This is a genomic window from Vibrio sp., from assembly GCF_047973365.1.
In the GTDB taxonomy this organism is placed as follows: Bacteria; Pseudomonadota; Gammaproteobacteria; order Enterobacterales; family Vibrionaceae; genus Vibrio.
The window spans coordinates 1-52,769 of the sequence record NZ_JBKEBW010000026.1 but is presented as its reverse complement, the minus strand read 5'-3'; the positions used below and the strand labels follow the sequence as shown (position 1 = coordinate 52,769).

Below are 52,769 nucleotides of genomic sequence, written 5' to 3'. Positions count from 1 at the left end.
TGCCACAATTCCTGCTCACGAGTAAGCTCTGGTTCTGGCTCAGTCAACTGAATACGATGTTTATTCAAATCAATTAGTTTGCAAATTGCTTGCATATCGCCCTGATTAGCCTTTTCTTTAAGCTTCTCGATGTACTCGCGTAGCTCTTTCACTGTTGGCTGAAGTTGCTTTCCTCGCATAACAAAACCCCTGTGTAAATAAACATGATTTATTGTATGTAAGCAGCAGATTTTGTCTAATTCAAGCTAATTCTTATTGATGAAATTCAATGAAATTAAATGAAACAACTATCATGTAAAATTAGTGATTTAAGTCAAATTCACGATAACAGTGGACTATCAATATATTTTTCAAAGAACCTCATCGTTCCTTGTGGATGCGCTTTAGCAGCCATTTGAAGCCTCATGATTGGATTAAACACTTTGTCTGGCTCACCAAGTTCCTGATGTACAAATTCGCATAGACTCAAACAGTCATCCTTCGAGTTTGTATCAATAGCGAACTCATCCATCCCCCATCGAATTGCATCACAATCAGCCTCGTTTGGTGTGGCACTCAACTTACGGTTGTATTTCCGCTTTACAAATCCCTTGATGTAAGTCCAGAAGTTGAGAACGTCCGTTTCTGAAATATCAAAAACAAAATTATTAGGCTGCTTGTCGATAAGCGTGTTTTCGCTTTCGACCCCCGTATTTATATTCTTATTTATATTTACTTTATATTTGTCGGTCACTGTGACCGCATCTCGTGGACTGTGTGACCGTATCTCAGGGGACTGTGTGACCGTATCTCCGATTTTTTTAGCTTCATTTTTTGAAAGTTGTCCACAGGCTTCGGTCATAGTGACCGCATCAAAACCGTTAGTTGTGGTCATAGTGACCGTATCTAACGACTGAGTATCGGTCACAGTGACCGCATGGAGTTGTTCATTTTCCATGTTTAGGACATAAACATTAGGGTGTGATCTTCCCTCTCGGGTTCGCTTTCGAATAACGACTATGAGGTCTAAATCTTCTAAATACTTAATAGCCCTCCGCACAGTTTTCTCACCTATTCCCATCTCATAGGAAAGTGTTTCTACTGTGCGCCAGCACGAATTTTCATTATTGGCATATCGAACCAACGTCTGAAGAAAGTAGCGGTTATTCCCACCATTGATCATAAGCTTAGCTTTATCAAAAAAGTCCCATTGAGCCGCCTTGAAACTATGTGTAGGTTCATTCATAGCCGTTCCTTAGCTTCAAACAATACAAAGCTATCGTCTTCCATCTTCACTACTGAATCATCGTCAAACCAAACCTCAATAGACTCACACTCTTGGCTCTTATTACCTGACCAGAATTGCAGATAGATATCAGGGCGTGACTCGTTCATTGCTTGGCAATAACTTTCCCTAAGAGATTTCCACTTATCGATGTTTTCAGCGGTATGGTGGCTAGTCGGCAACTGATCACAAACCAAATTAACAAAGCCGATGAATTGATTACCTTTACTTGGTTTCATGCTGTCACCCCCATAGAACGGCTAGGAGTACGGGAAACAAAGACCAAAGGCATGCCAGATAATTGCTTACGGGCTAGTGGCTCAGATTGAGCTACTAAAGATACGGTACGAATACGTTTGAAATCAGACAGCGCACGAACGCCACCAGCGATAATGAATGTGTAGATCATTGCTGTGGTTACAGCTTGGGTAGGGGTAGTAGTCATGATGACCGCCTCCTTATGATGATTTTTATAACCACCACCTAAGAGGCTAATCTTATTGGTGGTGGACTGATCAAGGTTAGCCTTACCGCTCATAAGGAAACGGCGCGCCGAAGCGCCCTCAACCAGCCCACCATAATTTTGATGTAACTCCCCCAAGGAATTACAAAAATGTGTGCAGATTGTACGCATAAAAAAACCAGCTACATCAAAGTGCTGGCGACTATGCGCCTTATGATAAAACAGGAGGCTAATCCCGGCTACGGATTTTGCCGCAGCAAGGAGAGAATAAACGTATTCAATAACTACTGTCAATCTGCTTAGGCTGAATTTGGGCAAGCCGAACCCCTGCGAATGAATCGCATATATTGTATTTGTCATCATATTTGGCCTGTTAAGTACCTCAAATTGAGGAACTATCTCATTGCGAGAGTTAACTAAAGGGGTCTCCTAAAATTTAGGCAGCCCATTGCTAGATATCCGGTTTAGGCTGGTGGGCTGTGATCTGCTCTTTAGTTAGCTGGCTGGTGGTGTAGCTCCCGTTCCAGTCCTTACGCATGGGTAACTTGCCGTTTCTGTACAGCTTGTACAGCAAAAAAGCGCCACTTGGTGTAACGAGTGATGTGTAATTTCTTTTGCCCGGTGCGTATTCGTATGAAGTACATTCAAAGGCTTTGTTTCGGTATGGCGCCGATGGACGAAACCCGTGTCTTTCACGGATAAGTATTCCCAAGCGAACTAAAGCACCTTGAACTTCCTGAGTGTTAACTCCGTTCAACTGCATACAAAACGCTGGTGGTGTGATACCTGAGGCTAATTGAGTAGAAAGGTCAGATAAAGCCGAATTTAAGCGCTTATTCTCAAGCTCTTGCTCTTGTATCCGACTTTCAGCCACCAGTACAGCTTTAGCCATGAGTTCTTCTGGGCTAAGTTCTTCCTGTCCTGCTGTATAACCACCATGTTTACGAATAGATGGTAGAACTTCACCAGTTACCCATTCCTGAAACTCTTCTGCCTTTGCCAGCTTAGAGCGCATGATCAACGAATACAGACCAGATTCATTGATGGTTGTCACTTCCTGTGTTCCACCAGGGGAGCGCCAATTCACCGCCCCCTTGTTTTTATCTTTAACTAACTTACGTATTGCGTCTCTTGGACGTTTATAACCAAGTGCCTGAGCAACTTCATTTGCAATGAACCATATCTGGCCATCTTCACCAGGTAAAACATTCAACTGACCAAATTCAGAGTTAGTAAAAGGGATATGCTCAATTTTGACCGCCCCACTACCGATACAATTAAGCGGTTGTATTTGAGCCGGTAACGATTCATTAGACATGTTTCCACTCTCCACGAATCCATAGATCAACATCGCTCTTTCTCCAACCAACAGCACGACCGTTAACTAACAAAGGGGATGGAAATATCTTATGTTTCTTCCACCAGCGCCAAATCGTTATACGGTTGCGATCAAGTAGTTGTTCAAGTTGGGGAACGGAATAGAGCTCTTCATGTTGGTTAGCTTCGCTCATGCACTAACCTCATCACGTTGAGCGATTTGATTTTCAACCCATTCCATAACCTCGGATTCAACCCAAGCCACAGAACGGCAACCAAGAGATACAGATTTAGGGAATAGACCGGCATTCATGCGGTCATAGATGGAGCTACGGGATAAGCCTGTCATGCGAATTACTTCAATCATGCGCATTAGGCGTCGTTTGGTGTTTGCTTGTTCTGTCATGTTGCCCTCGTCTATTTCGTTATATTCGACAAGGGCAAGGCTAACGGACTGTATATAAAAACAGTGGGTAATCCCCAATAAAATTTGGGTAATCCCCAAAAGTTATTGTTCTGTCTCTTTATAAACTTCTTTCATAAAATAATCGTAACCAGTTGATATATCTTTACGAATTTCAGAAGTAATGCTGTTATCAAAAGACTTCAATATCTCTTGAATTTTATTACCTATTGAACTGGCATTAGGCTTACCACCTTTCCTATAAGCCGCTTTTTCATCTGCAAGAATAAAGGCTAATGCTCCAATTGCTTTTAATTTTGCTTCATCTCCAGACTTAGACAACTTTGAGTCACTGGTTTTATTTTGGTTAGCTTGATGTCTCAACTTCTCATTGTTGTGAACATTCTGTAGTTCGCCACTATCACCATACAAAGATCCATATAACTTGCGTAAATCGGAGCCGATTATTCGAATACACGATTTATCTAGATTAGGTGCATTAAATCCATATACAAAAATAGTATCCTCTCCAATTTTAGAAATTGGTTGTTCGTAGATAAGTTCCCCATCTCGTGAAGCTGGTCGCAACCGTGAGTCTTTATCTTCATTTCCATGAATTAAATTTGCCGTCGTCGATAAATCTACAATGCGCCAAAGCCCCTCAAGATAAGCTGATACATGAGCAGTTGCACTAGAATGGGAATAATCTAAAGACTTTATATCGGCATATGACATTTCAGTGCTGATAGCTTCATCTAAATAGTTGCTAATATTCTCACTGTCCATGAACATGAACTTAGAGCCAAATATTAAATCTGAGTTGCTTTCCTGTCCCATCATGAAGACATAGGCACCAATAGCGCCAATAGTTAAGAAATGCTCTATATCTTCACTTTCGCATTCCAATAACTTAGCCGCACGATCTATGCTGCAGTACTCAATATTATTAATTAGCTTTTTATTCACGATGTCACATCCTCTTAAATTGAATGATTAAGCTATTCTCAAACCTCGAATACCAACCTTTAATGTTTCGCCTTTGCTGGCTTGTTCAATACGATCACTCCACCAGCACATAACCGGCTTTCTTCGTTCCAAATAGTCGGAATGGTTATACGCTCGCCTGATCTTGTTTGGTTCTTGGTGTGATAATGCGCTCTCGATAACATCACCATCAAAACCCTGAGCATTTAATGTCGTACTCGCAAGACCACGTAAACCATGAGCTGTAGTCCTGTCTTTAAAGCCCATACGCTTAAGAGCTGCGTTCGCAGTCTGGGTGTTGGCATGAGTCTTAGGGTTACGGTCTGCAGGGAAAATATATTCTCTATGGCCAGAAATTGGCTTCATGTTTTCAATAATGCTCAAAGCCTGAGGAGTAATAGGTACCGTGTGAGTAGTGTGCATCTTAGGTACCGGAACAACCCAAACCATTTCATCAAAATCAATCTGTGACCATTTAGCTGTTGCCGCTTCACTAGGTCTAACCATGGTATGAAGTTGCCACAAAATAAGGTTTCTGGTCGTAGTTGATAGGTTGGCATTATCGATGGAGGCAACGAGTTCGGGGAGTTCTTCGGGACTAAGGGCAGGATTATGTTTCACTTTCTGGGATGGATAGAGCTTAGTGAGTTCAACCAGGGGATTAAATTCAATGGCGCCATTAACCACAGCAATACGCATGATCTCATTTGCAATGATACAAATACGTTTGACCGTTTCTATCTTGCCTTGCTTAGCAATCGGGTCGAGAACACCTTTCATCAACATTGGCTTAATATCTATCACCGGCACATGGCCAACTGCAGGTCTTAAATATTTCTCCACCATTCGAGCACGTTTGTTATATGTCGTGATAACGGTAGTTTCTTTCTTGATAGCTAGGTATTCATCAGCGAACGCTGCAAAAGTGTTAGTGAGCTCATTAAGTTTAGATTGCTCTAATGCCAACTTGTGAGCTTTTGGGTCGATACCTTCGGCAAGTAACTTTCTAGCATCATCTCTCGATTTTCTCGCTTGGGATAAAGTCACCTCGGGATAAGATCCCAGTGAAATGTTGGTACGAGTCTTAGTTACAGGGACTTGGTATTTTAAAACCCATTTTTTCTTACCATTGGTAAAAACTCTCAGTTGCAAACCTTTTCCATCAGACAAGGAATAATCTTTCTCTTTAGACTTGGCTTGTTGTACTTGAGTATTAGTTAAAGGGGTTACGATTTTTGCCATCGATTCAAGTCCCATAGGAAACTGTGGTACATCCTATGGTACATAAATTACTGGCTGCAACAATACCTCTTCGACACTCTCGAAACTAAGGTATTGATTTTTCAAGGGGCTATAAAACGAAAAAAGACGTCTTAGGACGTCTTCATCTTAAATATGGTACCGGTAGGCGGACTTGAACCGCCACGCCCGAAGGCAACGGATTTTGAATCCGTCGTGTATACCAATTTCACCATACCGGCATCTAGGCTATTGCCTTTGATGTTTGGCATTATACGTAAGAAACTAACCGGCGCAATAGCAATATATTGAAAACAAAATCGTTTGCTGAATATTTAGCCATAAAAACCGAACCTGTGCACTTGCTCTCTTTTCAGCACTGATTGCAAGCTATATCCTTGCGGCCATCTAATTAGGAATACACGCTCGTTATGAATACAACTACTTTGCCAACCGCTGGCTTCTTTCGCCGTTTAGGTGCTTTAATTTATGATTCATTGATTGTTATGGCCATACTGATGATTGCAGGTGGTATTGTGGTAGCCATTATGGAAGCATTTGTGGCGGCGGGATTAATGAATTATGCACCCTATAAAGATGCTAGCGATTTATTAACCGGTCACCCAATTTGGAGCTCTGTTTATACTATTTATCTAGCATTCGCCTGGATTTATTTTTTCGTCTATTTCTGGACGCGAGCTGGACAAACTTTAGGGATGAGAGCGTGGAAGATTGTTGTCCGCAATACCGACGGGAACAGTATTACCATTACACAAGCACTGATTCGACTTGCAACTTCATGTTTTGGCTTAGGCAACCTAACGGTTTTGATTGATCCTCAAAAGCGCAGTTTCCAAGATATGTGGGCAAAGACAGAAGTTGTTGTATTACCGAAAGTCCGTTAACACTGCTTCTCAAGATTTAAACCGTAAAAAGAAGGCTAAGCCTTCTTTTTTATTTAGAGTTTTCGTCTTAACAGCAATAAGGCCACAGTTAAGAAAACTAAGCTTGGCGCAATGGCACCAAAAACGGGCGGAATGCGATAGACCAAACTGAGTGGACCAAAGAACTCACTAGAGATATAGAAAGTGAAACCGGCAATTACACCAGACAAAATTCTAGCCCCCATAGTGACACTTCGCAGCGGACCAAATATGAATGATAGAGCCATTAGCATCATTACTGCGATAGAGAATGGTTGAGAAATTTTGCGCCAAAAAGCTAATTCATAACGAGATGCGTCTTGTTCCGAAGCCTTTAGGTAGTGCACATAATCATAAAGACCACTTAACGCAAGCTCTTCCGGCTTCACCGTTACTACCGCTAATTTATCCGGAGCCAAAGCCGTTTGCCACCGATATTCAGGCAGAGACTGTTTTGAAATCACAATATCATCGTTCATATCGGTAACTTGAACATCTTTCATTACCCAATCATTTTCACCGATATAGTCAGCTTGCTTAGCAAAATACACCTGACGCAATTGCTTACTCTCATCAAAACGCCACATATTCATGCCGTATAAATGGTTGTCATCTATCTTAGCAATGAAAATAAAATCGTTCGCATCTCTAGCCCATACACCGGTGCGAACAGATAGAATTTTACCGCCGGAAGTCGCGAATGAACGCAGATCTCGCGCCATTTTCTGAGCCTGTGGAGCACCCCATTCCCCTAAAAGAGTAACGATAATCATGAGAGGAACAGCCGTTTTTAAAACCGATAATCCAATGTCTAGTTTGGAAAACCCTGCGGCTTGCATAACAACCAGCTCAGAGCTAGCAGCTAATGCGCCTAAACCGATAAGTGCACCTAATAAAGCCGCCATTGGGAAAAACATTTCAATATCGCGAGGAGCACTGAGTAACACAAACAGTAGCGCTTGAACCAAGTCGTAGGTACCACTGCCCACCTTACGCAGTTGTTCTACGTATTTGATAATTCCAGACAAACCGACAAAAGTAACCAGAACCAAGGTGCTCGTGGCTATGATTGTTCGTCCGATATACCAATCCAAAATTTTAAACACGGCCTAGGCTACCTTTTTCTTCTGTTTAAATTTGTCTTTCACTCTTCTCACCGTAACACTATCCATTAAGTTGGCAGCAATCGCGGCTAGTAACAGCAGCGCATTTATCGGCCACATACCAATAATCGAAGGAATACTACCATCTTCAATCGCCGATTTAGTCGCACTAATTGCTAAGAAATAAGTAAGGTAAATGAGTATTGCTGGCCCCATCTTGGCAAAACGCCCCTGCCGTGGATTAACTGCCGATAAAGGCACCACCAACATAGTTAATAGCGGGATACAGACCACCAATGAAGCTCGCCATTGAAGCTCTGCCTGAGCTTCCGGACTGCTATTTTTAAGCAGTTCTAAAGTTGACATAGCCTCCCAATCTCGACCTTTTTGCTTTACTTCGCGTTGACCAATCAAACCTTCGTATTCATCAAACTTAGTCACCATGTAATCAACACGTGTCGGCACACCTTCATAACGAGTCCCTTCATACATAGTGATCATTTGTCGACCATCACTTAACTCTTTTACGTTGCCGTAGTTAGAAAACATCACACTTGGAAGAATTGATTCACGTGGTGCTAGCTGTGCTACAAACACATTAGATAATTTACGATTTTCAATATTATCGATGAAAACGACTGAAGAGCCATCAGGAGAACGTTGAAACTGTCCTTTTTGCAACAAGTCGACACTGTTCTCTGAAGCCAATTGTTCCATCATGGATTCAACTTTGTCCTGACTCCATGGTGAAAGCCACATAGAGTTAAAGGCAGCGACGCTCGCGGTAATCACAGCCAGATAAAGCGCAGCGCGGACTAAGAATTTGTTACCGATGCCTGTTGCATTCATAACGGTAATCTCACTTTCAGCATATAATCGACCAAAAGTAAGCAGAATCCCAATATAGAGACTTAAAGGCAGCATGAGTAACCCCATTGCAGGCATGTTTAAGCCAACAATGGATAAAATCATTCGAGCTGGAATTTCACCGTCGGAAGCATCAGCCAAAACGCGAATAAATTTTTGGCTTAAAAACACTAAAAATAGTACGAAAAATATCGCAAATTGACTCTTTAGTGTTTCGCGGATCAAATATCTAACAATAATCACGCTGAAATTACCTATACAAAACTTGTTTTTTTGATGGAATCACTATAATTTCTCGTTGAATCTTTTATTTTTTTAATTTTTGACTAACTGTTAGTACACTTAACAAAGAGGTAATCCTGATAAGGATTCAACAAGTGTAGATGCATTATCTAACATTTAGTTCTATTTGTCTTCAAGATGTAGGAGTACGCATGGAGTTCAGTGTTAAAAGTGGTAGCCCTGAAAAACAACGCAGTGCATGTATTGTTGTTGGGGTATTCGAACCACGTCGCCTTTCTCCAGTCGCAGAACAGCTCGATAAGATCAGCGACGGCTATATTAGTTCACTACTTCGCCGTGGTGACCTAGAAGGTAAACCGGGCCAGATGCTACTTCTGCATCAAGTTCCAGGTGTTCTTTCTGAGCGCGTATTACTAGTTGGTTGCGGTAAAGAGCGCGAACTAGGTGAGCGACAATACAAAGAAATCATCCAAAAAACCATCAGTACTTTGAACGAAACAGGTTCAATGGAAGCGGTGTGCTTTTTGACTGAGTTACATGTAAAAGGTCGCGATACTTACTGGAAAGTTCGTCAAGCAGTTGAAGCCACCAAAGACGGTCTCTACACTTTTGACCAATTCAAAACTATCAAGCCTGAAACTCGTCGTCCATTGCGCAAGCTGGTATTCAACGTACCCACCCGCCGTGAGTTAAGTCTAGGTGAGCGTGCAATTGCACACGGTTTGGCAGTTTCATCAGGTGTGAAAGCTTGTAAAGATTTGGGTAACATGCCACCAAACGTAGCAAACCCAGCTTACTTGGCTTCTCAGGCCCGTCGCCTTGCAGACGATTACCAAACCGTAACAACAAAAATTATCGGCGAAGAAGAGATGGAAAAACTGGGTATGAGTTCATACCTAGCGGTTGGTCGTGGTTCGAAAAACGAATCTATGATGTCTATCATTGAGTACAAGGGCAATCCTGACCCAGAAGCAAAACCGATTGTTCTTGTGGGTAAAGGCTTAACATTCGATTCAGGCGGTATTTCTCTTAAACCAGGCGAAGGCATGGATGAGATGAAGTACGACATGTGTGGTGCCGCATCTGTATTTGGCACAATGAAGGCACTAGCGAAACTCAATCTACCCATCAACGTCATTGGTGTTCTGGCAGGCTGTGAAAACATGCCGGGGGGTAATGCTTACCGTCCAGGTGACATCTTAACCACTATGTCAGGTCAAACGGTTGAAGTGTTAAATACCGATGCGGAAGGCCGTTTGGTGCTTTGTGATGCACTGACTTACGTTGAGCGCTTCGAGCCAGACTGCGTTGTTGATGTAGCAACGCTGACTGGTGCGTGTGTTATCGCATTGGGCCACCACATCAGTGGCGTGGTATCAAACCACAACCCTCTAGCTCACGAACTTGTCAATGCTTCCGAGCAAGCCAGTGATCGCGCATGGCGTCTGCCAATGGCTGACGAATACCACGAACAACTAAAGAGTCCATTTGCTGACATGGCCAACATCGGTGGTCGCCCGGGTGGTGCTATTACCGCGGGTTGTTTCCTGTCTAAGTTCGCCAAAAAATACAACTGGGCACACTTAGATATTGCAGGTACTGCTTGGAAATCAGGCGCAGCGAAAGGGTCTACCGGTCGTCCGGTCTCAATGCTTGTCCAGTTCTTGCTCAATCGCAGTGGTCAGGAGATCGAGGAATAATCCTCCTTGATAAAAAGGGCCGCAAGGCCCTTTTTTAGTAATACGGTTCGATACACATGCCTACAGCAACTTTTTACATCATCAAACAAGATAGTCCTCAAAGCTCTGCACAAGGGTTTAATAACTATGTGGTTTATCTCTGCCAACATTTTTCACGTCAGGGAGCTAAGGTGTACGTACAATGTGGGGATAAATCCCATGCTGAAAGCATTGCTGAATGTTTTTGGCAAGTGGCACCGGGCGATTTTGTTGCCCATAATCTAGTGGGAGAAGGACCGAAATACGGCACTCATATCGAAATTGGCCATGTAGGCGTAAAACCTTCCTGGAATCGCCAGCTGGCAATAAATTTGGCCGATAATCATACAACCTTTGCGAACGCCTTCACAGAGGTGGTAGACTTCGTCCCCTGCGAAGAAAAAGCAAAACAATTGGCGCGTGAACGTTATAAGTTGTATCGCCAGGCTGGTTATCAATTGCAGACCATTGAAATCCAGTATCCCTAAATCTAACGGGATAACAATAAAGGTTCATCCTTATAGTTAAGCTCTCTTACTCAAGAGAACTCACTTATAGCGATTTACCCAAATATAGAACTTAAATTAACCATCAAAGTATCCATTTAAGAGCACTATGGAAAAGACATACAACCCAACATCAATCGAACAAGATCTGTATAAGACTTGGGAAGAAAAAGGCTACTTTAAGCCTCACGGTGACACATCAAAAGACGCATACAGCATCATGATCCCACCACCGAACGTCACTGGTAGCCTTCACATGGGTCACGCATTCCAAGATACCATTATGGATACCTTGATTCGTTGCCAACGCATGAAGGGTAAAAACACCCTTTGGCAAGTGGGTACAGACCACGCTGGTATCGCAACTCAAATGGTTGTTGAGCGTAAGATCGCAGCAGAAGAAGACAAAACCAAGCACGATTACGGCCGTGACGCATTCATCGATAAAATTTGGCAATGGAAAAACGAGTCTGGTGGCACAATCACTAAACAGCTTCGTCGCTTAGGTGCATCGGTTGACTGGGATCGTGAACGTTTCACTATGGATGACGGCTTCTACAAAGCGGTTCAGGAAGTGTTCGTTCGTCTATACAAAGATGATCTTATCTATCGTGGTAAACGTCTGGTTAACTGGGATCCAAAGCTACACACAGCAATTTCTGATCTTGAAGTTGAAAACAAAGACGTTAAAGGCAACATGTGGCACTTCCGTTACCCTCTAGCTGATGGTGTTAAGACTGCTGACGGTAAAGACTACATTGTTGTTGCAACCACTCGTCCAGAAACCATGCTTGGTGATACAGGTGTTGCAGTAAACCCAGAAGACCCTCGTTACAAAGATCTTATCGGTAAAGAAATTATTCTTCCTATCGTTGGTCGTCGCATCCCTATCGTGGGTGACGAGCACGCCGATATGGAAAAAGGTACCGGTTGTGTGAAAATCACACCTGCGCACGACTTCAACGACTATGAAGTCGGTAAGCGCCACCAGCTTCCAATGATCAACATCTTCACTTTTAATGCTAACGTGCGTAGTGCTGCGGAAGTATTCAACTCAAACGGTGAAGCGAGCGACGCATACAGCACTGAACTTCCAGCTAAATACCAAGGTATGGAGCGTTTTGCTGCACGTAAAGCTATCGTTGCTGAATTTGAAGAGCTTGGCTTACTAGACGAAATCAAAGATCACGATCTAACCGTTCCTTACGGTGACCGTGGTGGCGTAGTTATCGAGCCAATGCTAACTGACCAATGGTATGTGCGCGCAGCTATTCTTGCCAAGCCAGCTGTTGAAGCGGTTGAAAACGGCGACATTCAGTTCGTACCTAAGCAATACGAAAACATGTACTTCTCTTGGATGCGTGATATTCAAGACTGGTGTATCTCTCGCCAACTATGGTGGGGTCACCGTATTCCAGCTTGGTATGATGCAGAAGGCAACGTATACGTTGGTCGTACAGAAGAAGAAGTTCGCGCAGACAACAATATCCCAGCGGATGTTGCACTAAACCAAGACGAAGACGTTCTGGATACTTGGTTCTCTTCTGCGCTTTGGACGTTCGGCACTCTTGGCTGGCCAGAGAAAACAGACGCACTGAAAGTATTCCACCCATCAGAAGTATTGGTGACAGGTTTTGACATCATCTTCTTCTGGGTTGCTCGTATGATCATGATGACCATGCACTTCATCAAAGATGAAGACGGCAAACCTCAAGTTCCATTTAAGACCGTTTACGTGACAGGTCTTATCCGTGACGAAAACGGCGACAAGATGTCGAAATCGAAAGGTAACGTGCTGGATCCTATCGATATGATCGATGGTATTGATCTTGAGTCACTAGTAACTAAGCGTACTGGTAACATGATGCAACCGCAACTTGCTGCGAAGATCGAGAAAAATACACGCAAAACATTCGAAAACGGTATCGAACCATACGGTACTGACGCACTACGCTTTACTCTAGCAGCAATGGCTTCAACAGGTCGCGATATCAACTGGGATATGAAGCGTCTTGAAGGTTACCGCAACTTCTGTAACAAACTATGGAACGCAAGCCGTTACGTAATGATGAATACAGAAGAGCAAGATTGTGGTTTCGCAGCAGGTGCAGAGCTTGAATACTCTCTAGCGGATAAGTGGATCGAGTCTCAATTTGAACTAGCAGCAAAAGCGTTCAACGAGCACATCGACAACTACCGTCTGGATATGGCAGCAAACACGCTGTACGAATTCATCTGGAACCAATTCTGTGACTGGTACCTAGAGCTGACTAAACCAGTATTGTGGAAAGGCATCGAAGCGCAGCAACGCGCAACACGTCGCACGCTAATCACAGTACTAGAGAAAACTCTGCGTCTGGCTCACCCAGTATTGCCGTACATCACTGAAACTATCTGGCAAAGCATCAAGCCGCTAGTAGACGGTGTTGAAGGCGACACTATAATGCTACAGGCTCTACCTCAGTACGATGCTGCGAACTTCAACCAAGAAGCGCTAGATGACATCGAATGGGTGAAAACCTTTATTACTGCGATTCGTAACCTACGCGCAGAGTACGACATCAACCCAGGTAAACCGCTTGAAGTGATGTTGAAAGTTGCCAACGAGCAAGATGCTGCACGTCTTGAAGCGAACAAACAAGTACTGGTTTCTTTAGCGAAACTGGAAAGTGTTCGCGTGCTTGCCGCGGGTGAAACCACACCGGCATGTGCAACGGCACTGGTAGCAAAATCTGAGCTGATGATCCCAATGGCTGGTCTGATCGATAAAGATGCAGAATTGGCTCGTCTAGCGAAAGAAGTGGCGAAAACCGAAGGCGAAATCAAACGCATCGAGGGTAAGCTAGGTAACGAAGGCTTCGTTGCGAAAGCGCCTGAAGCGGTTATCACCAAAGAGCGTGAAAAGCTGGAAGGTTACAAAGACACTCTAGCGAAGTTAGCAGAGCAGAAAGCGACGATTGCTGCGCTTTAATCTAAGCTAACAACCAAACCCAAAAGGCAGCCTAGGCTGCCTTTTGTTATCTGTTGAGGAAATCATACCACTCGATTTTGCTCTGTCCCGGCCACAAACGCTTCAATATTATTGATTAGAATCTTTACTAACTGACTGATGGCAGAATCACTGCCCCACGCGACATGAGGTGTCAGTAATAAGTTGGGCAGATCCATATTCGCTAACAGTGGGTTATCAATATCCGCTGGCTCTTGGGTAAAGACATCCACACCAGCCCCTGCAATTTGACGTTTCTTCAGCGCATCCACCAGCGCGAGTTCATCAACTAATCCACCACGACCGGTATTAATCAGAATCGCATTAGGCTTCATCTGGGCAAACTCTGGCTGCGAAATAATATTTCGAGTGGCTTCGCTTAGAGGGCAATGCAAAGAAATTACATCGGCTTGTTGCAACACTTGTTCAAAGGGCAGGTAGCCCTCACGGCATTCAACAGCGCCTTTGCGCTCGGCGTACACGACATTCATAGCCAAAGCTTTCGCCAGCTCAGCCGTTGCCTTACCTAATGCCCCACTGCCAATAATACCCATTGTTGAACCGGCAATATCACCGATCGGATGAGTAAAGAAGCAGAACTGTTTATTACGCTGCCATTCTCCCGCTGCGATGTCATGATGATAGCCCATCAGATTGCGGCGCAGGGCGAACATCATTCCAATGACGTGCTCTGGTACAGAACGTGTCGCGTATCCTTGAACATTACAAACGGCAATCTTGTGGCTACGACAATACTCAATATCCACGTTATTTACGCCCGTAGCAGAAACTGCAATCAGCTTAATCTGTGGTAGCTGCGCCAAGATGTCGCCGCTAATCACCACTTTATTGGTTATCACGATATCTGCGTTATAAATGCGCTCAAATATCTGTTCAGGATTGGTAAAGTCGTATTCTTGCCATTGATGCTCAATGGCAAGAGACGGTAACTCGATATGCTTGGGGATGGTCGCTCGATCAAGGAAGACGATTTTAGGGACTGACATGTATACTCCTTTCTAGCCACCTAATGAGCATTACGATTTAGGCAGCGTTTTATAATCTGGCAATTTTCTCTCAGGATCGAAGTGCTGCAAAATTTCTTCCTGCGCTTCGGGATAAAAGTCACAAGGTACAAAAATACTTCGTAGCCAGTGGCTGCGAGGGTGATAAAAACTCAATTCGGCAGCGTGCAACTGCAAACGATCTGTAAAATCAATCGCTTCCTGTGACGCATAAAATTCATCGCCAACAATGGGATGCCCCAATGCCATCATATGAACACGTAATTGATGAGAACGTCCAGTCACTGGAAGCAAACGAACGACCGTGGTTTTCTCTTCACGCTTAACCACCTGGAACATAGTTTGCGATGGTTTACCGTTTTCAAAGCAAACCATCTGTTTTGGACGGTTTGGCCAATCGCAAATCAATGGAAGGTCAATCATGCCCTCGTCCTGCTCAACAATACCCCACACGCGAGCGTAATAGATTTTATGTGTCAGGCGATATTGGAACTGCTTTTTCAATGCCGATTCCATATAGGTATTTTTGCCAAACAGCATTAAGCCGGACGTCGACATATCTAAACGATGCACGACTTTCACGTCTGGGTATTGTTCAACCAGGCGACTCCACATGCTGTCATAGTGCTCTTCCAGTCTACCGGGAACAGACAGCAATCCAGACGGTTTATTAACCGCAATAATGTAGTCATCCTCATAGACCACATCAATCCACGGATCCGTTGGTGGGTGGTATTCAGTCATCGCCATGAAAGTCATCTCAAATAAAAAAATCGGCGCATTATAGCAGCTAAAAAGCCCACTGTTATCTGCAAAATCAAGTAACGATTACAGCAACAAATGCTTCAATCATACGGAATACGAAAAAAGTTCCCAATACATTGTAAATATAAATTGACACAAAAAGCATCTGTGATATTGATGTGTAGTATTGACATTATAGTCAACCTGACTAGCAAAGCTAGCGGGCTATAAAAAATATATCAAACACAACATCACAATTCTAAGGAATAACAAGAATGGAAAATGCCGTATCATATCCATCAGAACAACGGCTATCTTTGTCTCAACTATTACGCTCTTTAGGGCCTGGGATAATGATGGCTGCCGCTGCTGTTGGTGGCTCACATCTCGTTGCATCAACCAAAGCTGGCGCTATTTATGGCTGGCAGTTAGCGGTACTGATTCTGCTGGTAAATCTATTTAAATACCCATTTTTTAAAGCCGGAGTTCAGTACACCATGGGCACGGGTGACAGTCTGGTTGAGGGCTATGCCAAACTGGGAAAATCTTATTTATGGGTTTTCACTGTGCTGGCTGTCTTTTCCGCCATCGTCAACACTGCTGCACTATTGATGTTCAGCGCCAGCTTACTTGGCTATTTCATCCCCTTCGAACTATCACTACCCGTGCTATGTGGCATCGTATTGGTTACCTGTCTGGTGATTCTATTCGCCGGTCACTACAAAGCGTTAGATACACTATCTAAAGTCATCATGGCCGTATTAACCATTGCTACATTACTGGCTGTTGCGATTGCGGCAGCAAACCCAGCACCAGTAAGTGCAGTCGCAGCGGAAACGCCATGGACTTTGGCTGCCATTGGTTTCCTAGTGGTAACCATGGGTTGGATGCCAGCACCAATTGAAATTTCAAGCCTGACTTCTGTATGGCTAAAATCTCAATGTCGCCAGCAAAAAGTCACCGCTCAATCAGCACTGTTTGACTTCAACGTTGGTTATATCGGAACTGCCATTCTGGCGGTCGTGTTCCTAGCTCTTGGGGCGTTGGTACTCAATGGCACCGGTGTGGAACTGTCTAAATCGGGTGTGGGCTTCTCGCATCAGCTTGTGGGTCTTTACGCATCAACTATCGGTGAGTGGTCTCGTTACCTAATCGCTGTTATCGCCTTCTTCTGTATCTTCGGCAGTACCATTACCGTAATTGATGGTTACTCACGTGTTATCGCCGAATCACAACGCCTAATTAAAGAAGACAAAGAGCAAAGCCCTAAAGTACTTCAAGCATGGATGATCGTCGTTTCCGCAGCGGCACTGGCGATTATTTTGTTCTATGCCTCAGCACTGATCCCTATGCTTGATTTCGCTATGATCATGGCATTTATGACCACACCAGTATTTGCCTTGCTAAACTACATCCTAGTAACCAAAACAGCACTGCCAAAAGAGTTAGCAGTTGGTCCAAAACTAAAAGCACTGTCTATTCTTGGCCTAGTGTACTTATTTGGTTTCCTTGCGCTATTCATCTGGTGGAAGTGGATGATGTGATCCGGATAAGCACCTATTGCAGATAAGACAAAGGCCTTCAGATGAAGGCCTTAACTTTAATAACAAACTTATCGTATAACGAACTTATCGTGTCACAAACTAATTGCGTCACAAACTAATTGTGCGCCACCACAATCAGACGCAGGGAATCTAGCTGATATTGCGCCTGGCTGATATAGCCAGAAAGCTCGTTAACCTGCTGTTCAATCACGTCAATCTCTTCATCACGAATGTTTGGATTGACCGCTTTCAACGCCTGTAAACGCTCCAGTTCAGAGTTTAAGCTATACTCCATCTCTTTCTGCGCTTGTTCACGAATCGCTTGCACCTCTTCCACAGCGAAGGCTTCACTTGCTGTGATTAAACGATGTACATCATTTTGTACACTGCCAACCAATTTGCTGGCTAAATGACGATTCACAGGACTGAGCTGACGGTTAAAGCCTTCAAACTCAACTTGGCTTGAAAGGTTATTACCACGAGCATCCAATAAAATACGAATCGGTGTTTGCGGTAAGAAACGGGAAATACCACTGCGTTTTGGCGCTTGAGCATCCACTAAGTACACCAACTCCAACAGAATCGTCCCTACGGGCAACGATTTGTTTTTCAGTAGCGATACTGCTGATGTCCCGACACCTTCACTCATCAACAAATCAATACCACCTTGGATCATTGGGTGTTCCCAACTGATAAAGTGCATGTCTTCACGCGACAGAGCAGTATCACGATCAAAGGTGATCGTCGCACCTTCATAAGGCAAACCCGGGTAGCTTGGCACCATCATATGTTCGGATGGCGTTACAATAAGCGCATTTTCACCGTGGTCGTCTTGATTCAAACCTATGGTATCAAACAGACTTAATGCGAAAGTGACCAGATTGGTATCTCCATCTGTCGCCGCGATTTTTTCGGCAATCTCCAACGCTTTGTCACCGCCATTCGAATGCATCTCTAACAGGCGATCGCGCCCATGCTCTAACTGAGATTTCAGCGTTTTGTTCATCTTTGCTGACTCTTCGATGATCTCATCCAGATCATCGCTACCACCAGCAGCCAAAGCAGGGACTAAACGTGATACAAACGCATCATAAACTGCGCGCCCCGTCGGGCAAGTTTCGGCAAAAGCATTCAAACCTTCATCGTACCAACGAGCCAATATGCCTTGCGATGTGCCTTCAAGGTAAGGAACAAAAATATCAATGTCGCGCTGCTGACCGATACGATCCAAACGACCGATACGCTGCTCAAGCAAGTCCGGGTTAAACGGCAGGTCAAACATCACTAATTGGTTCGCAAACTGGAAGTTACGACCTTCTGAGCCGATTTCACTACAGATAAGCACCTGAGCGCCGCCTTCTTCTTGCGCAAAATACGCCGCCGCTTTATCGCGCTCGATGATTGACATTCCTTCATGAAATACCGTTGCGCGAATACCTTCACGCTCGCGAAGCGCTTGCTCAAGTTGCAATGCCGTGTTGGCACGCGATGCAATGACTAGGATCTTATCGCTACGTTTTGCTTTTACTTTTTCAATCAGCCAGTTCACACGTGAATCAAACTGCCACCAGCTTGAATTTTCACCTTCAAATTCCTGGAAGATCTCTTCTGGGTAGAGCATCTTCATCGCACGAGCTTCAGCCGTGATCTTGCCGCCAATCAACCCAGACACACGCATGGATGTCTCATACTGAGATGGAATTGGCATCGGCATCAAATGCACATTACGCGTTGGGAAACCTTTCACCGCTGCACGTGTATTTCTAAACAGAACGCGACCCGTTCCGTGACGATCCATTAAATTATCGACTAATTCTTGACTGGCAGAAGCTTTCTCTTCATCGCTTGCCTGACTTTCCAGCACGCGGAAGAGCGGTTCTACGTCTTGTTCAGAGAGCAGTTCGGTGATTTGGTTTTTCGCTTCATCACTGAGCTTCTGCCCTGAAAGCAGTGCGCTTACCGCATCGGCCACTGGTGCATACTGCTCTTCTTCCTGCACAAAGGCGTCATAGTCGTAGAAACGATCAGAGTCTAGCAAACGTAGACGCGCAAAGTGACTCTCGCGGCCAAGCTGCTCAGGTGTAGCAGTCAGAAGAAGTACACCCGGTGTACGTTCCGCTAAACCTTCAATCACCTGATATTCACGGCTCGGATTATCTTTAGACCATTCAAGGTGGTGCGCTTCATCGACAACCAATAGATCCCATTCAGCTTCTAATGCTTGTTCAAAACGCTGACGACTCTTGCGTAAGAAGCCTAGCGAGCACAATACATATTGCTGCGTCTCAAATGGGTTGTCGGCTTCAGAAAACGCCTCGACACAGCGCTCTTCATCAAAGATAGAGAAGTGCAGGTTAAAGCGACGCATCATCTCCACCAGCCATTGGTGTTGCAGTGTTTCAGGCACCACAATCAGAATGCGCTCGGCACGACCAGAAAGCACCTGTTGGTGGATGATCATGCCCGCTTCGATGGTTTTACCCAAACCCACTTCATCAGCCAGCAGAACACGTGGTGCATAGCGACGCCCCACTTCATGAGCAATATAGAGCTGATGAGGAATCAAACCTGCGCGCATACCACACAAGCCACGCATTGGGCTCTTGTGTTGCTGGAATTGGTTAGTCAGAGAACGGTAACGCAAGACAAAATTGTCCATACGATCAATCTGACCTGCGAACAGCTTATCTTGCGGCTTGTTGAAGCGAATTTGATTGCTGAGGAAGATTTCACGCAGAGCTACACCGGACTCTTGCGTATCTTCACGAGTGCCGAGGTAGGTTAGCAAGCCTTGATCTTCAACCACTTGCTCTACTTTAAGTGACCAGCCTTGTTGGCTATCAATAACGTCGCCGACATTAAAGGTCACTCGCGTTACCGGAGCATCATTGCGAGCGTACACTCGGTTCTCTTCTGACGCTGCAAACATAAGAGTAACAGTTCGCGCATCCATGGCTACGACTGTACCTAAACCTAAATCGCTTTCCGTATCGCTAATCCAGCGTTGCCCCAAAGCAAAAGTCATTAATCGACTACCTCATCAATTTGGATTGGATAATTATAAATAGAAATCTGCCGCATAAAGAATTCAGCTCCTAATTATGATCGCTTTAGAAGAGTGCAACAGAAAAAGGTCGCTAATCTTACTTGATGGCGTGATGCAGGTCACGTTGATTCCCAGCATTTTTTCTACAAATGCCAGATGACATCAAACTGTAAGAAACCAGTGGCATTTGTTAGATAAGACGTTGCTATACTCAATACAGGTAAACAGATAACACCGAATGAAATTTGGCACAAAGTCTGCTTATCATGACAGTGAGTATCAACTCGGGTTTGCAGTAAGTCGCAATAGATCGAAAGCCTACCCAAAGCGTACGATTCATTGCGACCTCTGGATGCGGACATCCTATGAAAGCAAGCTATACGATAGCAAGGAGACGCTTATGGGCGATACCGATCGGAAACTGTTTGTACTGGATACCAATATCCTACTTCATGAACCTCTAGCCATTTACTCCTTCCAAGAACATGATGTGGTCATTCCCATGACCGTCCTCGAAGAACTCGACCGAATCAAAGATAGCAAACGCGATGTTGCACGCGATGCTCGTGTAGCGATTCGAGCGTTGGAGAATTTGTTCCACGATGCAACACCAGATGAGATATCAGAAGGGATCCCTTTTACCAAACAAAGCAGTGCGACCGGCACCATTTCAATCTTAGCCGACTATGATGTCCACGAGAGCGTAAAAGCATTCACCGACAAAGAAGGCGATAACCGTATACTTAACGCTGTACTCCATTTACAGAACAAACGCGCTCCGCGCTCGGTTGTGCTGATCACCAAAGACATTAACATGCGACTGCGAGCTAAGGGAGCAGGAGTACGTTACGTTGAAGACTATCGTACTGACCAACTCATTGACGATGTTCAGTACTTAACCAAAGGCTTCCAAACCAGAGCGGGAAATTTTTGGGATCAGGTTGAGAATGTAGATAGTTATGCATTGGAAGGCAAAACCTACCACAAGCTTGATCGTGAGCCGTTTGAACCCACTTACATCAACCAATATGTGATTGACGAAGAGAGTGATTTTGCTGCGCGGGTTGAGACCATCTCAGAAGACAAAATTACTCTGCGTGACATGAGCCGAGAACGCATGATGCACCGCAAAGCCTGGGATATCGTGCCAAAGAATATCTATCAAGCCATGGCGTTAGATGCCCTGCTCGACCCAGAAATTGATTTAGTGATTCTCACAGGAGCTGCCGGTAGTGGTAAAACGCTGCTTGCGATGGCAGCAGCATTAGAGCAGACCGTTGAGAAGAAGATGTTCGATAAGATCATCGTTACGCGCAACACCCCTGATATTGGTGAGTCTATCGGTTTTCTTCCGGGTACGGAAGAAGAAAAAATGATGCCTTGGTTGGCGGCCGTTACCGATACACTGGAAGCTCTACATAAGAACGACCACTGCACTGAAGGCTCTTTGAAATACATTGTTGATAAAGCCAACATTCAGTTCAAATCAATTAACTTTATGCGTGGACGCTCTATTCAAGACGCCTTTGTATTGCTTGATGAGTGTCAAAACCTCACCGCTTCACAAATCAAAACCATCATCACTCGTTGTGGTGAAGGTACCAAAATCGTCTGTTCTGGTAACCTTGCACAGATCGATTCTCCATACCTAACCCCTGTTACCTCTGGTTTAACCTATATGGTTGAACGTTTCAAAAACTTTGAAGGTAGTGCCAACATTCACCTTAACGGTGTGGTTCGCAGCCGTCTAGCAGAGTTCGCCGAAGAGAATTTATAAGCATTTTTAGCGAGATGTTAAACGCATCTCGCCTTTTATTTAAAATAATTATTCACTTTCATAGCATTTCTATGTTTAACTAGCCTTACTCGTTATTTGTATTTAAGGACTGAGTCATGGCTTTCAATTTACGTCACCGCAATTATCTTAAACTGCTTGATTTTACGCAGAAAGAAATCCAATTCCTGTTGGATCTCTCTGCTGATTTAAAACGAGCAAAAAAAGCGGGCACTGAGCAAAAGAAACTTATCGGTAAAAACATCGCGCTCATTTTTGAAAAAGCCTCTACTCGTACCCGTTGTGCCTTTGAAGTCGCCGCTTTTGATCAAGGTGCACAAGTCAGTTATTTAGGTCCTTCAGGCTCGCAAATTGGCGACAAAGAATCGATGAAAGATACCGCTCGCGTATTAGGTCGTATGTACGATGGTATTCAATACCGCGGTTTCGGTCAGGAGATCGTCGAACAATTGGGTAAATATGCAGGTGTACCCGTATGGAATGGCTTAACCGATGAGTTTCACCCAACGCAGATTCTGGCAGATTTCTTAACCATGCAAGAATACTCGCGCGGTAAACCACTCAGCGATGTGAAGTTCGCTTATCTCGGCGATGCCCGTAATAACATGGGTAATTCTCTCATGGTGGGGGCGGCAAAAATGGGCATGGATATCCGTTTGGTTGCACCAAAAGCGTACTGGCCTGACGCCGAGTTGGTGCAAACTTGCCAACAATTAGCTAAAGAGAGTGGCGCAAAAATTACCCTCACTGAAAATGTTGCGCAGGGTGTCACAGGTTGTGATTTTCTTTACACCGACGTATGGGTCTCTATGGGAGAAGCACCGCAAGCGTGGGATGAACGCGTTGCGCTAATGAAGCCTTATCAGGTCAATATGGATGTGATTAAAGCCACAGATAACCCACATGTGAAATTCATGCACTGCTTACCCGCTTTCCACAACGATGAGACCACTATAGGTAAGCAAGTGGCTGAAAAATTCGGCATGAAAGGCTTGGAAGTGACAGAAGACGTATTTGAGTCAGATTACTCAATTGTGTTTGATGAAGCAGAAAATCGCATGCACACTATTAAAGCGGTGATGGTGGCAACACTAGGAGATTAAACGCGAGACGATTATACCCTTCCTACTTGAAGCTGCAGCGCTTTATGTTTTTAAATATGGGGGCTACGTTCGTTCACCCCAATCACGCATGGTAATCTGTGGTCATGGGGATTCACTCACTTGCCGCCTACCTGCAACTTCAAGTAGTTTGGGTATAGATAGGTAATTAATTGCGTAATCGCTTGCGTCACCAGAAACAAAGCGTATAATGCCCAACAATTTGTCTAGGGGGCCCAATGAAATTGATGCATATTGACGTTCGTGCAGCCAAAAATTTCGGTAAGCAATTACGCTTACAGGGCAAATTGTTTTCCCCCGTTGTTGAATTTTAAAGCCTCCCTTATTGGGGGGCTTTTTTGTACCCATACCGATGATAATTGTTGGTATGGGTACCGTCACTTTAAGAAAATGATAGGGAAGAAGATCATGGCTAACTCGCTTTATAAAAAGCACATCATCTCCATTTCTGAGCTTTCAAGACAAGAATTGGAATTGATTGTTCAAACTGCAGGCCAGCTTAAAGCTGAACCCAAACCAGAACTGATTAAAAACAAAGTCGTTGCAAGCTGTTTCTTTGAGCCGTCTACTCGTACGCGCTTATCTTTTGAAACCGCCATTCAGCGCATCGGTGGCAGCGTTATCGGTTTTGATAACGGCGGTAATACCTCTTTGGCCAATAAAGGGGAAACTCTGTCAGATTCCGTACAAATTATCTCTTCGTATGTGGATGCTTTTGTTATGCGTCATCCACAAGAAGGGGCGGCACGTCTGGCTTCTGAGTTTTCAAACGGTGTTCCGGTTATCAACGCCGGTGATGGTTCAAACCAACACCCAACGCAAACGCTACTCGATTTGTTTACGCTATATGAAACCCAAGGTCGACTAGACAACCTGAATGTGGCTTTTGTTGGTGACTTAAAATACGGACGCACCGTGCATTCACTTGCTCAGGCTTTGGCGAAATTTGATAACAACCGCTTCTTCTTTGTGGCACCCGATGCTTTAGCAATGCCTGATTACATCTGTGAAGAACTGGATGAAGCTGGCGTGGAATACAGCTTACACAGCGATATGGAAAGCGTCATTCCAGAACTCGATATCCTGTACATGACTCGCGTACAAAAAGAACGTTTTGATCCATCTGAATACTTACATATTAAGTCAGCTTTCGTTTTAACAGCTGCAATGCTTGAAAATGCCCGTGAAAATATGAAGGTTCTGCACCCGCTTCCTCGCGTTGACGAAATCACCACCGACGTAGATAAAACACCTCACGCTTATTTCTTCCAACAAGCGAGCAACGGTGTTTATGCACGTGAAGCCCTGTTAGCTCTTGTTTTGAACGAATCACTGTAATCGGAGACTGTCATGAGTAAAGAAACCAAACTACAAGTCGAAGCCATCAAAAACGGCACAGTGATTGACCATATTCCGGCAAAAGTAGGCATCAAAGTTCTAAAACTGTTTGATATGCATAACAGCCAGCAAAAAGTCACTATCGGTTTGAACTTACCCTCTTCCGCTTTGGGGCTAAAAGATCTGCTTAAGATAGAAAATGTATTCATCAGCGAAAGTCAGGCCAACAAACTGGCTCTTTACGCACCACATGCCACGGTCAACCAAATCGAAAACTACCAAGTAGTGAAGAAGCTTGCGCTAGAATTGCCTGAGAAAATCAACAACGTGTTTGCCTGCCCAAACAGCAACTGTATTTCGCACAATGAACCGGTCGAAAGTAGCTTCCGTATTTTCGAAAAAAATAACGATATTCGTTTGAAATGTAAGTACTGTGAAAAGGTATTCTCTCGCGAAATCGTCACTGAGCGCGCAGGTTAATCAAGCCTTTACCTATTAAGGTATAAAAGGCAAACTGCTAGGGTCTGTTATTTGATTGGTGTTCACACCGCAAGTAGACAGACCTTTTTAATTCGAATAATGAATGGAATAAGAACCATGACAAAAGTTTTGCACACAGAATCAGCTCCAGCGGCAATTGGTCCATACATTCAAGGTGTTGACCTTGGCAATATGGTGTTAACTTCTGGCCAAATCCCAGTAAACCCAGTAACGGGCGAAGTTTCTGACGATATCGCAGTCCAAGCACGTCAATCTCTGGACAACGTAAAAGCTGTGGTTGAAGCTTCTGGCTTAACGGTTGGTGATATCGTAAAAATGACTGTATTCGTCAAAGATCTCAACGACTTCGGCACAGTTAACCAAGTTTACGGTCAGTTCTTTGACGAGCACAACGTCGCTCACTACCCTGCTCGTTCATGTGTGGAAGTGGCTCGCCTGCCAAAAGATGTCGGTATCGAAATTGAAGCGATTGCCGTTCGTAAATAATTTTAGTTGAGCAGCCAGTACCGCTCTGTGTGGTGCGACTAAACAAACAAAAAGGGTTGCCGAAGCAACCCTTTATATTCGCCTATAAAAAGGCTATTTTTTCGCGTTAAGCTGAGCGACTTCTTTATCAAGCTCTTCCAGCTTCACTTTCATTGCTTCATAGCACTGATTTGAAAGATCGCGCACCGACTTGTCTTTGTATTCTTCGACCGTCACAGGTGGCAGCATTTCAACAATCACATGACCATTATTCCAACGGTTTAACTTCAACTTATGCGTTGAACTACAGACAATCGGAATGACAGGCACTTCCGCTCCCATTGCTGCATGGAACGCGCCAGTTTTAAATGGCAATAAGCCTCGACCGCGAGAACGAGTGCCTTCAGGGAACATCCACACGGATACATCACTGTTTTTAATACTGTCAACTACTTGGTTAATGGTACCTTTCGCTTTTGTTTTGTTTGCACGATCAATCAAGATATTACCTGTTAGCCAGTATAGCTGACCAAACAGTGGCATCCACGCTAAACTTTTCTTACCGACAGTAACTACTTTTGGCGTTACTGCAGAAGAAATGGTGAAAAGGTCCCAGTTGTTTTGGTGGTTAGCGATATAAACCGCTTGGCCACGCTTGTAGGCATCTTCAGGAATACGCAGTTCCAACGTGATACCGAATACTTTAGACATCGCAGCAAACATGCGACCAAAAGTAAAAACATGCTTAGGGTTACGCGGGCTTAATAAGCAGTAACCACATCCAAATATAAACATCACCACCGCAAAGATAGCGACCGCAATGATACGAAGTAATGCAATCATCCATTTTCTCCAAAGGAGCTTAATAAGCTAAGTTTGTGTACCAATAAAATTCAGGTACAAATAAAGTTCAGGCAAAAATAAAGCTCAGGGCAAAAATAAAAAGCCGAAATCATGAGACTTCGGCCTATAGACTCAGTTGAAAATTAGCTTGCTGCACGCACGCGCTGAATATTAGCACCCAGCGCTGAAAGCTTATCTTCAATACGCTCATAACCACGGTCGATGTGATAAATACGATCGACGATGGTTTCACCGTGGGCGATACAACCCGCGATCACTAAGCTTGCTGATGCACGAAGGTCAGTTGCCATCACTTGTGCACCGCTTAACGACTCCACGTCACCGCAAATAACGGTGTTACCTTCGATTTCCGCTTTGGCACCCATACGCTTCAGTTCAGGTACATGCATAAAACGGTTTTCAAAAATGGTTTCCGTAATCACGCCGCCACCTTTTGCCATCATATTCAACAAGGTGAACTGTGCTTGCATGTCGGTTGGGAAACCTGGATGCGGAGCCGTGCGAATAGAGACCGCTTTCAGTTGGCGACCCGTCATGTCTAAGCTAATCCAATCATCGCCCGTTTCGATGCTCGCGCCAGCTTCCTCAAGCTTGGCAATCACCGCTTCCAGCAATTTAGCGTTGGTTTTACGACAAACAATCTTGCCTTTAGACACGGCTGCAGCGACGAGGAATGTACCGGTTTCAATCCGATCAGCAACGACCGTATGTTTACCACCACCAAGAGATTCTACGCCTTCAATGGTAATTGTGTCAGTACCGGCACCAGAGATTTTCGCACCAAGTTGGTTTAAAAACTTTGCGGTATCGACAATTTCAGGTTCACGAGCTGCGTTATCTAAAATCGTTTTGCCTTCGGCTAATGTTGCAGCACACATAATAGTGATTGTTGCACCAACACTCACTTTATCCATCACAATGTGCGCGCCTTTCAGACGACCATCAACGCTGGCTTTAACGTAACCATCTTCTAAAACAATCGTTGCACCCAATTGCTCTAAGCCGTGGATATGAAGATCCACAGGACGAGCACCAATAGCACAACCGCCAGGTAGAGAGACCTGACCTTCACCAAAACGAGCAACCAGAGGACCTAAAGCCCAGATAGATGCGCGCATGGTTTTGACTAAATCGTAGGGAGCGCAGAATTGATTAATCTGGCTCGGGTCCACGTGAACAGAACCGTTACGTTCTACTTTTGCACCTAAGCGTTTAAGCAGTTCCATGGTGGTATCAATATCACGTAAGTGAGGAACATTGCCCACCTCTACTGGCTCACTGGCCAGAATCGACGCAAATAAAATGGGTAGTGCTGCGTTTTTAGCACCAGAAATGGTCACTTCGCCTTGTAGCGGCTTATCTGACCCAATAACTCGAAACTTATCCATTCACTAACCTTAAAGTGACATCAATTTTTTATCGCGAGCCCACTCTGCTGGCGTGAACGCTTTAATAGAAACGGCATGAACATCGTTGCGCTTAATATATTCCATTAATGGGCCGTATATTAGCTGCTGTTTCTTCACACGGCTCATTGATTCAAAGCGATCATCCACCGCGATCACTTCATAGTGACTGCCTTCACCTTTACAGTGAATCTCTTGCAGGTTGAGTGCTTGATCTAAGATTTCTTTAAGTTGTGTGCTATCCACAGTTCACCCCGTTGGAAATTTGTATATGTTGAGCCATCAACTTATCGACATTGCTCAACTGAAACAGTGTGCTCAGCTGCTCTGGCACAAAGCTGAGCATTATATGGCAATTTCGTTTTTTTGCATGCTCTATTAGGTGAATCAACATCACCATGCCAGCGGAATCAATACGTTCAACGTCCTGTAAAGAGACCTCAAACCGTTCAGTTTGCGGCTGCCATTGCTGCAATATTTGCCATAAATGCGGAACCTTATCACGATCCAAAGCTCCGGTCAGCTTCGCATTAGCGGAATCCATCACCTGCCATTGCGGATGCATCATTGCGTTTTGCTCTCAAATCGGATCGGTTGCTGAGCCAGGCTCTGCAACTCTTTAGCCACGGCTAAAATGCCATCCTGACGAATCTTACCATTCCATTCAGACTGCTTGCTTGATAGTAAACTAATACCTTCAGCAATCATGTCAAACGCTTTCCAATCGCCCGACTTTTCTTTACGTAGCTTGAATTCCAACTTAATGTTGGGTCGCGGTGCATCAACAATGTCCAACTTAATACTTGAAATGCGACGATCATCTTCAAGTTGAGGCTCAGGATCGAATTCGATCTCTTGGTTGGTATATTGAGTCAACACCTGCGCATAGTTTGTCACCAAATACGCTCTAAATGCGGCGACAAACTCACCCACATCTTCTCTTTTGGCCCCTTTCAAATTAGGGCCAAGCAGTTTTAAAGCCGCATATTGATCGTTGACGTAAGGCATCAACTCTTCTTCAATAATCACTTTTAAATACTCAGGATCCTCATGAATCTTAGGTTGCTCCGCTTTCAAACGGTTAAATGCTTGCTCTGCAACTTGCTTCATCATTTTATAGGGATCGGTCCGGTCAATTTCCTGTGCATTCACCGTCCATGACAACAGTACTAGCAACAATGCAGCGATATAGCGTTTCAACATGGGTTACTCCTCACTTGCCTTATTATCTGACCCGCCGACGCTATACAGAACTTGTCCAATCAAATCCTCTAAAACTAGCGCTGATTTGGTATCTTCAATAAGATCGCCATCTTTCAACATCTCTTCATCTTCAAATACAAAGCCCGGGATCAGGCTAATGTACTGCTCACCAATCAATCCTGACGTCAAAATATGCAAGCTGGAATTCTCCGGAAACTGATCATATTGACTATCAATTGCCATAGTCACAACAGGAAGCAGGCTGTTCTTGTTCAGTACAATTGATGAAACGCGACCAACAACGACCCCTCCAACCTTAACTGGCGCTCGTACTTTTAAGCTACCAATGTTGTCAAACTCTGCTCGGAGTGAGTAAGTATCGTTTGTTCCCAAACCTTTCACGTCAGCGACTTGAAAAATCATTACCAGAATTGCGCAAATCCCCGCTAGCACAAAACTGCCTACCCAAAATTCTAGTTTACGTGTCTGTTGCATGATCAGTTCCCAAACATCAATGCAGTCAATACAAAGTCTAGCCCCAATACGGCTAAAGACGAATGCACAACAGTTCTGGTCGTTGCTCGACTGATCCCTTCCGAAGTCGGAATCGCGTCATAACCATTAAACAGCGAGATCCAAGTGACTGTGATGGCAAACACCACACACTTAATCAAGCTGTTACCAATATCTTCCCCAATCTCGACCGATGCCTGCATCGTTGCCCAAAAGCTTCCGTGATCAATGCCTTTCCATTCAACACCAACCAACTGTCCGCCCCAGATGCCTACAGCCATAAAAATCATCGCCAGCAACGGCATGGAAATCAAACCAGCCCACAGCCTTGGTGCTATCACTCGTTTCAGCGGGTCAACGGCCATCATTTCTAAACTGGAAATCTGCTCAGTGGCTTTCATTAAGCCGATTTCAGCCGTTAATGCAGAGCCAGCGCGCCCGGCAAATAAAAGAGCCGTCACCACAGGGCCGAGCTCTCGCAGCAATGAAAGAGCAACCATTTGACCTAAGCTGGTTTCAGCACCGTAATCAACAAGAATGACGTAACCTTGCAGGCTTAACACCATGCCAATAAACAGCCCTGACACAATGATGATGGCTAATGATTGAACACCAATGCTGTAAAGCTGTTTAACAAGCAGGGGAAAATTTTTGATCGGATGGGGTCGCCCGAATAAAGCACCAAAGACCATTAAACTTGCACGACCAAATGATTCGCAGACGGCAAAAGAACGTCTTCCTAATCGGCTAACCCATTGTAAAAAATCAGCCAACATGGAACAGATCCTTCTCAATTGGTTGAACAGGATAACGAAATGGCACAGGACCATCCGCGTCCCCATTTAAAAATTGTTGAACACGAGGATCTTCAGACTTGTACAAATCTTGCGGAGCACCTTGCGCAATCACTTTACCTTCCGCTAATAAATACACCCAATCGGCAATACTCATGACTTCCGGCACATCATGGGAAACAACCACCGAGGTGACACCCAGAGCTTGGTTTAAGTTGCGTATTAATTCAACCAAGACGCCCATAGTGATTGGGTCCTGACCGACGAAAGGTTCATCATACATGATGAGTTCCGGGTCAAGAGCAATAGCTCGCGCTAAAGCCGCACGCCGAGCCATACCACCAGACAGTTCGCTGAGCATTAACTGCGCAGCGCCACGGAGACCAACCGCCTCAAGTTTCAAAAGGACTAAGGTACGAATTAATGATTCATCGAGTTCAGTATGTTCTCGGATAGGAAAAGCAACGTTGTCAAACACGTTAAGATCGGTAAACAAAGCTCCAGACTGAAACAGCATGCTCATTTTCTTTCGTGCTTTATATAATTTGTTACGATTCAAGGTAGGAATGTTACTTCCGTCAAACCAAATCTCGCCTTTCTCAGGTAACAACTGACCACCGATAAGTCGTAAAAGTGTTGTTTTGCCGATCCCCGAAGGTCCCATAATGGCGGTAATTTTACCTTTAGGCACATGAAGACTGATGTCATCAAAGATGATTCGCTTAGAGCGAGAAAAGGTTAGATTGTTTATGGTGACTAAGTCAGTGTCAGACATACTGGCTCTTCGCTGTTGTGGGGTTCTCATCCGTATGATAGGCCATATTAAGCATATTCAGCCTAAATTAAAAGCGCTGTTCAATTACCTTATATAGATATCACAATATGACTTTTGTTCCCGTTTTGTCGAACATTTATTGATAAAACACTAACACCCAGCGTAGGCACCCATTTTCCATACCTCGACATTTGTATACAAATTTGCCCAGAGATAAAAACAATAAATTGGAACTTCGGCTTCCCTTTTCCACCCCAAAGCGTCAAAATCGACGGTTAAACATTTTAGTCGTTGATTAAGTATAGGATTCACCATGATCGAAGCTGTTGCGTTCCTTATTGTAGGTCTAATCATTTTAGTTTGGAGTGCCGATAAATTGGTCTTCGGTTCTGCAGCATTAGCACGCAACTTCGGAATTTCACCACTTGTCATCGGTATGACCATTCTGGCTATGGGTTCTTCCGCTCCAGAGATGATGGTTTCAGCGACAGCCGCTCTTGATGGCAAAACAGATACCGCCGTAGGTAACGTACTCGGTTCTAACATCGCCAATATCGCCTTGATTCTCGGTATTACTGCGTTAATCAAACCACTTTCAATTAGCTCTCCAGTGTTACGCAGAGAATTCCCATTAATGATAGCCGTTACCCTATTAGCTGGCGCTATCATGTGGAATCACCATTTAGGCTTTTATGAAGGTGTATTGTTGTTCGCTCTATTCGGCGTATTTATCTTAGCTATGCTAAAAATCAGTCGTAACGAACAAAAAAATGGTGATGTTCTGTTAGAAGAACAAGAATCCGAAATTCCAGAAGGCGTAAGCAATCCAAAAGCGGCAATGTGGATCGTCATTGGCTTGATCCTTCTGCCAATCTCAGCCGGCTTGTTGGTTGATAATGCCGTGATTATCGCCAAATATTTTGGTATGAGTGATTTGGTCATCGGTTTAACTATCATTGCTGTAGGTACGAGTCTTCCAGAGCTTGCCGCTTCAGTGGCTGGCGTTCTAAAAGGCGAAGACGACATGGCGGTAGGCAATATTGTTGGCTCAAACGTGTTCAATATTTTGGCTGTTATGGGTATCCCGGGAATCCTCAATCCTTCGATGCTCAGTGAACATGCTATGGACAGAGACTTTTGGGTCATGCTTGGTGTCTCACTGCTACTGGTGGTCATGGCATTAGGAAAATCACGCAGTATTAATCGCATCGAAGGTACGATTCTTTGTCTGACCTTCTTGGCGTACCAAACTTATCTATTTATGAACATGGCAGCGTAATTGGAGCTTAATATGTCTAACAACTTTGACTACCGTAGTGTTGCTCAACAAGTACTGGCAACGGAAATCGAAGCCTTACAACAGCTTAACCAATACATAAATGAAGATTTTAGCCGCGCTTGCGACATGATTCTGGCAAACAAAAATGGCAAAGTGGTTGTGATGGGGATGGGTAAATCCGGTCACATTGGCAAAAAAATAGCGGCGACATTAGCAAGTACAGGCACTTCGGCGTTCTTTGTTCATCCGGGAGAGGCCTCGCATGGCGATCTAGGCATGATTGAACAAGGTGACATCGTTATCGCTATCTCTAATTCCGGAGAATCGCATGAAATCCTCTCTTTATTCCCGGTATTAAAAAGACTGAATAACCGTATCATCAGCATGACAGGTAACCCGCAGTCAAATATGGCCAAGCTGTCAGACATTCATTTACAGATCACAGTTCCAAAAGAAGCATGTCCACTAGGGTTAGCGCCGACATCAAGCACCACCGCGACTCTAGTCATGGGTGATGCATTAGCGGTCGCCTTGTTGCAAGCTCGTGGATTTACCGCAGAGGACTTCGCACTTTCGCATCCAGGCGGAGCTTTAGGTCGTAAACTATTGCTGAAACTCTCTGACATTATGCATTTCGGCGAAGCGTTACCAAAAGTTAAACCAAGTGCATTAATCAGAGAAGCATTGCTAGAAATCAGCCAAAAAGGGTTGGGAATGACAGCGGTGACTGACGAAGAAGATCACTTGATTGGCATTTTCACCGACGGTGATTTACGTCGAATCCTCGACAAGCGTATTGATATCCATACCGCAACTATCAGCGAAGTGATGACCCAAAACCCGACGGTAGCATCGCCACACTTATTAGCGGTGGAAGGGTTAAACTTAATGCAAGAGAAAAGAATTAACGGTTTAATTCTTGTCGAAGAAGGAAAAGTCATCGGTGCACTGAATATGCATGATCTACTGAAAGCTGGAGTGATGTAATGTCCAATATGGTTGAAACCCTCTATGGCGATGTCGAAGCTTCTATTCTTGCTATCGCAAAAGAAATAAAACTGCTAATTTGCGATGTCGACGGTGTATTCTCGGATGGCCTGGTTTATATGGGAAATGACGGTGAAGAGCTGAAGACTTTCCATACCCGTGATGGCTACGGGGTAAAATCACTCATGAATGCGGGAATTGAAGTCGCGATCATCACAGGCCGTCAGTCAAAAATCGTCGAAAACCGCATGAATGCTCTTGGTATAAAACTTATCTATCAAGGTCAAGATGATAAAGTTAAGGCTTATCACGATATTTGCCAAAAATTGGCGATCACGCCTGAGCATACAGGCTATATTGGTGATGACTTAATTGATTGGCCAGTAATGGAAAAAGTAGCGCTCAAAGTCTGTGTGGCTGATGGACATCCACTGCTTGCCAAACGCGCTAACTATGTAACAACAATTAATGGTGGACGTGGCGCAGTACGTGAAGTTTGCGATTTAATTCTGCAAGCACGTAATGAGCTAGACGTACATAAAGGCTTAAGTATATGAGTTTGTCTCGTATTCTTTATACGATACTTTTTTTTGTCGCTTCATGGTCTGCTTATTACCTGCTCGACAAAGAACAAATGGCTGATATCCAAGTAGCTCCCAACATGGAGCTACCAATGTTTAGTGGCATAAATTTAGATAATGTCTCTTACAACGAAAGCGGTGTAAGAAGTTATGTGATCACCTCGACACATTTGGATCATTACGCCAAGAGCGGCAATACCATTTTTGATGCTCCGATATTAAAAATCTATCACGAAGGTACAGATCAAGAGTGGGAGATCACAGCAAAGCGCGGTATTTTAGCTAAAGATAACGTCTTAACGCTGTATGATGATGTCATCGCAAATAATTTACTCGACGATTCTGGTTTTGATAAGCTCTCTACCTCAAGAATGAGCATTCATCTCAAGAGCCGTGATTTTTGGGCTGACAATCCAGTAGACTTGAACGGCCCACAATTTGAAACAAATGGACAGGCGATGAAAGGTAACTTTGGTGACCATTCGGCTGTTCTTTATAACCATGTACAAGGTAGATATGAAACTCTCACACCTTAGTCTTATTGCATGCTTACTGACTTCTGGTCAGGCTCTGGCTCTAGCGACTGATAGCCAGCAACCTGTGTACATTGATTCTGATAGTCAACAGTTAGATATGAAGAGTAACCGTGTTACTTTCGTTGGCGATGTGAAGCTAAAACAGGGCAGTATTAGTATTAATGCTGATAAGTTGATCGTTATTCGTGATGCAAAGACCGGACAAATTGACGAAATAGAAGGTTATGGTGATGTAGCCACTTTTTCTCAGCTTACCGACGATGGCAAAACACTGTATGGTGAAGCAAAAGAACTGTATTACAAAATGGCTGCGGATGAGCTAACCATGGTCGATAAAGCCTTGCTGTCTCAAGATGACAGTGAGATTCGTGGTAATAAAATTCGTTACCAAATTTCATCACAAAAACTTATTGCTGACAGCAATGGTGGCGGACGCGTATCCACGGTTCTTCAGCCGCAAGCAGCATCAAAAGAATAACTATGGCGATACTAAAAGCAGAACATTTAGCGAAAAGCTACAAGAAACGAAAAGTGGTTTCTGACGTAAGCCTCAAAGTTGAATCGGGTCAAATCGTCGGATTATTAGGACCAAACGGAGCAGGAAAAACAACCTCCTTCTATATGATTGTAGGTTTAGTTGCCCGTGATGAAGGTACTATTAGTATCGATGACAAAGACATCAGTATTTTGCCTATGCACAGCCGTTCTCGAATGGGGATTGGCTATTTGCCACAAGAAGCGTCGATCTTCCGCAAACTTTCGGTGGAAGATAACATCATGGCAGTATTGCAAACTCGTGACGAATTAAGCAGAGAAGAGCGACAAGATAAACTTGAAGACCTGCTCGACGAGTTCCACATTCAACATATCCGTAGCAGCGCTGGTATGGCGCTGTCTGGTGGTGAACGTCGCCGAGTTGAGATTGCACGCGCCTTGGCTGCGAATCCACAATTTATTTTGTTGGATGAACCCTTCGCTGGTGTTGACCCCATTTCGGTTATCGATATTAAGAAAATCATTGAGCATTTAAGAGATCGAGGACTAGGAGTCCTGATCACTGACCACAACGTTCGAGAAACCTTGGATGTATGTGAAAAGGCTTATATTGTAAGTCAAGGGCAGCTCATCGCTGAAGGGACACCGCAGGAAGTACTGAACAACGAACAAGTTAAGCAGGTATATCTCGGTGAGCAATTCCGTCTATGATTAAACATCATGGGCAATTCTAACAACAAGGTAGTCGTTACTGAATGAAACCCTCATTACAGCTAAAGTTAGGTCAACAATTAGCTATGACACCACAGTTGCAGCAAGCGATTCGCTTATTGCAACTGTCAACACTCGATCTGCAACAAGAGATCCAAGAGGCATTGGATTCTAACCCTCTGTTGGATGTTGAAGAGCCAGGGGATGATTTGTCATCAGCGGAAAGCTTAACCAATAGTCATGAGGAAAAAGACCACAGTGCCGATAGCTTAGAAATCGAGCCACAAGACAGTTCCGAACTCATTGAAAAATCTGAAATCAGTGCTGAACTGGAAATCGATACCACGTGGGAAGATGTTTACAGCGCCAATACGGGCAGCACCGGCATCGCGTTAGATGATGACATGCCTATCTATCAGGGCGAAACAACCCAAACGCTGCAAGACTACCTGTTATGGCAACTTGACCTCACGCCGTTCAGTGATAATGACCGCTCAATTGCACTCGCGTTAATTGATGCGATTGACGACTACGGCTATCTCACCGTTTCTTTAGAAGATATCCAAGAAAACTTCCACAGCGAAGAAATTGAATTAGACGAAATTGAAGCGGTACGAAAGCGCATTCAACAGTTTGATCCTCTTGGTGTTGCTTCCCTAAACCTCCAGGATTGCCTGTTATTACAATTAGCAACCTACCCGGCAGAGACTCCGTGGTTAGATAGTGCGAAACAGATCCTTGCCAATCATATTGATCAACTTGGTAATCGCGATTACAAAGTCATATTGAAAGAGGCTAAACTCAAAGAAGAAGAGTTACGCGAAGTGCTGCAACTGATTCAACAGTTGGATCCAAGACCAGGTAGCCGTATTGCCTCAGAGCAAGCAGAGTATGTCATTCCTGACGTTTCGGTATACAAAGAGCATGGCAAATGGATCGTTACCATCAATCCAGACAGCGTTCCAAAACTGAAAGTAAACCAACAGTATGCCAATCTAGGTCGCGGGAATAGTGCTGAAAGCAACTATATCCGCACTAATTTGCAAGAGGCGAAATGGTTAATCAAAAGCTTAGAAAGTCGAAACGAGACTTTGCTCAAAGTTGCCAAATGCATAGTTGAACATCAACGTGATTTCTTCGAATATGGCGAAGAAGCCATGAAGCCGATGGTCTTGAATGACGTCGCTCTAGCCGTGGAGATGCATGAGTCAACGATTTCACGTGTGACAACACAGAAATACATGCATACCCCACGAGGAATATTTGAACTGAAGTACTTTTTCTCTAGTCACGTCAGCACTGACAATGGTGGAGAATGTTCATCTACCGCGATTCGTGCACTGATCAAAAAACTGGTTGCTGCGGAAACCCCGGCAAAACCGTTAAGTGACAGTAAAATCGCGGCTCTACTTGCTGATCAGGGGATTCAGGTCGCAAGACGAACGATTGCGAAATACCGAGAATCTTTAGGGATTGCCCCCTCTAGTCAGCGTAAACGCCTGCTTTAAGGCCAAACAGAGAAGGAAAGTCTATGCAAATCAATATCCAAGGCCATCACATTGATCTTACCGATTCAATGCAAGACTATGTTCACTCCAAATTCGAAAAACTAGAACGCTTTTTTGATCATATAAACAGCATTCAGGTGATTTTACGTGTTGAAAAATTACACCAGATAGCCGAAGCTACGCTCCACATAAACCAAGGAGAGATCCACGCCACTGCGGATGATGAAAACATGTACGCAGCAATTGATGGCCTGGTGGATAAACTCGTTAGACAACTCAACAAGCATAAAGAAAAGCTAAGTAGCCATTAATCATGCAATTAAGCGAAGTACTTTCATTGAGCTGCACAAAGAGTGCAGTTCAATGCTCTAGTAAGAAAAGAGCCCTCGAAATCATCAGCGAAATCGCTGCAGAATACACCGGTCAAAATGCCACAGAACTCTTCGAATGCATGCTCAGTCGTGAAAAGATGGGCAGTACAGGTATTGGTAATGGTATCGCCATCCCACATGCACGAATGACATCAAGTGACAACGCTGTCGCGGTGCTAATTCAATGTGAAGAGCCAATAGAATTTGATTCTATCGATAACCGCCCTGTTGACCTTCTATTTGCCCTCCTCGTTCCAGAAGAACAATGTAAAGAGCATTTGAAAACGCTGTCTTGCATGGCGGAACGCTTGAACGACAAACAGACACTAAAGCAGCTTCGCAATGCACAAAGCGACCAAGAGCTATACGACATCATGGTTCAACCGCCAATAGCTCAAGAGTCAATAGTCCAAGAACCACAATAAGATACACCTTATGCGTTTAATCGTTGTTAGTGGTCAATCTGGTGCGGGTAAAAGTGTTGCGCTAAGAGTTTTGGAAGACTTAGGTTACTACTGTGTTGATAACTTGCCCGTAGTACTGCTGGATTCATTTGTCCAGTCAGTGCAAGGTAGCAAGCAAAACGTTGCGGTAAGTATTGATATTCGAAATCTGCCAAAGGAACCGACGCTGGTTGAAGATATCCTTCAACAGCTCAAACAAAACAACGATGTGAGTGTGCTGTTTCTTGATGCAAGTAAAGAAACGCTGCTCAAGCGCTATAGCGAAACCCGCCGTATTCATCCTCTTTCGCTCAGTGACAAAAAGCCAACCTTAGAACAAGCTATTGAGTTGGAAAAACGCTTGTTGGAACCACTAAAAGAACAAGCAGACCTGTTGCTCGACAGTACAGGAAAGTCACTGCATGATTTGAGCGAAACGGTGAGGATGCGCATCGAAGGCCGGGAGCGTAAAAACTTAGTGATGGTATTTGAATCCTTTGGCTTCAAATATGGCTTACCAAGCGATGCAGACTACGTATTTGATGTGCGCTTTTTACCTAATCCACATTGGCAACCTGAACTGCGTCCTCTAACAGGGTTAGATGCACCGATTAAATCTTTTTTAGAGAGCCATAATGAAGTGATTGAGCTAAAACAGCAGATCCAGCACTTTTTTGAACAATGGTTGCCGCTACTGGAGAAGAATAATCGTAGCTATCTCACTATCGCTATCGGTTGCACTGGTGGCAAACACCGTTCGGTTTATCTCACCCAACAGTTAGGTGAGTACTTTGCGTTATTGGGCCACCAAGTACAAATTCGCCATACTTCACTAGAAAAAAATCACTCGTAGAGGATGCCCTATGCCGCAAGCTAGTCGTACTGTACTTATCCAAAATCGCCTTGGTCTGCATGCACGAGCGGCAGTGAAACTGGTGGAATTAGCTCAATCGTTTGATGCTGTGCTGACGATTCAAAGTCAGGAAGGCAAAGAAGCCACTGCAGATAGCGTCATGGGGTTACTGATGCTGGAATCGGCACAGGGTCAAAATGTAACTATTTCAGCGCAAGGCTCCCAAGCCGAGCAGGCTCTAGATGCCGCCTGTCATCTTATTGAAGATAAATTCGACGAAGACGAATAACCCTCATAGATAAAAATAAATAATTAACGTTTACTCGCAAGTTACTATTAAACAGGACTTAAAATTACGTTACTATTCTGCGCATTGTAAGTATTCACTCATGAGGAGGAAGCCATGGCCGAGCAAATCGAGTTTGACCAAGCACATAACACCCTCCAGGAAATCACAGAAGCATTAGAAAATGGTCGCTTCGTCCATGTCCGCAGACAACTGCAAGACATGGAGCCGGAAGACATTGCTCACCTACTTGAAGCCTCGCCTCGCAAAGCACGTAATGTATTGTGGCAACTGACCGATCCTGAAGATTACGGTGAGATTCTTGATGAACTAAACGAAGACGTCAAAGATGCTTTAGTGTCAAAAATGGCACCAGAGAAATTGGCAGAAGCGACAGAAGGTATGGACACAGACGATGTGGCCTACGTTCTACGTAGCTTACCTGACGATCTTTCCCGTGAAGTTTTGGCGCAAATGGATGCGGCGGATCGTCACCGCGTCGAAACCGCGCTCTCCTATCCCGAAGATACTGCGGGCGGCTTAATGAATACCGACGTTATCACCATTCGTGGTGATGTCGACGTCGATGTTGTTTTGCGTTATTTGAGAATGAAAGGCGAGTTACCAGAAGCAACGGACGCGCTTTATGTTATTGATGAAGAGAGCCGTTTGATTGGTCATTTGTCATTAACGGCACTGATAACAGCCCAAGTGGATGTGTCTGTCAGCGATATTATGGACGATGCTGACGAAGCCATTAAAGTGGATGCCAAAGATTCCGACGTCGCGAGCCTATTCGAACGTCGTAACTGGATTTCTGCCCCTGTCGTCGATGAAAACCAACACTTGGTCGGCCGTATCACTATCGATGACGTGGTTGATGTTATCCGTGAAGACGCTGAGCACTCAATGATGAGCATGGCGGGTATGGACGACGATGAAGATACCTTCGCACCTGTGGTTAAATCAGCACGTAAACGCAGTATTTGGCTAGGTGCAAACGTGTTGGCTGCTCTCGCCGCTGCATCGGTATCCAACATGTTCGAGGCAACTCTTGATCAAATGGCAGCGATTGCTGTCTTGATGACGATTGTCCCTTCTATGGGTGGTGTAGCAGGAAACCAGACAGTAGCACTGGTTATCCGCGGTTTAGCTTTAGGTCACATCGGTGACAGTAACAAACGCGAATTGCTACTCAAAGAAGCGGCGATTGGCTTTTTAAACGGTATTCTCTGGGCGCTGATCATCGGTGCGATTGTTGTTGTATGGAAAGGCGAATGGATGTTAGGCGGCATTATCTCTGCCGCTATGATGACCAACCTCTTCGTAGCGGGGGTTGCCGGTGTAATGATTCCGGTTATTTTAAAGAAAATGAATATTGACCCAGCTCTGGCTGGCGGTATGGCACTAACAACTATTACTGATGTGGTGGGCTTATCGGTCTTTTTAGGTTTAGCTACCCTGTTTATTTAAATAAGTACAACTTAAGGTAAGAAATAAAGAAAAAATATGTAGTAAAAATAAAAGACAAACCCGTAAGGCAATTCTGATAATGTTAATGGTATATTGTACCCTAATCTAACAATACGTTAGATTAGGGTATATAATTACAACCAGAGGCGTTCCAGTAATGTCATCGCTACTTACCCGCTTAAGTGTCCAGAAAAAACTATTCACTCCTGTGATACTGTTAATTACACTATTAGTTATCATCGCAAGCTTTTATATTCAAATAAAAGGGACAATGGAAGTCACTCAAGCTGAATTAAAACAAAATCAAGAAATTGTTGATGACATTTCTCAGCTTAGATTTAATACCGAACACTTTATTACATCAAAATCCGAAATTGGTGATTTAGTCCAACGATATGAATCACTGATTGAAAAATCCAATTCATCTAAAGAAATTAAACAAGATAATTTATCTGATACTATTAATGAAACTAAAAATCTAGTGATCAATATTGATGCTTTATTTAAAATGAATAATACTATTTTAAATAAATCTGAAGCGCTATTTTCTAGTTCAATCAAACATTCTAACGAATTTCTTTTTGCACTTTTTTCCCGCCTAGCAAAAAATGAAGATATTTATGATATCTCTGATTATGAATTGCAAGTAATGGGCAGCGCATTAACCAATACAAATAATAATTATCAAGTTTGGGTTTTGTTTCTAAATCTTACTAAAGATTTAAAACATGAAAAAGAAATCATGAATTTCTTAAATGTGCTAGAACAAGAAAGTGATAAGGCTATCCAAAAGCTACAGGGTTCACCGGCACTAAAGTTGGCACAAGCAGCCAAAGAGGCGAATACTACCCTAAAAAATCTTTCTGTCGAATTTATTAATAACCAAAAGAAAGTTATAGCATTAAATGAGAAAATTACTAACAACTTAAATTTATTATCTAAAGATATTAAGAAAAGTAATAGTGATAATTTATTGAGTTCTTTTATTTTTATTGATAAAAGTGTACTTAATATTATTTTATTAACGGCTGCTTTCATTTTTATTATTATTCTGCTTACCGTTATCTTTGCTTCATCAATTTCAAAACCGATTAAAGCTCTCGGAAGCCATGTGGGTGAACTGGGTGAAAAAGGCGGTGACCTGACATTCAGAATTAACATGCAGCGAGAAGATGAGATTGGCACGTTGGCACAAGGGATCAATGGTTTTATTGGCTCACTACACAGCATTTTTAAAACCATAGTCGAAAATAGCGATACGGTTGAACAACAAGCACAACATTCAGCACAGTTGAATGAAAAGGCCAGTACCGCGCTTGTCTCTCAGCTAGAAGAAAACGAACGAGTGGTCGAATCGTTAAGCCAAATGGAGTTAGCCATCAGCGAAATTGCCGATAACGCTAGTCAGGCGGCTCAATTAGTCAACAAAACGGTGACACACACGGATACCGTACACGATGTACTGGAAACCATGCTCACCAATATCAACTCGGTCACCGATGATTTAGATCATGCCACCAGTGAAATGTCGTCATTGGTACAAGATTCGCAGGATATCGGTTCGATTTTGGAGGTTATCCGCGGAATTTCCGAACAAACGAATCTCTTAGCACTCAATGCTGCCATTGAAGCCGCCCGAGCAGGTGAGCAGGGACGAGGTTTTGCGGTTGTTGCCGACGAAGTCCGTTCACTAGCGCAAAGAACGCAAAATTCAACCGAAGAGATCGATAGGATGATCACCAACCTACAGGCATCTTCTCACCGCGTCTCTGATGTCATTGTTCGCGGTAATAACCGGGTGCAAAAAACCAATGAACAAAGCCAGGAAGTCAAAGCCTGTATCAATGATATTTCACAATTGATCAGTGATATTTCGGCACTCAATATGACCATTGCCAGCGCCGTTGAAGAACAGAGCAGCGTAGCACAAGTCGTTAATGGTTCAATGAACGATATCAACAAGATTTCCATGGAAAGTCATGAGGTCGCAAAATCTGCCCATGAAATGGCGCTGATCCAATTGGAATCATTGCAGAAGTTGCAGGTGCTAATCAGTCGATTTAAGGTGTGATAAGCCTGCTGAATTAATCGCAAAAAAAGGCGAAACACGGGTTACCGTTTTCGCCTTTTTTATTTCGGCTTATTCACCGGCCACTTTCATCGACTCAAGCAAAATAGAACCCGTCTGGATTTGCGAACGCGTTTCTACATCGCTACCCACCGCAACAATTTGCTTGAACATCTCTTGCAGATTGCCAGCAATAGTAATTTCAGAAACAGGGTATTGAATCACGCCGTTTTCAACCCAGAAACCAGCAGCACCACGAGAATAGTCGCCCGTAACAATATTCACGCCTTGCCCCATCACTTCTGTCACTAGCAGACCGGTACCAAGCTCTTTCAGCATTTGCGCAAAATTCTGCCCGGTCGATTTGACAAAGCAGTTGTGAATGCCACCGGCATGACCTGTGGGTGTCATACCCATTTTTCTCGCCGCATAGCTGGTGAGAAGGTAAGTTGAAAGTACACCATCAGTAATGATTTCGGTATCAACGGTTCTCACCCCTTCACTGTCAAACGGACTCGACGCAAGGCCGCGTAAGATATGAGGGCGCTCTGAAACGTTAAACCAACTTGGTAAAATCTGTTTGCCGAGATGGTCCAGTAAAAATGATGACTTACGGTATAAGTTACCGCCACTGATTGCCATAACTAGGTGTCCTAACAAACCTGTTGCGACATCGGCGGCAAACATGACAGGAAATTTGCCCGTTTTTAGTTTTTGCGCATCCAGTCGGCTTACGGTTTTCTCTGCCGCTTCTTTGCCCACTAATTCAGGCGCCCATAAGTCATCACAATGACGCGCGACCGTGTAGCTATAATCGCGTTCCATCTCGCCATTTTTGCCTTCACCAATCACGCAACAACTGATGCTGTGACGGCTGGAGGCATAGCTGGCTAATAAACCGTGGCTGTTGCCATACACTTTCACGCCGTAGTGGCTGTCATAACTTGCGCCATCACTTTGTTTAATTCGAACACTGGCATTGAGTGCGGCTTGTTCAGCAGCAATCGCAATTTGAGCGGCGCTGTCAGGATCAATCGCATTTGGATGGAATAGATCCAAATCGGGGATCTCTTTGACCATCATCTCTTTAGGTGCAGGTCCGGCAAATGGGTCTTCTGACGTGTATTTCGCGATATCCAATGCGGCTAATACCGTTTGTTGAATCGCTGTCTCACTTAGGTCTGAGGTAGAAGCACTACCTTTGCGCTGCCCACGATAGACTGTGATGCCTAAAGCACCATCACTATTAAATTCAACGTTCTCTACTTCACACATACGCGTAGAGACACTTAAGCCGGTGCTCTTTGTAATGGCAACTTCAGCAGCATCTGCACTGGCTGCTGCCATGTCTAACGCTTTAGCAACGGCGGCTTCAAGTTCGGTGCGCTGCATAGCGACTTGCTGTTTTACATCCATATCTCATCCAACTATTGAGCTTTTGAAATAATTACTTAGCTATAGAGTAACAAGAATTTCGCTTTCTCCCCACGATTCTTGCTAAAATAGCTGACATATACACCTCAATAGTTGAAGAAAATGGCACGTAAAAACCAAAAAGCTCCTTGGGAAGAAGAAGAGGAGATCATTTGGGTTAGTAAAACCGAAATGAAAAATGACATGACAGCGCTGCAAAAGCTCGGTGAAGAACTGGTTGGTTTGAAATCATCACAGTTAGCAAAAATCCCGATGCCTGAAGATCTGCTATTAGCGATCAAAGATGCGCAACGTTTCAACATGGAAGCTAGACGTCGTCAACTGCAATACATAGGTAAAATGATGCGGACCATTGATCCTGAGCCAATCCAGGCGGCACTAGACAAGTTACGCAACAAGCACTCACAAAATACGGCGGTATTACACAAACTTGAACAGATGCGTGACCGTATCGTTGAGCAAGGTGATGACGCGATTAACGACGCAATGGAGCTCTATCCAGAGATGGATCGCCAGCGTCTACGTCAACTCGCTCGTCAGGCAAAGAAAGAGAAAGAAAGCAACAAACCACCAAAAGCTTCTCGTGAAATCTTCCAGGTATTAAAAGAGAATAACGACGCTTCTATCTTATAACTTTGTTTACCAAATGAAAGCTTAGCGAATAAAAACCTCACTTTAATATGCCAAATATCCAAGTGAGGTTTTTTTATTATTCACCGGCTCTAACGAAACCACTCAGCAGGGGATGTGGATGTGATGATGACAGTGCCGTAACTTCGTCAAAAACCTGTACTTTCCCCTCTGCCACAAATGCAACATGTGAAGCAATGGCCTTTGCATCACTCAGATGGTGAGTCACCATCACCACCGTAATATGCCGTTCTGTAGCTAAGCGCTTTACCAAACTGAGCATTTCTTCACGTAATAAAGGATCCAACGCAGAGAAAGGCTCATCGAGCAGCCAAATAGGATGAGGTTGCACAAAGCAGCGAGCAAGAGCCACTCTTTGGCGTTGCCCGCCTGAAAGACTTTGTGGCAGACGAGTTAAATACTCATCGACACCCACTTGTTTTGCCGCCACTTCTACCTGTTCTTTTTGCTGAGTGGTCAATTTCAAGCCTGGGTTTAACCCCAATCCTATGTTCTCTCGCACCGTTAAATGGGCAAATAAGTTGTGCTCTTGAAACAACATCGAGAATGGGCGCTGATATGGTTCTTTACCGAGCAGTGACTCTCCTGAAACTTGTATGTCTCCGCTACTAGGTTCGATAAATCCTGCCACTAAACTGAGCAGGGTCGATTTGCCCGCACCACTGGGTCCCATCAAAGAAACAATCGCACCTTGCGGCACATTCAAACAAAATTCAAACCACTCATTTTGGTATTCATAACGTACGTTTTGTAAAACTAACATTCACGACCTCGGGTAGCATGAGTGATAAACAATTTTTCAATCACAGCAAAGCAGCCAACACTGATGACCAGCAATGTCAATGACACAACTGCTGCAGATTCCATTTGATAGCTGCCAAGCAACTGGAACAGATACAGCGGCAGCGTTCGGAAATCCTGGCTGCCAAACAGTGCTATTGCGCTAAGATCGCCCATTGAAAGCAGGAAACTGATAGCAAAAGCATGCGCTATTGGTTTACTCAACGCTTTTCCTTCAATCAAGGTTATGCGATGCCATCCGCGAATGCCTAACGAGGCACAAAGAAACTGATATTGCTGTTCAATGTGCAGCATAGGTTGAGCTAACGTTTTGAGTACATAAGGCAGAGCCATCAAAGCATTGACTGCCACAACGACCCAGAATGCAAAACTGAACGCATCGCTAAAACTACGTAGCAGCAAGAAGAGCCCAGTACTCACCACTACCCCCGGCGTCACCAAAATGATGGTTGCGGTGAGTTCGAGCGTGGTTGCTTTTGTTGTTTGGTAGCGGATGCGCCAAAAACGCGTTGTCGTGAGAATGGCCATCCCAGCCAGCAAAGCAAACAATGAAGTGAGCATCGCCACTTGTACGGATGCTGAAAATGCGTACCAGAATTTGCTATCGGTCAATACGGCATAAGCCTGTGAATTAATGCCGCTCAGCACCACCATCATCAGCGGAGGGACGACAAGCGCAATCACAAACAGTATCCATGCCCAATCCCAGCAACGAACTTTGCATGAATCACGACGAATAAAACCAGAAGTCGCGACATTGCCTGCCGTTACCGCAACAGGCTTCGCCAGTTTCTGAATCGACAAATACAAAATGCTACACAGAATAATCTGCCACAGTGCCAACAGCGCTCCTGCTTGCAGATCGAAATCAAATTTAATCGCTTGGTAAATAGCCAGTTCAATGGTGGTGGATTTCGGTCCGCCCCCCAGAGCCATCACAGTCGCAAAACTGGTGAAACAGAGCATAAACACTAAGCCACAAACGTGTGGCAACTGTTGGCGAATGCGTGGCCATTCTACCCAACGAAATTTATGCCAGTGATTCATACCTAAATGAGCACAAAGCTTATGCTGCTCTTGAGGAATGGATTCCAATGCTTGCAGTAATAAGCGACTCGCATAAGGTAAATTGAAGAAAAAGTGCGCGAGCAATATGCCGTTTAATCCGTAAATGGAAAATGGCAATTTCAGTTCGAACCACCCCAGAACTTCTGCCAATATCCCACTGTTGCCGTATATTGCCAATAGTCCAAACACACCAACTAACACAGGTAGCACAAGTGTGGTTGCGAAGAGTTTAATAAGCAGGTTTCGCCCCCAAAAACGTCTTCGGTATAACGCATGAGCAACCGGAATCGCAAAACCGACGCTCAGCAACATAGAAAGGCTCGCTTGGTAGAAACTAAACTGAGTCACATGACGATAGAACGGATCTTGCCAGATCTGCGCAACGTTCAGGCTCGGTGCATGCAAAAGCAGAGCACAAAGTGCAGAAATGACAAAGGTCGCGACGGCTATCGCGACCCCAATGCCCATTTTAGGAACCGTGTTCAAACTCAATTAGACCTTCAAACTTATCGCTTAGAATGTTAATGCATTTTGCCATTCACGAATCCAGGCTTTACGCTGTTTAGCGACTTCAGTTGCGCTAAAGCTTAACGATTTTTGTGGTACAGATAGAGATTCAAAACCCTCTGGCAATTCAGTATTGATTACTGGGTACATCCAGTTGCCTGTCGCAATTACCGATTGGAAATCATTACTGAGGATAAAACTCATGAATTCATCGGCAAGTTTTTGATGCTGACTGGTTTTCACCTTAGCGGCGATCTCAACCTGCATATAATGGCCTTCTGAGAAGTCAGCCGTTGCAAAACGAGCATCATTTTCCGCAATCAGGTGGTAGGCAGGAGAAGTGGTGTAGGAAAGAACTAAGTCCGACTCGCCTTTCAAGAACATAGAATAAGACTCAGACCAACCTTTAGTCACTGTTACCGTTTTCTTCGCTAAGCTCTTCCAAGCCTCTGTGGCATTATCGCCATAGACAGATTTCATCCACAGCAACAGACCTTGTCCCGGTGTTGAAGTGCGCGGATCTTGATAAATAACTTTCAAATCATCACGGTTTTCAACCAACTCTTTTAGGCTTTTGGGCGGATTCGTCAGTTTCTCTTTGTTGTAGACGAAAGCGAAATAACCATAGTCATATGGCACAAAAGTATCATCGTTCCAGCCATTTGGCACTTGAAGTGATTGGGTATCGACCGAATGTGACGCTAACAAACCGGTTTGTTTCGCCTCAACCAGCAGGTTGTTATCTAAACCCAACACGATGTCTGCTTTGGTTTTATCGCCCTCTAAACGCAGACGGTTCAAAATAGAAACGCCATCCTCCAGCGCAACAAAATTCAAATCGCAGCCACATTGAGCTTCAAAGGCTTTTTCTATCGCAGGTCCGGGGCCCCACTCGGCAGCGAATGAGTCATAGGTGTAGACAGTCAGAGTGTTATCGGCAGCAAAAACTGCACTCGATGATGTGATACTTAATGATAGAGTTGCCAAAGTAATGGCAGAAAATTTGATGTTCAAGGCTCGCTCTCCTCAGAGCTGACAGGCTTGAGGGAGGAGACGAATAATCCGTAATTCGATTAGGCATTCCCAACTCAATTCCTACGCCAGCATTATCTGGTTCAGGTAACTACCATTATTAAAATAATAATGGACTCGGGTCCCAAGCTCAGCTTGATCTCAGCGCTACTCATATGATGAATAGTTAGCCCCCCGTGAGTAAAGAGGATTGTAAATGCAAACGAGTCGATATGCTACTTATATGCGTTGATCATATCCCCAACATGGCACTAAAGTTTGTTCAATAGCTAAATGATCCAAAATACGCGCAACCATGAAATCAATCAGCTCATCGATCGAGAGAGGTTGATGATAGAAACCCGGTGCAGCCGGCATAATGGTGACCCCCATTTGCGACAACTTATGCATGTTTTCCAGATGCAGGGTCGAAAATGGCGTTTCTCGCACCACGAGCAGCAACTGTCCACGCTCTTTCATTACCACATCAGCCGCTCGCTCAATAAGATTATCAGACATGCCGTGCGCAATAGCCGCAACACTGCCGGTTGAACAAGGGCAAACAACCATCTGTTTGGGCGCCGCTGAACCTGATGCCACCGGAGAGAACCAATCCTCTTTGCCACAAACAATCAATTTATCGGCATTACATTGTAGATGTTCAACCAATACGGCTTTCGCAGCGTCAGGGCCGCTAGGCAATTTTAGATATTGCTCAGTGGCCAGCACCACACGCGCAGCAGAGGAGATCAGCAAATACACTGTGTAGTCTGCCGCAAGCAAGCACTGCAACAGGCGTAGACCATAGGGTGCACCTGATGCGCCTGTCCAAGCTAAGGTAATGGTTTTGGTTGGCTTCATATCGTTCAACCTCTTGACTGTTTTGCTTTTAGTGCGCTAAGTAGCTTATCGTGAATACCATTAAATCCACCGTTACTCATCACCAGAATTTGATCTCCGGCTTGTGCTTCAACGCATATCATCGCCACCAAATCATCAATATTATCGCTAACCTGAGCCGGTTGTGCACACTGCTCTGCCACATCGGTCACCGACCAGGGAATGGTCGCGGGTTGGAACAGATAAACCGAATCTGCTGTATGCAGTGATTGAGCGAGCGTTTCTTTGTGTACACCCAGTTTCATTGTCGCTGAACGAGGTTCCAATACTGCAATAATCTTCTTGTCACCCACTTTATTGCGCAGCCCCTCTAAGGTCAGCGCAATGGCTGTTGGATGATGAGCAAAATCATCATACACCGTCACCCCCGCTTCTTCGCCTTTTAGCTCTAAGCGGCGTTTGGTGTTAATAAAATGGCCTAACGCTTCGCACGCCAGATCGGCAGTCACGCCCACATGGCGCGCCGCAGCGACCGCCATCAATGCGTTGCTAACGTTATGATCACCCACTAAATCCCATTTAACGGAACCAACACGTGTGTTTTTAAACAAAACATGGAATTGAGAGCCATCTTTGCTGATTTTTTCTGCTTGCCAGTCCGCATTGTCACCTCTGAACTCAGTTTCACTCCAACAACCACGCTGTAAAACATCTTGTAGAGCTTCATCTTGCAGGGGAGCAAAGATACGACCGTTGCCCGGTACGGTTCTCACTAAATGATGGAATTGACGTTTGATCGCTTCAAGATTATCGAAGATGTCAGCATGATCGAACTCCAGATTATTCATGACCAATGTTCTGGGATGGTAATGAACAAACTTAGAACGCTTATCGAAAAAAGCACTGTCATATTCATCGGCTTCTACAACAAAAAACATGCTGTCGCCTAAACGTGCAGAAATGCCAAAGTTACCCAGCACGCCCCCCACAAGGAAGCCCGGTTGATATCCGCAGTGCTCAAGTATCCAGGTCAACATACTGGATGTGGTGGTTTTGCCGTGTGTCCCTGATACCGCCAGCACCCAACGGTCATGCAGCAAAAATTCTTGTAGCCACTGAGGTCCGGAAACATAGCGCAGGTTGTTGTTTAGTACATATTCAACACATGGGTTTCCTCGGCTCATCGCGTTGCCAACCACCACCAAATCAGGTTTTGGCTCAAATTGAGCGGTATCAAAACCTTCAATAATTTCGATACCTTGTGATTCAAGCATGGTGCTCATTGGTGGATAGACATTGGCATCGCTACCGGTCACTTTGTGACCTAATTGACGCGCTAACATCGCGACGCCACCCATGAAAGTGCCACAAATTCCTAAGATATGAATATGCATAGAGCTCAATCTCTTCACGCTGTACTGTATTGGCTCCCATTATGCTTATTCGTGTGCTAAAAGCGAGCTTCGCAGATCAGAGCAATGTAATTTGTAATAAGTTGACATAAAAAATGAGAACTCAATCAGTTACTTCAGTACCCGTAAAAAGATTAAACACCTAAACTCTTGGCGGGCGCATGTGTCAATGAAGTTCCGTAAGAGAACACCTCACTGCCCCCCTAAAATCCCCCCGAAAATAGAGTGTTAAGGAAATTACATGTCTGAGATGCGCACCCTTGGTGAATTCATTGTTGAGAAACAACATGATTTCCCCCATGCAAGCGGTGAATTATCCTCCTTACTGGCTTCCATTCGTCTTGCCGCGAAGATTGTCAACCGAGAAATCAACAAGGCAGGCCTTGCTGATATTACGGGTGCATCTGGTCAAGATAATGTGCAAGGTGAAGAGCAGCAAAAGCTAGATGTTTACGCTAACGACAAATTTAAAGCAGCGTTAGAAGCGCGTGATCAAGTTTGTGGCGTAGCCAGTGAAGAGGAAGATGAAGCTGTAGCCTTCAATAAGGACCTCAATAAAAATGCGAAATACGTGGTGTTGATGGATCCGTTAGACGGTTCATCAAACATTGATGTTAATGTATCGGTCGGTACGATATTTTCGATTTACCGCCGCATCTCTCCGGTTGGTGGACCTCCAACGGCGGAAGACTTCCTACAACCGGGACATAAGCAAGTGGCCGCAGGTTATGTGATTTACGGTTCTTCAACCATGTTGGTTTACACCACAGGTAACGGTGTCAACGGCTTTACCTACGATCCTTCCATCGGTTCTTTCTGTTTGTCGCACGAGAACATGCGCATTCCTGAAAGCGGTAAGATTTATTCAATTAACGAAGGCAATTACATTCGTTTCCCAACAGGTGTGAAGAAATATATTAAGTTCTGTCAGGAGAATGTGCCTGAAGACTGTCGCCCATACACATCGCGTTATATCGGTTCTCTGGTGTCTGATTTCCACCGTAACCTGTTGAAGGGCGGTATTTACATGTACCCAAGTACCGAGAGCCACCCGAATGGCAAACTGCGCCTTCTATACGAGTGTAACCCAATTGCATTGCTGATGGAGCAGGCTGGCGGTATTGACTCTGATGGTAAGAATCGAATTCTGGATATCAAACCAACCGAGTTACACCAACGTGTACCTTTCTTCTGTGGTAGTCCAAATATGGTTAATAAAGTGGAAGAATTTCTGGCTAACTTCCCAGACTAAAACTGCAAAGCGCCGAATATGGCGCTTTTTAACGTTTGTCTATTTTTAACCTTTATCTCTTTTTAACATTTATCGTTCGCTAAATTTTCGTTCCTTTGCTTGGGAATCGCTGCATTTACGGGTAAACTTTAGCTTTGCTATGCCATGCACCCTGAATACCCATGCCTAGCACCTATAATAATAAATTCTGATTTTTGAAGTCTAGCTAACGAAAAGGAAACCTTTAATGAGCTTAAACAATGTGCCAGCAGGCAAATCTCTTCCAGACGATATCTACGTTATCATCGAAATCCCAGCCAACGCAGATCCAATCAAATACGAAGTAGACAAAGATTCTGGTGCTGTATTCGTAGACCGTTTCATGTCCGCACCAATGTTCTACCCATGTAACTACGGTTACGTGAACCACACTCTATCTCTGGATGGTGATCCAGTAGATGTATTGGTACCAACACCATTCCCTCTCATGCCTGGTTCAGTCATTCGCTGCCGCCCAGTTGGCGTGCTAAAAATGAGCGATGAATCTGGTGAAGACGCAAAAGTGATTGCGGTACCGCATGAGAAGTTGTCTAAAGAATACAACCACATTCAAGATGTGAACGATCTACCTGAGCTTCTAAAAGCACAAATCACTCACTTCTTCGAGCGTTACAAAGATCTTGAGGCAGGCAAATGGGTGAAAGTTGAAGGTTGGGAAGACGCAGCTTCCGCTCGTGAAGAGATCAAAACTTCTTACCAACGCGCTCAACAAAAATAAGCCAATCACACCGATAATAAAAAGCCAGCACTGCTGTCATACCAATCAGTTAAGAGAATCCTCGTTCCCATGCTCTGAAGTGACCCCATAAAGTTGGACATTTCTGTTAAGCGGCTTGCAAGGCCTGATTTCGATATTCTATCGGAGTCAGGCCTTTAAATTTCACCTTAATCCGTTTTGTATTGTAATACTCTATATATTCTTCGATATTTGCAATCAGTTCATCAGCATCAGTGAAGCTTTGACCGTGATACATCTCTGTTTTGAGTAAAGCGAAGAAGTTTTCAGCCAC

At 44.3% G+C, this 52,769-nt stretch carries 54 protein-coding genes and 1 tRNA gene; 26 read left to right on the top strand and 29 right to left on the bottom strand.

The annotated features are described in order from the left end of the window. Window positions 1-319: 319 nt before the first annotated feature. The 9 genes from ACK5MF_RS04475 to ACK5MF_RS04435 form a co-directional block, all read right to left on the bottom strand. The gene (locus ACK5MF_RS04475) at window positions 320-1,225 is read right to left on the bottom strand and encodes a helix-turn-helix domain-containing protein (RefSeq protein WP_416919766.1); all 906 of its coding nucleotides are present in this window, start codon (window positions 1,223-1,225) and stop codon (window positions 320-322) included. Then, window positions 1,222-1,503, bottom strand: coding sequence for a hypothetical protein (locus ACK5MF_RS04470; protein WP_416919764.1), 282 nt, complete (start codon window positions 1,501-1,503; stop codon window positions 1,222-1,224). Before ACK5MF_RS04470 ends, ACK5MF_RS04475 begins: the two co-directional genes overlap by 4 nt. Then, window positions 1,500-1,709 (bottom strand): hypothetical protein, encoded by a 210-nt coding sequence (locus ACK5MF_RS04465; protein WP_416919762.1) that lies wholly within the window; start codon window positions 1,707-1,709, stop codon window positions 1,500-1,502. The genes ACK5MF_RS04470 and ACK5MF_RS04465 overlap by 4 nt, the downstream gene beginning before the upstream one ends. Window positions 1,710-2,178: 469 nt before the next feature. After that, on the bottom strand, window positions 2,179-3,045 hold the full coding sequence (locus ACK5MF_RS04460; RefSeq protein ID WP_416919760.1) for a Bro-N domain-containing protein: 867 nt from the start codon (window positions 3,043-3,045) through the stop codon (window positions 2,179-2,181). Beyond that, window positions 3,038-3,238, bottom strand: coding sequence for a helix-turn-helix transcriptional regulator (locus tag ACK5MF_RS04455; protein ID WP_416919759.1), 201 nt, complete (start codon window positions 3,236-3,238; stop codon window positions 3,038-3,040). Before ACK5MF_RS04455 ends, ACK5MF_RS04460 begins: the two co-directional genes overlap by 8 nt. After that, window positions 3,235-3,450, bottom strand: coding sequence for a helix-turn-helix transcriptional regulator (locus tag ACK5MF_RS04450; RefSeq protein WP_416919756.1), 216 nt, complete (start codon window positions 3,448-3,450; stop codon window positions 3,235-3,237). Before ACK5MF_RS04450 ends, ACK5MF_RS04455 begins: the two co-directional genes overlap by 4 nt. Before the next feature lie 102 nt (window positions 3,451-3,552). Beyond that, a complete protein-coding gene (locus ACK5MF_RS04445; RefSeq protein ID WP_416919754.1) occupies window positions 3,553-4,413 on the bottom strand; it encodes a hypothetical protein in 861 nt (286 codons plus the stop codon). 27 nt (window positions 4,414-4,440) lie between these two features. Continuing rightward, on the bottom strand, window positions 4,441-5,673 hold the full coding sequence (locus ACK5MF_RS04440) for an integrase arm-type DNA-binding domain-containing protein (RefSeq protein WP_416919752.1): 1,233 nt from the start codon (window positions 5,671-5,673) through the stop codon (window positions 4,441-4,443). Window positions 5,674-5,827: 154 nt separating this feature from the next. Then, window positions 5,828-5,912 (bottom strand) — tRNA-Leu (locus tag ACK5MF_RS04435). Between the two features lie 189 nt (window positions 5,913-6,101). Between ACK5MF_RS04435 and ACK5MF_RS04430 the strand changes: the two genes are divergently transcribed. After that, on the top strand, window positions 6,102-6,575 hold the full coding sequence (locus ACK5MF_RS04430; protein WP_416919750.1) for an RDD family protein: 474 nt from the start codon (window positions 6,102-6,104) through the stop codon (window positions 6,573-6,575). A gap of 53 nt (window positions 6,576-6,628) precedes the next feature. Here ACK5MF_RS04430 and lptG read toward each other — a convergent pair whose 3' ends face one another. Beyond that, on the bottom strand, window positions 6,629-7,699 hold the full coding sequence (gene lptG / locus ACK5MF_RS04425; protein WP_416919748.1) for an LPS export ABC transporter permease LptG: 1,071 nt from the start codon (window positions 7,697-7,699) through the stop codon (window positions 6,629-6,631). Window positions 7,700-7,702: 3 nt separating this feature from the next. After that, the gene (lptF, locus tag ACK5MF_RS04420) at window positions 7,703-8,806 is read right to left on the bottom strand and encodes an LPS export ABC transporter permease LptF (protein ID WP_416919746.1); all 1,104 of its coding nucleotides are present in this window, start codon (window positions 8,804-8,806) and stop codon (window positions 7,703-7,705) included. 191 nt (window positions 8,807-8,997) lie between these two features. On the opposite strand from lptF, the gene pepA reads away from it, so the two are divergent. From pepA to ACK5MF_RS04405, 3 genes are all read left to right on the top strand, one after another. After that, on the top strand, window positions 8,998-10,506 hold the full coding sequence (gene pepA, locus ACK5MF_RS04415; RefSeq protein WP_416919744.1) for a leucyl aminopeptidase: 1,509 nt from the start codon (window positions 8,998-9,000) through the stop codon (window positions 10,504-10,506). A 56-nt stretch (window positions 10,507-10,562) separates the two neighbouring features. Next, window positions 10,563-11,012 carry a DNA polymerase III subunit chi gene (locus ACK5MF_RS04410; RefSeq protein ID WP_416919742.1) on the top strand — a complete coding sequence of 150 codons (450 nt, stop codon included), beginning with the start codon at window positions 10,563-10,565 and terminating at the stop codon, window positions 11,010-11,012. Window positions 11,013-11,139: 127 nt separating this feature from the next. Beyond that, window positions 11,140-14,001 carry a valine--tRNA ligase gene (locus ACK5MF_RS04405; protein WP_416919740.1) on the top strand — a complete coding sequence of 954 codons (2,862 nt, stop codon included), beginning with the start codon at window positions 11,140-11,142 and terminating at the stop codon, window positions 13,999-14,001. 62 nt (window positions 14,002-14,063) lie between these two features. On the opposite strand, the gene ACK5MF_RS04400 is transcribed toward ACK5MF_RS04405, so the two are convergent. Both ACK5MF_RS04400 and rluA read right to left on the bottom strand, forming a co-directional pair. Next, window positions 14,064-15,026: a D-2-hydroxyacid dehydrogenase gene (locus ACK5MF_RS04400; protein WP_416919738.1), complete on the bottom strand. Its 963-nt coding sequence runs from the start codon at window positions 15,024-15,026 to the stop codon at window positions 14,064-14,066. 30 nt (window positions 15,027-15,056) lie between these two features. After that, window positions 15,057-15,794 (bottom strand): bifunctional tRNA pseudouridine(32) synthase/23S rRNA pseudouridine(746) synthase RluA, encoded by a 738-nt coding sequence (gene rluA, locus ACK5MF_RS04395; protein WP_416919736.1) that lies wholly within the window; start codon window positions 15,792-15,794, stop codon window positions 15,057-15,059. 269 nt (window positions 15,795-16,063) lie between these two features. Between rluA and ACK5MF_RS04390 the strand changes: the two genes are divergently transcribed. Continuing rightward, complete coding sequence (locus tag ACK5MF_RS04390; RefSeq protein ID WP_416919734.1) at window positions 16,064-17,332, top strand: NRAMP family divalent metal transporter; 1,269 nt, start codon at window positions 16,064-16,066, stop codon at window positions 17,330-17,332. Window positions 17,333-17,447: 115 nt separating this feature from the next. Here ACK5MF_RS04390 and rapA read toward each other — a convergent pair whose 3' ends face one another. Next, entirely contained in the window at window positions 17,448-20,357 is a 2,910-nt protein-coding gene (gene rapA / locus ACK5MF_RS04385; protein ID WP_416919732.1) for an RNA polymerase-associated protein RapA, read from the bottom strand. Between the two features lie 421 nt (window positions 20,358-20,778). Between rapA and ACK5MF_RS04380 the strand changes: the two genes are divergently transcribed. The 5 genes from ACK5MF_RS04380 (at window position 20,779) to ACK5MF_RS04360 (ending at window position 25,619) form a co-directional block, all read left to right on the top strand. Continuing rightward, entirely contained in the window at window positions 20,779-22,155 is a 1,377-nt protein-coding gene (locus ACK5MF_RS04380; protein ID WP_416919730.1) for a PhoH family protein, read from the top strand. Between the two features lie 116 nt (window positions 22,156-22,271). Then, window positions 22,272-23,276: an ornithine carbamoyltransferase gene (gene argF / locus ACK5MF_RS04375; RefSeq protein ID WP_416919729.1), complete on the top strand. Its 1,005-nt coding sequence runs from the start codon at window positions 22,272-22,274 to the stop codon at window positions 23,274-23,276. Between the two features lie 426 nt (window positions 23,277-23,702). Further along, window positions 23,703-24,632 (top strand): aspartate carbamoyltransferase, encoded by a 930-nt coding sequence (gene pyrB / locus ACK5MF_RS04370; protein ID WP_416919727.1) that lies wholly within the window; start codon window positions 23,703-23,705, stop codon window positions 24,630-24,632. A gap of 12 nt (window positions 24,633-24,644) precedes the next feature. After that, window positions 24,645-25,112, top strand: a complete 468-nt coding sequence (gene pyrI / locus ACK5MF_RS04365) for an aspartate carbamoyltransferase regulatory subunit (RefSeq protein WP_416919725.1) — start codon at window positions 24,645-24,647, stop codon at window positions 25,110-25,112. 117 nt (window positions 25,113-25,229) lie between these two features. Next, window positions 25,230-25,619: a RidA family protein gene (locus ACK5MF_RS04360; protein WP_416919723.1), complete on the top strand. Its 390-nt coding sequence runs from the start codon at window positions 25,230-25,232 to the stop codon at window positions 25,617-25,619. A gap of 93 nt (window positions 25,620-25,712) precedes the next feature. Here the strand turns inward: ACK5MF_RS04360 and ACK5MF_RS04355 are convergent, their stop codons facing one another. The 8 genes from ACK5MF_RS04355 to mlaF form a co-directional block, all read right to left on the bottom strand. Further along, window positions 25,713-26,441, bottom strand: coding sequence for a 1-acylglycerol-3-phosphate O-acyltransferase (locus ACK5MF_RS04355; RefSeq protein WP_416919721.1), 729 nt, complete (start codon window positions 26,439-26,441; stop codon window positions 25,713-25,715). 143 nt (window positions 26,442-26,584) lie between these two features. After that, the gene (murA, locus tag ACK5MF_RS04350; protein ID WP_416919719.1) at window positions 26,585-27,850 is read right to left on the bottom strand and encodes a UDP-N-acetylglucosamine 1-carboxyvinyltransferase; all 1,266 of its coding nucleotides are present in this window, start codon (window positions 27,848-27,850) and stop codon (window positions 26,585-26,587) included. Window positions 27,851-27,859: 9 nt separating this feature from the next. Continuing rightward, entirely contained in the window at window positions 27,860-28,114 is a 255-nt protein-coding gene (gene ibaG / locus ACK5MF_RS04345; protein ID WP_416919717.1) for a BolA family iron metabolism protein IbaG, read from the bottom strand. Continuing rightward, window positions 28,107-28,436 carry an STAS domain-containing protein gene (locus ACK5MF_RS04340; protein ID WP_416919715.1) on the bottom strand — a complete coding sequence of 110 codons (330 nt, stop codon included), beginning with the start codon at window positions 28,434-28,436 and terminating at the stop codon, window positions 28,107-28,109. Before ACK5MF_RS04340 ends, ibaG begins: the two co-directional genes overlap by 8 nt. Then, complete coding sequence (gene mlaC, locus ACK5MF_RS04335) at window positions 28,433-29,071, bottom strand: phospholipid-binding protein MlaC (protein ID WP_416919713.1); 639 nt, start codon at window positions 29,069-29,071, stop codon at window positions 28,433-28,435. Before mlaC ends, ACK5MF_RS04340 begins: the two co-directional genes overlap by 4 nt. Window positions 29,072-29,074: 3 nt before the next feature. Continuing rightward, window positions 29,075-29,566 carry an outer membrane lipid asymmetry maintenance protein MlaD gene (mlaD, locus tag ACK5MF_RS04330; RefSeq protein WP_416919711.1) on the bottom strand — a complete coding sequence of 164 codons (492 nt, stop codon included), beginning with the start codon at window positions 29,564-29,566 and terminating at the stop codon, window positions 29,075-29,077. Window positions 29,567-29,568: 2 nt separating this feature from the next. After that, entirely contained in the window at window positions 29,569-30,360 is a 792-nt protein-coding gene (gene mlaE / locus ACK5MF_RS04325) for a lipid asymmetry maintenance ABC transporter permease subunit MlaE (protein WP_416919709.1), read from the bottom strand. Further along, on the bottom strand, window positions 30,350-31,153 hold the full coding sequence (mlaF, locus tag ACK5MF_RS04320; protein WP_416919708.1) for a phospholipid ABC transporter ATP-binding protein MlaF: 804 nt from the start codon (window positions 31,151-31,153) through the stop codon (window positions 30,350-30,352). The genes mlaE and mlaF overlap by 11 nt, the downstream gene beginning before the upstream one ends. A 313-nt stretch (window positions 31,154-31,466) precedes the next feature. Here mlaF and ACK5MF_RS04315 point away from each other — a divergent pair, with 313 nt between their 5' ends. From ACK5MF_RS04315 to ACK5MF_RS04255, 13 genes are all read left to right on the top strand, one after another. Next, window positions 31,467-32,432, top strand: coding sequence for a calcium/sodium antiporter (locus ACK5MF_RS04315; RefSeq protein WP_416919706.1), 966 nt, complete (start codon window positions 31,467-31,469; stop codon window positions 32,430-32,432). Between the two features lie 12 nt (window positions 32,433-32,444). Next, window positions 32,445-33,419 (top strand): arabinose-5-phosphate isomerase KdsD, encoded by a 975-nt coding sequence (kdsD, locus tag ACK5MF_RS04310; RefSeq protein ID WP_416919704.1) that lies wholly within the window; start codon window positions 32,445-32,447, stop codon window positions 33,417-33,419. Next, window positions 33,419-33,976 carry a 3-deoxy-manno-octulosonate-8-phosphatase KdsC gene (gene kdsC, locus ACK5MF_RS04305; protein WP_416919702.1) on the top strand — a complete coding sequence of 186 codons (558 nt, stop codon included), beginning with the start codon at window positions 33,419-33,421 and terminating at the stop codon, window positions 33,974-33,976. Before kdsD ends, kdsC begins: the two co-directional genes overlap by 1 nt. Further along, the gene (gene lptC, locus ACK5MF_RS04300) at window positions 33,973-34,536 is read left to right on the top strand and encodes an LPS export ABC transporter periplasmic protein LptC (protein ID WP_416919700.1); all 564 of its coding nucleotides are present in this window, start codon (window positions 33,973-33,975) and stop codon (window positions 34,534-34,536) included. Before kdsC ends, lptC begins: the two co-directional genes overlap by 4 nt. Continuing rightward, window positions 34,517-35,014, top strand: a complete 498-nt coding sequence (gene lptA, locus ACK5MF_RS04295; protein ID WP_416919698.1) for a lipopolysaccharide transport periplasmic protein LptA — start codon at window positions 34,517-34,519, stop codon at window positions 35,012-35,014. Before lptC ends, lptA begins: the two co-directional genes overlap by 20 nt. A gap of 2 nt (window positions 35,015-35,016) precedes the next feature. After that, the gene (gene lptB / locus ACK5MF_RS04290) at window positions 35,017-35,742 is read left to right on the top strand and encodes an LPS export ABC transporter ATP-binding protein (protein WP_416919696.1); all 726 of its coding nucleotides are present in this window, start codon (window positions 35,017-35,019) and stop codon (window positions 35,740-35,742) included. 44 nt (window positions 35,743-35,786) lie between these two features. Then, on the top strand, window positions 35,787-37,250 hold the full coding sequence (locus ACK5MF_RS04285) for an RNA polymerase factor sigma-54 (RefSeq protein ID WP_416919694.1): 1,464 nt from the start codon (window positions 35,787-35,789) through the stop codon (window positions 37,248-37,250). A gap of 23 nt (window positions 37,251-37,273) precedes the next feature. Beyond that, the gene (hpf, locus tag ACK5MF_RS04280) at window positions 37,274-37,561 is read left to right on the top strand and encodes a ribosome hibernation promoting factor (protein ID WP_416919692.1); all 288 of its coding nucleotides are present in this window, start codon (window positions 37,274-37,276) and stop codon (window positions 37,559-37,561) included. A 2-nt stretch (window positions 37,562-37,563) separates the two neighbouring features. Continuing rightward, entirely contained in the window at window positions 37,564-38,046 is a 483-nt protein-coding gene (ptsN, locus tag ACK5MF_RS04275) for a PTS IIA-like nitrogen regulatory protein PtsN (protein ID WP_416919690.1), read from the top strand. Window positions 38,047-38,056: 10 nt separating this feature from the next. After that, window positions 38,057-38,917 (top strand): RNase adapter RapZ, encoded by an 861-nt coding sequence (rapZ, locus tag ACK5MF_RS04270; RefSeq protein ID WP_416919688.1) that lies wholly within the window; start codon window positions 38,057-38,059, stop codon window positions 38,915-38,917. A gap of 10 nt (window positions 38,918-38,927) precedes the next feature. After that, a complete protein-coding gene (locus tag ACK5MF_RS04265; RefSeq protein WP_416919686.1) occupies window positions 38,928-39,206 on the top strand; it encodes an HPr family phosphocarrier protein in 279 nt (92 codons plus the stop codon). A 114-nt stretch (window positions 39,207-39,320) separates the two neighbouring features. Next, a complete protein-coding gene (gene mgtE / locus ACK5MF_RS04260; RefSeq protein WP_416919684.1) occupies window positions 39,321-40,676 on the top strand; it encodes a magnesium transporter in 1,356 nt (451 codons plus the stop codon). Between the two features lie 157 nt (window positions 40,677-40,833). Further along, window positions 40,834-42,747: a methyl-accepting chemotaxis protein gene (locus ACK5MF_RS04255; protein ID WP_416919682.1), complete on the top strand. Its 1,914-nt coding sequence runs from the start codon at window positions 40,834-40,836 to the stop codon at window positions 42,745-42,747. A gap of 69 nt (window positions 42,748-42,816) precedes the next feature. On the opposite strand, the gene pmbA is transcribed toward ACK5MF_RS04255, so the two are convergent. Continuing rightward, complete coding sequence (pmbA, locus tag ACK5MF_RS04250; RefSeq protein WP_416919680.1) at window positions 42,817-44,160, bottom strand: metalloprotease PmbA; 1,344 nt, start codon at window positions 44,158-44,160, stop codon at window positions 42,817-42,819. Window positions 44,161-44,280: 120 nt separating this feature from the next. On the opposite strand from pmbA, the gene yjgA reads away from it, so the two are divergent. Then, complete coding sequence (gene yjgA, locus ACK5MF_RS04245) at window positions 44,281-44,811, top strand: ribosome biogenesis factor YjgA (protein WP_416919678.1); 531 nt, start codon at window positions 44,281-44,283, stop codon at window positions 44,809-44,811. A gap of 76 nt (window positions 44,812-44,887) precedes the next feature. On the opposite strand, the gene thiQ is transcribed toward yjgA, so the two are convergent. The 5 genes from thiQ to mpl all read right to left on the bottom strand — a co-directional run bounded on the left by thiQ (window position 44,888) and on the right by mpl (window position 50,450). Continuing rightward, the gene (thiQ, locus tag ACK5MF_RS04240; RefSeq protein WP_416919676.1) at window positions 44,888-45,592 is read right to left on the bottom strand and encodes a thiamine ABC transporter ATP-binding protein; all 705 of its coding nucleotides are present in this window, start codon (window positions 45,590-45,592) and stop codon (window positions 44,888-44,890) included. Further along, window positions 45,586-47,184 (bottom strand): thiamine/thiamine pyrophosphate ABC transporter permease ThiP, encoded by a 1,599-nt coding sequence (gene thiP / locus ACK5MF_RS04235; protein ID WP_416919674.1) that lies wholly within the window; start codon window positions 47,182-47,184, stop codon window positions 45,586-45,588. Before thiP ends, thiQ begins: the two co-directional genes overlap by 7 nt. Before the next feature lie 27 nt (window positions 47,185-47,211). Then, a complete protein-coding gene (thiB, locus tag ACK5MF_RS04230; RefSeq protein WP_416919768.1) occupies window positions 47,212-48,213 on the bottom strand; it encodes a thiamine ABC transporter substrate binding subunit in 1,002 nt (333 codons plus the stop codon). A 243-nt stretch (window positions 48,214-48,456) separates the two neighbouring features. Continuing rightward, window positions 48,457-49,077: a flavin prenyltransferase UbiX gene (locus ACK5MF_RS04225; protein ID WP_416919672.1), complete on the bottom strand. Its 621-nt coding sequence runs from the start codon at window positions 49,075-49,077 to the stop codon at window positions 48,457-48,459. 5 nt (window positions 49,078-49,082) lie between these two features. Beyond that, window positions 49,083-50,450 carry a UDP-N-acetylmuramate:L-alanyl-gamma-D-glutamyl-meso-diaminopimelate ligase gene (gene mpl, locus ACK5MF_RS04220; protein ID WP_416919670.1) on the bottom strand — a complete coding sequence of 456 codons (1,368 nt, stop codon included), beginning with the start codon at window positions 50,448-50,450 and terminating at the stop codon, window positions 49,083-49,085. 259 nt (window positions 50,451-50,709) lie between these two features. Here mpl and fbp point away from each other — a divergent pair, with 259 nt between their 5' ends. Together fbp and ppa are read left to right on the top strand one after the other, a co-directional pair. After that, complete coding sequence (gene fbp / locus ACK5MF_RS04215) at window positions 50,710-51,720, top strand: class 1 fructose-bisphosphatase (RefSeq protein WP_416919668.1); 1,011 nt, start codon at window positions 50,710-50,712, stop codon at window positions 51,718-51,720. 226 nt (window positions 51,721-51,946) lie between these two features. Beyond that, window positions 51,947-52,477 (top strand): inorganic diphosphatase, encoded by a 531-nt coding sequence (gene ppa / locus ACK5MF_RS04210; RefSeq protein ID WP_416919666.1) that lies wholly within the window; start codon window positions 51,947-51,949, stop codon window positions 52,475-52,477. Between the two features lie 106 nt (window positions 52,478-52,583). Here the strand turns inward: ppa and ACK5MF_RS04205 are convergent. After that, a partial coding sequence (locus ACK5MF_RS04205; protein ID WP_416919664.1) for an IS3 family transposase occupies window positions 52,584-52,769 on the bottom strand: 186 nt, incomplete at its 5' end.

Coding starts and splice junctions, on each gene's coding strand:
- ACK5MF_RS04475 (WP_416919766.1), bottom strand. CDS start 1,225: ATGAATGAACCTACACATAGTTTCAAGGCGGCTCAATGGGACTTTTTT.
- ACK5MF_RS04470 (WP_416919764.1), bottom strand. CDS start 1,503: ATGAAACCAAGTAAAGGTAATCAATTCATCGGCTTTGTTAATTTGGTT.
- ACK5MF_RS04465 (WP_416919762.1), bottom strand. CDS start 1,709: ATGACTACTACCCCTACCCAAGCTGTAACCACAGCAATGATCTACACA.
- ACK5MF_RS04460 (WP_416919760.1), bottom strand. CDS start 3,045: ATGTCTAATGAATCGTTACCGGCTCAAATACAACCGCTTAATTGTATC.
- ACK5MF_RS04455 (WP_416919759.1), bottom strand. CDS start 3,238: ATGAGCGAAGCTAACCAACATGAAGAGCTCTATTCCGTTCCCCAACTT.
- ACK5MF_RS04450 (WP_416919756.1), bottom strand. CDS start 3,450: ATGACAGAACAAGCAAACACCAAACGACGCCTAATGCGCATGATTGAA.
- ACK5MF_RS04440 (WP_416919752.1), bottom strand. CDS start 5,673: ATGGCAAAAATCGTAACCCCTTTAACTAATACTCAAGTACAACAAGCC.
- ACK5MF_RS04430 (WP_416919750.1), top strand. CDS start 6,102: ATGAATACAACTACTTTGCCAACCGCTGGCTTCTTTCGCCGTTTAGGT.
- pepA (WP_416919744.1), top strand. CDS start 8,998: ATGGAGTTCAGTGTTAAAAGTGGTAGCCCTGAAAAACAACGCAGTGCA.
- ACK5MF_RS04410 (WP_416919742.1), top strand. CDS start 10,563: ATGCCTACAGCAACTTTTTACATCATCAAACAAGATAGTCCTCAAAGC.
- ACK5MF_RS04405 (WP_416919740.1), top strand. CDS start 11,140: ATGGAAAAGACATACAACCCAACATCAATCGAACAAGATCTGTATAAG.
- ACK5MF_RS04400 (WP_416919738.1), bottom strand. CDS start 15,026: ATGTCAGTCCCTAAAATCGTCTTCCTTGATCGAGCGACCATCCCCAAG.
- rluA (WP_416919736.1), bottom strand. CDS start 15,794: ATGGCGATGACTGAATACCACCCACCAACGGATCCGTGGATTGATGTG.
- ACK5MF_RS04390 (WP_416919734.1), top strand. CDS start 16,064: ATGGAAAATGCCGTATCATATCCATCAGAACAACGGCTATCTTTGTCT.
- rapA (WP_416919732.1), bottom strand. CDS start 20,357: ATGACTTTTGCTTTGGGGCAACGCTGGATTAGCGATACGGAAAGCGAT.
- ACK5MF_RS04380 (WP_416919730.1), top strand. CDS start 20,779: ATGGGCGATACCGATCGGAAACTGTTTGTACTGGATACCAATATCCTA.
- argF (WP_416919729.1), top strand. CDS start 22,272: ATGGCTTTCAATTTACGTCACCGCAATTATCTTAAACTGCTTGATTTT.
- pyrB (WP_416919727.1), top strand. CDS start 23,703: ATGGCTAACTCGCTTTATAAAAAGCACATCATCTCCATTTCTGAGCTT.
- pyrI (WP_416919725.1), top strand. CDS start 24,645: ATGAGTAAAGAAACCAAACTACAAGTCGAAGCCATCAAAAACGGCACA.
- ACK5MF_RS04360 (WP_416919723.1), top strand. CDS start 25,230: ATGACAAAAGTTTTGCACACAGAATCAGCTCCAGCGGCAATTGGTCCA.
- ACK5MF_RS04355 (WP_416919721.1), bottom strand. CDS start 26,441: ATGATTGCATTACTTCGTATCATTGCGGTCGCTATCTTTGCGGTGGTG.
- murA (WP_416919719.1), bottom strand. CDS start 27,850: ATGGATAAGTTTCGAGTTATTGGGTCAGATAAGCCGCTACAAGGCGAA.
- ACK5MF_RS04340 (WP_416919715.1), bottom strand. CDS start 28,436: ATGATGCATCCGCAATGGCAGGTGATGGATTCCGCTAATGCGAAGCTG.
- mlaC (WP_416919713.1), bottom strand. CDS start 29,071: ATGTTGAAACGCTATATCGCTGCATTGTTGCTAGTACTGTTGTCATGG.
- mlaD (WP_416919711.1), bottom strand. CDS start 29,566: ATGCAACAGACACGTAAACTAGAATTTTGGGTAGGCAGTTTTGTGCTA.
- mlaE (WP_416919709.1), bottom strand. CDS start 30,360: ATGTTGGCTGATTTTTTACAATGGGTTAGCCGATTAGGAAGACGTTCT.
- mlaF (WP_416919708.1), bottom strand. CDS start 31,153: ATGTCTGACACTGACTTAGTCACCATAAACAATCTAACCTTTTCTCGC.
- ACK5MF_RS04315 (WP_416919706.1), top strand. CDS start 31,467: ATGATCGAAGCTGTTGCGTTCCTTATTGTAGGTCTAATCATTTTAGTT.
- kdsD (WP_416919704.1), top strand. CDS start 32,445: ATGTCTAACAACTTTGACTACCGTAGTGTTGCTCAACAAGTACTGGCA.
- kdsC (WP_416919702.1), top strand. CDS start 33,419: ATGTCCAATATGGTTGAAACCCTCTATGGCGATGTCGAAGCTTCTATT.
- lptC (WP_416919700.1), top strand. CDS start 33,973: ATGAGTTTGTCTCGTATTCTTTATACGATACTTTTTTTTGTCGCTTCA.
- lptA (WP_416919698.1), top strand. CDS start 34,517: ATGAAACTCTCACACCTTAGTCTTATTGCATGCTTACTGACTTCTGGT.
- lptB (WP_416919696.1), top strand. CDS start 35,017: ATGGCGATACTAAAAGCAGAACATTTAGCGAAAAGCTACAAGAAACGA.
- ACK5MF_RS04285 (WP_416919694.1), top strand. CDS start 35,787: ATGAAACCCTCATTACAGCTAAAGTTAGGTCAACAATTAGCTATGACA.
- hpf (WP_416919692.1), top strand. CDS start 37,274: ATGCAAATCAATATCCAAGGCCATCACATTGATCTTACCGATTCAATG.
- ptsN (WP_416919690.1), top strand. CDS start 37,564: ATGCAATTAAGCGAAGTACTTTCATTGAGCTGCACAAAGAGTGCAGTT.
- rapZ (WP_416919688.1), top strand. CDS start 38,057: ATGCGTTTAATCGTTGTTAGTGGTCAATCTGGTGCGGGTAAAAGTGTT.
- ACK5MF_RS04265 (WP_416919686.1), top strand. CDS start 38,928: ATGCCGCAAGCTAGTCGTACTGTACTTATCCAAAATCGCCTTGGTCTG.
- mgtE (WP_416919684.1), top strand. CDS start 39,321: ATGGCCGAGCAAATCGAGTTTGACCAAGCACATAACACCCTCCAGGAA.
- ACK5MF_RS04255 (WP_416919682.1), top strand. CDS start 40,834: ATGTCATCGCTACTTACCCGCTTAAGTGTCCAGAAAAAACTATTCACT.
- pmbA (WP_416919680.1), bottom strand. CDS start 44,160: ATGGATGTAAAACAGCAAGTCGCTATGCAGCGCACCGAACTTGAAGCC.
- yjgA (WP_416919678.1), top strand. CDS start 44,281: ATGGCACGTAAAAACCAAAAAGCTCCTTGGGAAGAAGAAGAGGAGATC.
- thiQ (WP_416919676.1), bottom strand. CDS start 45,592: ATGTTAGTTTTACAAAACGTACGTTATGAATACCAAAATGAGTGGTTT.
- ACK5MF_RS04225 (WP_416919672.1), bottom strand. CDS start 49,077: ATGAAGCCAACCAAAACCATTACCTTAGCTTGGACAGGCGCATCAGGT.
- mpl (WP_416919670.1), bottom strand. CDS start 50,450: ATGCATATTCATATCTTAGGAATTTGTGGCACTTTCATGGGTGGCGTC.
- fbp (WP_416919668.1), top strand. CDS start 50,710: ATGTCTGAGATGCGCACCCTTGGTGAATTCATTGTTGAGAAACAACAT.
- ppa (WP_416919666.1), top strand. CDS start 51,947: ATGAGCTTAAACAATGTGCCAGCAGGCAAATCTCTTCCAGACGATATC.